Below are 49,920 nucleotides of genomic sequence, written 5' to 3' on the forward strand. Positions count from 1 at the left end.
AAGGCCTGGCAGCGCCGAAGTCATCCCGAAAACTGCCCGAAACTCCGGGGGCAGCGCGGCGGGCGAAAGCGCCCACACCGCAAACACAATTTCTTCTTCGGGCGCCGCGGCGCCCGCCGCGCAGGCTCCACCCCGTGAGCCACAAGAACTGCTCCGACCCCGGATGGCTCTGCCAGTCCGGATACAGATGTATGCCCCCTCCCCTTCGTCACCCTCGATGGCCGCAGGCCATCTGAGGGCCCATCTCCTGCGCGCGCCTCCCTGCAGGGGCACTGAAGGAGAGAACGCCCCCGATGACACGGGAAGGCCGGGAACTGTGAGAGGGTGGGAGATGGGCCCTCAGATGCGCTGACGCGCATCGAGGGTGACGAGGCCAGAAGCCAGCGCTCAAAGGAAACCTCGCCCCCTCACCCCTCCCCTCTCCCGCAAGCGGGAGAGGGGAAATGGCAAACTGCGCCCTCAAGGCCTGATGCCCCCACGAGCAAGGCGAAGGCGCAGCGGCTCCGCGTCGCAGACGCGGAAATCGCCGCGAGCAATCTAATCAAGCGCCCCGATATAGGGGAGCCCGCGATAGAGGCCCTTGTCGTCCATGCCATAGCCGACGAGGAAGCGGCCCGGCGCGTCGAAGGCGCAATAGTCCACGCCCATCTCGCCGCGCGGGGCCCAGGGCTTCTGCGTCAGCGCCACGGTGATCACCTCGCGCGCGCCCTTGGCGATCAGATGCTGCTTGGCGAAATCCAGTGTACGGCCGGTATCGAACACGTCGTCGATCAGCAGCACGCCCCGCCCTTCCACATTCCGCGCAATGTCGGCGCGCACCACCACGCGGCCCGAACTCTCCCGCGCGTCGCGGTAGCTCTCCAGCCACATCACATCCAGAACGGGATGGATGTGGCGCCGGGCGAGCGCCTTCATCAGGTCGCTGGTGAACGGCGTCGCCCCGATCAGGATCGACACCGCCGTCCAGTCCGGGGTGGCAAGGCGCGGGGCAAGGCGGGTGGCGAGCTCTTCAACCCGGGCCATCAGCTCGGCCTCGGGCATCACCACATCAATCTTGGGCAGGTCGGTCATTGCGGGCCGGGGGCTCCCTCATCCATGAGTTCATCGGCCGGCGGCAGCGGCGGGGCCGGTTCGATCACCTCCCCGGCAGGGGCTTCCACCGGCGGCTCGGTCGGCACGGCCGAGCGGTCCACGAAGGTCAGCTCGATCTCATAGCTCTCGATCGGGGTCGGCTCGACCACCACGCCAAACTGTCCGGCCGCGCCCGGCTCCAGCTCCACCGGGGTGACATAGCTGTAGCGTGTGGCGACGATCTCCCCGGCCTCGTCCTTGAGGTCGACCCGCACGCCGGGGGTCTCGATCACGGTCTTGGCCACATTCACCGCCCGGCCGGTGACGGTGACGATGGGGATCGTGTCGTTGAAGGTGCGGGTGTGGACGATGCCGTCAAACTCAAGGCCGAAACGGTTCACTTCCAGGCCGAACAGGCGGTAGGCGGCGGCCGATTGCGGCCAGGCTTTGACCACCTCATTGCGGAAGAAGAAGAAGGCAGCCGTCAGCGCAATGAAGATCAGGCCGATGACCAGCCAGGACATCAGCGCGGCCCAGCGGCTTCTCTCGCGGCGCGATTCGCGCATCTTCTCGCGGTAAAGCTCATGCGGGGCGGGCGGTGCCGGGCGGTCTTCGGCGAGGTGAGCGGGCTGCACAAACCAGGAATGACCGCAGCTGGCACACTTAACAGTGCGCCCACTTTCACCGATTGTTGAGTCATCGGCGAAATAATGGGTTCCGCAGGAAGGACAGGTAAGGATCATGGCCCGAAGTCTTCCCCGCTACTCGCCCCGTTCGTTGAACCCGCAAACACCGGACGCGCCACAGATATGACCCAGCTACGCCCGGACATTTTCGACGAAGCGGCTGTCCGCCTCGACGCGGTGACGCTTCGCTATGATGCGTCAGGTGAAATCCTTAGCGGGATTGATCTCGCACTGAAACCCGGCTCGTTCAGCTTCCTCACAGGTGCTTCAGGGGCGGGCAAGTCCAGCCTGCTGAAGCTGCTCTATCTGGCCCGCGCCCCCAGCACCGGCGAAGTCTCGCTGTTCGGGCGCCCGACCAGCCGGCTGACCCGCGATCAGCTCTCGGCCATGCGCCGCCGGATCGGGGTCGTGTTCCAGGAATTCCGCCTGCTGGCACACCTCACCGCCTATGAAAACGCGGCCCTGCCCCTGCGCGTCATGGGCCGGAAAGAGGCGCAATACCGCACCGATGTGGAAGAATTGCTGGCCTGGGTGGGCCTGGGCGAGCGGATGCACAAGCGCCCGGAAACCCTCTCGGGCGGGGAGCAGCAGCGCGTCGCCATCGCCCGCGCCGTCGTCACCCAGCCCGACCTGCTGATTGCCGACGAGCCGACCGGCAACGTTGACCCTGAAATGGGCGCGCGGCTGATGCGCCTGTTCATCGAGCTCAACAAGCGCCTTGGCACCACGGTGATCATCGCCAGCCATGATCTGGGGCTGATCCGCCAGGTGGACGCGCCGGTCTACCATCTGGCCAATGGCCTCCTGGCCCGAACCTCGCCGGAGCCCGGCAAGACCGCCCGGCGCCGGGGCGATGGCATTGAAATCAAGGCGGAAGAAGAATGAAGCGCGGCGAAACCTCTCTCCTGCCGCTGGAAGACGCCCGCGAGGCGGCCCTGTTCTTCGTGGTCGGCGCGCTGTGCTTCCTCGCCGCCCTGGCCGCCCTGACGGCAAAGTCCACCTATGGCGCGGCCCGCGCCTGGACCGCCGAGGTGGAGGGCGAATACACGATCTCCCTGTCGGATGCCGCCCCGCAGGACGCGCAGGCTGCCACCCTGCTGGTGCAGTCGATTGAGGGCGTCGAAGGCGCACGCCTCCTCTCGGAAGCAGAAATCTCCGCGCTGCTGGAGCCGACCTTCGGCAGCCGGGGCCTGCCGGCAGACCTGCCGGTGCCGCGCCTCATCGCCGTCACCGCTGCGCCGGAGGCAGGCGACATCGGCCGCGCCCTGACCGCCACGCTGGAGACGGCCGGCTACACGGCCGCCGTCGATTCCCATTCGGCCTGGGCCGGCGATGTGCGGCGGATGCTGGGCACGGCCCGGATGGTGGCCTTCGGCATCGTGGCCCTGCTGGCCTCCACCGCGATTGCCGTCATCGCGTTTGCCACCCACGCCGCCCTGCTCGCCCGGCGCGATATTGTCGATGTACTGCACATTGCCGGCGCGCGGGACCGGTTCATTGCCCGCCTGTTCGAGCGGCGCTTCTGGCTGCTGGGCCTGCGGGCAGGCACGGTCGGCGCGCTGGTGGCGCTGGCCTCTGTCGCCCTGCTGATCGCGATTGCCCGGTCGAGCGGAAACCGGTCCGGCCTGTTGCCGGAACTGACGCTGGACTTTCCCGATCTCGCCATTCTGGTGATCACGCCGATCATTGCGGGGCTCGCCTCCCGCATCGCGGCCGGGGTAACGGTGATGCGGGCGCTGAAATCGGTGATGTAGCGCCTGGCTAGTGACGGACAGGCGGAACGCCGCTACAGCGCGGATATGATGGCACTTCGATCCTACCTGTTCGTGGCCTGGCTCTATGGCTGGATGGCCATCTGCGGCATCCTCTACCTGCCGGCTATCCTGCTGCCGCGGATCGTGGCGCAGCGCGCCATCCGGCTCTACGCCCAGATCATCCGGGTGGGCCTGAAGCTGATCTGCAATATCGACACCGAGATCCGGGGCCGGGAGCATATCCCGCAAGGCCCGTTCATCTATGCCGGCAAGCATCACTGCATGCTCGACATCTTCATCCCCTTCATCGTCACCTCTGACCCGGCCATCGTCCTGAAGCGGGAGCTGCTGTTCTACCCCTTCCTCGGCTGGTACGCCCTGAAAACAAAGATGATCCCCATCGACCGGGCGGGCACCTCCAAGACCCTGAAGGCAATCGTGGCATCCGCCAGACAGCGCGTCGAAAACGGGCGCGCCATCGTCATCTTCCCGGAGGGCACCCGCACAGCGCCCTATTCGGAGCCTGCCTATCAGGCTGCGGGCATCTCTGCCCTCAACAAGGCGCTGGACCTGCCCATCGTGCCGGTGGCGACCAATGCCGGGCTCTGCTGGCCGGCGCGGGGCACACGGCGCAAGCCCGGCAAGATCATCTATGAAATTCTGCCCCCCATCGCTGCGGGGCTTGACCGCAAGGCGCTGATGCCGCGTCTTGAGAGCGATCTGGAGACAGCCTCCAATCGTCTGCTTGAGGAAGGCGCCGCCGTGCAGAAGGAAAAGCTGGGATGACCGCGCCGGGCCGCCGCCGGCTGAAAACAGCCTGCGAGCGCCTTGCCGGGGCAGACCCCGCCCTTGCCCGCGCCTATGAGAGTATCGGTGTGCCCGCCTGGCGCACCAGCGAGCCGGGATACGGCATGCTCGGCCGGATGATCGCCCACCAGCAACTCTCCACCAAGGCCGCCGCCACGATCTGGAGCCGGGTCGAGGCCTTCCTCGGCGAGGTGACGCCCGAGGCGATGCTGGCCGCTTCGGAGGAAGACCTGCGCGCCTGCGGCCTCTCCCGCCCGAAGGTGGCGCATCTCAATTCGATCGCGCAGGCGATGGTTACCGGAGAGCTGAACCTCGCCCGCGTCTGCGCCGCAGACCTTGATTCGGCCCGCGCGGAGCTGGTTTCGGTGCGCGGGATCGGCCCCTGGACGGCAGAATTGTTCCTGCTCTACGCCGTCGGCGCGATGGACGCCTTCCCGATTGCCGATGTCGGCCTGATGGAGGCCCACAAACAGCTCGGCGGATATGAAATCCGCATGGAATCAAAGATTTTCACCCAGCATGCCGAAATCTGGCGGCCCCACCGGGGCGTGGCGGCCCACCTGCTCTGGGGGTGGCTGAATGCCGAGCGGGCCCGGGACGCGGCCCCTTCCGCCTGAACCGTCGCCGTTCACGGGGCCTTGCGTTCAGCCTGCGCTGTCATAATCTTATTATGGGAATCGCCTAAACGGACGGCGAACACGACCGCAAGGAGCACGCGTCTTCAGCAGGATCAGACAGGATCATGCCCATCAGGGCCACATCGGAGGGACCCATGGCTGAAATCATCACCACCCCGCCGACTGGCCGTCCCGCTCTCGTCCTGAATGCTGACTTCAGGCCGCTGTCCTATTATCCGCTGTCCCTCTGGCCTTGGCAGGAGGTGATCAAGGCGGTGTTCCTCGACCGCGTCGATATCGTTGCCGAATATGACTATGTGGTGCGCAGCCCCAGCCGGGAAATGCGCCTGCCTTCGGTCATCGCCCTGCGCGATTTCGTGCGGCAGGACCGGGCGCCGGCCTTCACGCGCTTCAACGTGTTCCTGCGCGACGGCTTCAAATGTGCCTATTGCGGCGCGCATGACAATCTGACCTTCGATCACGTCATCCCCCGCTCACGTGGCGGGCGCACGACCTGGGACAACATCGTTACGGCCTGCAGCCCCTGCAATCTCGCCAAGGGCGGCAAGCTGCTGCGCGACAGCGGGCTGGACCTCCAGCACCGGCCCTTCCGGCCGAACAATTTCCAGCTTCAGGACATCGGCCGGAAATTCCCGCCGAACTATCTGCACGAAACCTGGATGGACTATCTCTACTGGGACGTCGAACTGGAAGGCTGATCGGCCCCCGGACAGCCGCCCCAGTCAAACCGCCAGGCGCGGAAATGCACCGGGTCGCCATTTGAATAGTTGAGGGCGTAGCGGGGCGCCCCTTCCGTCAGGCAGAGGCCCAGCGATTCGGCCTGCGCGCGCAGATGGGCGGCTTCCTCCAGGATCGGCGGCTCGGCCTTCCGGTCCTCGAAATTCAGGAGGTAGACCACCGGATAAGCCGCCTCATCCATTGGCAGATCCAGCGGTGTCTGCGGCGGATGGAGGTTCTGCGTGCCCAGCGACAGCACATAGGAGGGCTCGGCATAGCCCAGCGCCAGGATGCGCGCCGGCGTCTTCACATTGCAGTCGGCGTCCTCGCCCGGAACGCCGCACACATCCTCCAGCGCCAGACGCGCCGTCTCCGTCGGCTGCACCCAGACCTGGCTCGGCAGCATGAAGATGCGCACATGCCAGCCGATGGCGACGCTGGAAAGCACGGCCATGGTGATGGCTGCGCCCATGCGCAGGCGCGCCGATTCCACCAGCGCCAGCCCCGCCAGCGCAAAGCCCGCCGCCCAGAGCCAGAGCGGGAAGTCGCGGTATCCCGTCCAGGAGGCGAGCACCTCCTCCTTCGAGACGGTGGTGAAATCCCCTGCGGTCTCGGCCATGAAATAGCTGGTCACGCCCGGATAGGAGACGGCCAGCAACAGGATCGCCCCCAGCGCAAAGGTGACCATGCCGAGCCCGCGCGCCAGCGGCATCTTCATCCCGTCCATCATCTGCACGGCGGCGTAGCCGCAGAGGAGGCCAAAGGCGGGATAGGCGGGCAGGATGTAATGGCTGAGCTTGGTAGGCAGGAGTTCAAAGAAAATCCAGGTCGGCACGCCCCAGGCGAGCAGGAATTTCAGCCCCGCCGTGCCGTGGCCCAGCGCCGTCAGCGTTTCGCCCCGCAGGGCGCGCCGGGTGGCGACAATCGCCGGGATCAGCAACAGGCTCGCCGGATAGAACCAGGCCGGAATGTGGGCAAGGTGATAGCCCGGCCAGCCGCCATGGCCTTCCGAAGCGCCGACAAACTTGTCTTTGAGATCCTTGCCGACCGCGCCCTGCACATACAGCCCATCGGTGGCCATCTGTATCCAGATCAGCCAGGGCAGAACCAGCGCGACAAAGATCAGCGGGCCCGGCCACCATAGCAGCACGCGCCACCAGTCCCCGCCCCGCCCGGTCCTCAGCCGGTCCCAAAGCCAGACGCCAACCCCGGCATAGGCCGCCACCATCGGCGTCACCGGCCCCTTGATGAGGAAGCCTGCGCCCATCGTGACCCAGAAGAGCAGCGCCATGGCCTTCGATTGGGACTTCTCGACATAGAGCCGCACCAGCGCGCCAATACCCAGCGTGGTAAGGAAGACGAGCATACCGTCCGTCTTCGAAATATGCGCTTCAGACGTCAGCAGCAGGGTGGCGCCGAAAAGGGCTGAACCGAGGAAGCTCGCCCGCCGCCCGATGAGGGGGATACCCGCCCAGAAACAGGCGAGCGTGCCGAAGGCCGCGCCGAGCCAGCTTGGCACCCGGTAGGTCCAGATCTCGTTGGCTTCCGGCCCGGTGAAGATCGCGGTGGAGGCCGCCTGCAGCCAGTGGATGCCGGCGGGCTTCTTGTTGCGCAGCTCGTCCTGGTACTGGATGAGGATGTAGTTGTCCTCCTCCAGCATCTCCTTGGAGGCCTGCGCAAAGCGGCTCTCGTCGCGGTCCAGCGCGGGCAGCAGGAAAACGCCCGGCGCAGCGGCGCCAAAGGTGATCACGAAGAGAAGAACCCAGGCTTTCCAGCCTGTCGAGAGACGGTCAAGCAGTGTCATGGGCAGGGTAATAGCGCTGGATTTGCGGTTCGTCTTGCAGAATTGGCGGCAGGCATTTTGGACACACCCGCCCGGAAATGCAGGCCAGCGGCGCCCCCCATGCCATCCAGGTCTCGATTTTGGCCCCTGCCGGGGTTATGTGCGCAAATTAGCTGAATTGAATGAATGGACTGACCGTGGCCGACTCGCTTGAATTTTCCGTTGTCGTGCCCGTTCACAATGAAGCCGGCAATGTCGAGCAGCTTGCCACCGAAATCGCCCGGGCGCTGGATGGCCGCGCCTTCGAGATGATTTTCGTGGACGACGCTTCCACAGACGAAACCCGCGCGGAGCTGGCGGCGCTCAAGAGCCGTTTCCCGATGCTGCGGGTGCTGGGCCACCGGAAGAACGCCGGGCAGAGCCGCGCCATCCGCTCCGGCATTCTCGCTGCGCGCGGGCCGGTTGTCGGCACGCTGGATGGGGACGGCCAGAACGACCCTGCCGACCTGCCTGACCTCTACCGCCAGCTGACCCGCGCCGACGCCCCGCATGGCCTGAAAATGGTGATGGGCCGCCGCGGCAGCCGCAAGGACACCGCCTGGAAACGCTTCGGCAGCCGCTTTGCCAACAATATCCGCAAACGGATGCTGAAGGATGACTGCGACGACAGTGGCTGCGGCATCAAGGTGATGGAGCGGGCGACCTTCCTGCAGCTCCCCTATTTCGATCACATGCACCGCTACATGCCCGCGCTGATGCGTTCGGATGGCCATCTGGTGGAATTCCGGGAAGTTAACCACCGCCCGCGCGGCACCGGCCGGTCGAACTACACCAATTTCGGCCGCCTCAAGGATGCCCTCTCAGACCTGCGCGGCGTGATGTGGCTGATCCGCCGCCGCCGTAATCCGGGCGGCGCGGACGAGATTTAGGGGCGGCCGCGCGGCAGGAGCCGGCAGACTGCGGACGAACGAAATCAGTAATCTGAAAGGAGCTGGGCGAGACGCTCTTGAAGGTGCGGCACGGCGTGCGTGTGCCGGATGAATTCATCGATCGCCATCATCGACCAGCGCTGCCCCTCTTCGCCGAACTGCACCTGATCAATTTCATCGGGCTCGATGTTCGCGAGACAAAAATAAGTGTCCATGCCGCTCGGCGACTGGCCTTGATATCGCGTCAACTTCTGGACGCGCTCTGCCGGAATTCTCAAGCCGAATTCTTCTTCCACTTCGCGTAACGCGCATTCGATGGGATCTTCTTCTCCTTCGCGTCCGCCGCCCGGCAAGTCCCACATACCGGGAAAAGGAATCCCCTCCTTCTCGTCACGCAGATATGCAACGACATAGGCCTCGCAGATCAGCGCAATCTTGGTCCCGCTAAATACGCCACCACACCACATCCCGATCTCCCGACAATCCCGATGCATTGGATGGCAAGAATGACTGAGCGAATTTTGAGGGTCGGTCAACTTGGAGGCGGGGCTTCTCCAACCGGCGAATTCCCGCCCCGATCCAGCGCAGCCTAGAATAGCTCCGCCAGACAGGCCGAGATCGTCTCGGGCGTGTCTTCATGGGTGAAGAAGGTCTTCAGCTTCCAGTTCTCATCCATCACATAGATGAGGTTGGTGTGGTCCATCGTGTATTCGGCGAGGCTTTCGGGCTGTTCGATGCGGGCATAGTCGGCCTTGAAATGATCGGCCGCCGCGCGGATTTCCGCCGCTGAGCCCGTCAGGCCAACAAGGCCCGGCGGAAAGGCCGGCGTGGTCACATAGGTTGCCAGTGCCTCTGGCGTGTCGCGTTCCGGATCGACCGTGATCAGCAGGGTCTGCGGCGCAGTCTCCCCTTCCGGCAGACGGCGATAGGCCGCCCCCAGCGTGGAAAGCGCCGCCGGGCAAACATCCGGGCAATAGGTGAAGCCGAAATACACAACCGTCGGCTGGCCCTTGTAGGTCTCCTCCGTCACCCGCGCGCCGGTATGGTCGATCAGCGAGATCGGCCCGCCGATTTCGCTATAGGCGCGGCTGGCGCAGCCCGATTTCATGCCGCCGGATCTGGCAATACCCTCGCCCCCGGGCGCTGGCGCGTCCGATGCGCCGCAGGCTGCAAGCAGGAACAGGGTCGGAAGAACAAAGGCAAATGAGGTTCGCATCCGGCGATAGGCGCCCATTCCGGCGCTTGGCGCAAGAGACAGGCTGCCGCATAAGTCCGGCATGGATGATTTCTCCAGAGATTCGAGACTGGGCTTTGAAGACGCGATCTTCACGCTGGCACCCGAAGGGCTGGGCTCGGCCCAGTCTGCCCTCGGACGGACCCGGCTGCGCACCTTCATCACGCTGCGCTGGCTGGCCGTGGCGGGCCAGACCGCTGCCGTGCTGTTCGTGGCGTTCGTTCTGGGCTTCAACGTGCCGCTGGCGCTGTGCCTCGCCATCATTGCGGCGTCTGCCTGGCTCAACGTGTTCCTTTCCTTCGCCTTCCAGTCCCAGCGCCTGACCCATAGCTGGGAAGCGGTGCTGCAGCTGGGCTTCGACACGGTGCAGCTGGCTGCGCTGATCGCCGCGACCGGGGGGCTCTCCAACCCCTTCCTGCTGCTGATGCTGGCGCCGGTTACCGTTGCCGCGCTCAGCCTCGGGCGCTTCCGGGCGAGCGCCATCGCGCTCCTCGCGCTTGGTCTGGCCGCGCTGATGCCCTTCCTCAGCCTGCCCCTCCCCTGGGAGGAAAGCGGGGGCACGCATCTGCCGATCCTCTTCCAGTGGGGCCAGTTCACCGCCCTGGCCGTGGGCGTCGTGTTCTTCACCCTCTCGGCGGCGCGTGTCAGCCAGGATGAGGCGCGTCTCGTGCGCGCGCTCGATGCCGCAAGCGTCGTCATGGCGCGCGAGCAGAAACTCTCGGCGCTGGGCGCCATGTCAGCGATGACGGCGCATGAGCTGGGCACGCCGCTGGCCACCATTCACCTTGTCGCCAAGGAGCTGGTGCAGCAGGCCAGCCCGGACGATCCGCACGCCGAAGATTTCCGCCTGATCGCCGAACAGGCCGACCGCTGCCGCTCGATCCTCTCGGCCATCCGCGAGGCGCGCGACGCAACCGATATTGTCCACGCCCGGATGCCGCTGGACGCGCTGGTGGAAGAAGCCGCCGCGCCGATGAAGGGCCTGGGTGTGGCGCTGGTTGTGCGCGCCGTGACAGGCGAAGGCGGCGCGGAAAAGCCGCCGATCCTCGCCCGCAGCCCGGAAATTCTCCATGCGCTGGGCGCCTTCATCGAGAATGCCGTCAGCTTTGCTGCCACCCGCGTCGACGCCACGGCGAGCTGGACGGCCGATCAGGTGGTGATCACCATCACCGATGACGGCCCCGGATTCTCGCCCGAAGTGCTGCCGAAACTGGGGGAGCCGTATATTTCTGACCGGTCCGAAGCCCGCCTCGGCGGGGGGGACATGGGCCTTGGCTTTTTCATCGCAAAGACGCTGATCGAGCGTACTGGCGGGCGAATAGCGTCCCGAAACAGGACACCGCCGGCCACCGGCGCCATCGTTCAGGCTGTCTGGCCGCTGAATGCGCTGCTGCCGCGTGGATTGGAATAGTTGACTTTTCCGCCATATATTCGCTTACCCGCGGCAAGACCGCCTGAAGGAGAGAGCGCATGGAACGCCCCGCTGTCGTGAACCTGCATCCGAGCCTGGAAGGCGTGGAGGATAAATCCTGCCTTGTGATGGATGATGACGGCCCGTTTGTGCAGCGCCTTGCCCGCGCGCTGGCCCAGCGCGGCTTTGTCGTTTCCGCCGTTACCAACGTGTCGGAAGGCAAGGACATTGCCCGCCTGAACCCGCCCGCCTTCGCGGTTCTGGACCTGCGCCTGGAAGATGGCAGCGGCCTGGAAGTGGTGGAAGTGCTGCAGAAACACCGCCCCGAAGCGCGCGCCGTGATCCTCACCGGCTATGGCGCGATTGCGACGGCCGTTGCGGCGGTAAAGGCAGGCGCGGTCGATTACCTCTCCAAGCCCGCCGATGTGGAAGACATCATCCGCTCGCTGACCGCGACACAGGACGAGCGCCCTGCGCCGCCCGAGAACCCCATGTCGGCAGACCGCGTGCGCTGGGAACATATCCAGCGGGTATACGAGCTGTGTAACCACAACGTCTCGGAAACCGCGCGCCGCCTCAACATGCACCGCCGCACGCTGCAGCGCATCCTGGCCAAGCGCGCGCCGAAATAGGCGCCTAAGCCTGTTCTTCCGGCTCCGGCATATTCCGCCCGAAGTTCACCGCGCTGGAATCCTGGCCCGCATCAATGATCGCCTTGCGGATGGAGCGGGCGCGCGTGAACTCGCGGATCAGCGTGTCGCCATCGCCCCAGCGGATGGCCCGCTGCAGAACGGCGAGATCCTCGGAAAAGCGCCCGAGGCATTCGAGAACGGCTTCCTTGTTGTTGAGGAACACGTCGCGCCACATCACCGGGTCTGACGCGGCAATCCGGGTGAAATCCCGGAAACCGCCGGCCGAATATTTCACCACTTCGCCCTGCTCGACCGATTCAAGGTCGAAAGCGGTGGTGACGATGTTGAAGGCTATCAGGTGAGGCAGGTGGGAGGTGATCGCCAGAACGCGGTCATGCCGGCCTGCGTCCATGGCCTCCACCTTGGCGCCAAGACGGGTCCAGAAAGCAGCCAGCTGACCGGTGGCGATCTGGTAGGCTTCGTCCTGACCTGAAAGCGGCGTCAGGATATGCCAGGCCCCGCGGAACAGCGTTGGGAAGCCCGCTTCGGGGCCCGATTGCTCGGTGCCCGCGATCGGGTGGCCGGGAATGACGTGGATGCGGCCATCGGCAGCGGCGTGCAGGGCGCGGGCCGCCTCGCTCTTGACCGAGCCGACATCGGTGAGAATGGCCCCGTATTTCATGCTGGGCACCGCGCCGGCCGCCACCGCGCCAATCGCGCCGACGGGCACGCAGACGATCACACAGTCAGCGTCAGAGACAGCTACTTCAAGCGTCGGCGCCACCGTGCCGAGGCCGAGCGCGGCTGCGCGGGCGCGCACATCCGGGCTCGCGTCATACAGGACCACCTCCCCCGCCGCGCCATATTCAGCCGAGGCCCGCGCAATCGAGGAGCCGATAAGGCCCACACCGATGATGGCGATGCGGCTGAAAACAGGGTCTGACATGAAGGAAGCTCCCGCAGGGCGTTGAAACCGGCGCACTCGTGGGCAATGCGCCTGCCCGCGTCAAGAGGAGGCGCGGGCGTTTGTCACGGGGCTTTCGCAGGATCGCGTGCCTAAATACCGCGCATGGAACACAAACAGACCCCCATCCTCTCCGGAATTCGCCAACGCTGCGGCGCCTGCGGCGAGGGCAAGCTGTTCAAGGGCTATCTCAAGCTCAATGACGCCTGCCCGCATTGCGGACGGGACATGAGCGCCGCCGACACGGCCGACGGGCCAGCCTTCTTCGTCGGCTTCGGGGTGCTGATCCTGATGGCGCCGTTCCTGTTCCTGGTGCCGATGAGCCCGCTGCCGGTGGGCCTGAAGATCCTTGCCATGATTGGCGTGGGCGTGGTGGTGACCCTCCTCTGCCTCTGGCTGCTTCCGGCGGCGAAGGGCGTGCTGCTTAATCTGCAGCTGCATCACAAGGCTCAGGAAGCCAGCTTCGACAAGCCGCCGGAAAACCTCTGAAGCTGCCGCGTGAAGGGTGGCCTCTCAAAGCCCCTCGCCACCCCCGCTGCGATACGTTAGACAGGTTTGGTAAACGCAATCGTCGTTGCGAGGGTGGACGTGGCAGGCAAGGCCTCTAAGGACACGAGAATCGCACTTGCGGGCGCGGCCGTTGCCAAGATGGAGCGTGACCAGAAACGTCGCGCAGGCAATGGCGCAACTCAAAAACAGGGGTCATTCATGCGACTAATCTTCGGCATCTTTCCGCTGCTGGTCATTCCCGTCGTGCTCTACAATCTCTTGGCAGCCTTTGGTGGTTCGGTTCAGGTGGTCGATGCCAGTGGACAGATTGTTCAGACTCAAGCCGCACCGTTGGCGAGCCTGCTGAGCGAGCGCTTTCTGGGTCTGCCGATGATTTCCGGCGTGGAGTGGGAACTGACTAACGGAGACGCCATTGTCCTCCTGGCCGTGATCTTCCTGTTCCTGGAAATCCTGAAATCCACCAGCACCGGCACGGCCACGATCGTCAATCATGGCATCTCGCTGCTGCTGTTCATCCTCTGCCTGGTGCAGTTCCTGCTGATGCCAAACTTCGCCACCTCCACCTTCTTCATCCTGACGGCGATGACGCTGCTGGATGTTCTGGCGGGCGTGATCGTCACCATTGTCTCGGCGCGCCGGGATTTCGGCGTGGCGGGCGACGTCTGACAGAGGCTCCGGCAGGCCGGCCTTATTCCTTGCGGGAAAGGTCGGCCAGCTGCTTCTGGATGGCTTCCATCTGCTCCTGCATCGCAGCAAGGGCTTCGGCCTGATATTCCATGAACGGGTTGGCTGGCGGCTGCGCTGCGGACGGGCGCGGCTCAGCAGCGCCGGCTGGACTGCCCGGCGCTACGCCCGGCATGAACATCTTCATCGCCTGCTCGAACATCGCCATGTTGCGGCGCGTCTGGGCCTCGAACAGGCTCATCGGATTGGCGGCCTTGCGCCATTCCTTCTGCGCCTGGGCAAAGCTGTTCATCGACATTTCCAGGAAAGACGGCAGATAGGCCTGCGCGCCGCCGCCGTAAAAGCCGATCAACTGGCGCAGGAAATTCAGCGGCAGGGCGCCCTGCCCCTTGGTTTCGTGCTCGAAAATGATCTGGGTGAGCACCTGACGGGTCAGGTCTTCGCCGGTCTTGGCATCGCGAACTTCAAATTCCTGCCCTTCCCGGACAAGATCTGACAGGTGTTCCAGAGTGACATAGGAAGACGTCGACGTGTCATAGAGCCGCCGGTTGGCGTACTTCTTTATGATGATTGGCCCTGTGGAGCCTGATTGTCTGGCCATATCCTCACCTCGCGCGATGCCCTGCAATGGAGCAAGCAATTATTGTGCTAGTGCAAAATATTTGCACAGAACCCTCATAAGACCAATGCGCTATTGATGTGAGACCCGCTTCTAGGCGAGTGTAATCTCAACGAGACAATCGGGAGGAGATTACGACCATGGCGAAAACGGCTCTGGTGACCGGCGGCACGCGCGGCATCGGCAAGGCAATCAGCGAAATGCTGAAGGCAAAGGGATATTCGGTGGCCGCAAATTATGGCGGCAATGACGCGGCAGCGGCCGAATTTTCCCGCGAAACGGGTATCAAGGTCTATAAATTCGACGTAGCCGACTATGACGCCGTAGGCGCCGGGCTGAAGGCGATCGAGGCTGACCTCGGGACGGTCGAGGTGCTGGTCAACAATGCCGGGATCACACGGGACGCCCCGTTCCACAAGATGACGCTGGCCCAGTGGCAGGAAGTGATCAATGTGGACCTGACCTCCGCCTTCAACGTGACCCGCCAGGTGTGGGACGGGATGCGGGAGCGCAATTTCGGCCGGGTGATCAACATCTCGTCGATCAACGGCCAGAAGGGGCAATTCACCCAGGCCAATTACTCCGCCGCCAAGGCCGGCCTGATCGGCTTTACCAAGGCGCTGGCCTATGAAGGCGCCAAAAAAGGCATTACGGCCAACGTAGTAGCGCCGGGCTATATCGACACCGAGATGCTGCAGGCGGTGAAACCCGAAGTGCTGCAGGGGATCATCGCGACCATCCCGGTGGGCCGGCTCGGCAAGGCCGAAGAGATCGCCTCTATGTGTGCCTACCTTGCCTCTGACGAGGCTGCCTTCATCAATGGGGCGACCATGACGGTGAACGGCGCGCAGTATATCGCGGGCTGACAAAGCGGGGCTTATCCCGTGGATAAGCCCCCTTAAAAACTCCAACGGTTCCTCCAAGGAGAGGCAAAAAACTCCAACGCCGTTGGAGTTTTTTGTTGCCCGGAAACCGCGTTCAGACTTCCGGCCGCCAGCCGGGCGGCGCCATCGTGAAGCCCGAAAACTCAAACCCCGGCGCGACGAGGCAGGACACCAGCGTCCAGGCGCCCAGCGTCTCGGCCGTCTGCCAGTGCCCGGCGGGCACGATGGCCTGGGGGCGCTGGCCTGCGCGCAGGTCCGGGCCGAGGGTGACGCTGGCAGCGCCCTTCCCGCCTGGGGGAGACAGGGTGAGGGCAAGCGGGCCGCCGGCATGCCAGAGCCAGGCTTCATCTGCGTCCACCCGGTGCCAGGCCGAAATCTCGTCGGCCTGAAGAAGATAGTAGATGGCCGTCAAGTTTGCCCGGGCGCCTGCCTCGGCGGGCGCGCGATAGGTTTCGGCATAATGGCCGCCTTCCGGATGGGGCCGAAGGCCGAGCATCCGGATGATTTCATTGGGCCCGAGATCGCCGGAGAGGGCAGGCCGCATCAGAAGCGGTCCTTCCGGCCGCGGATCTCGCCGAAAGTGGCCGCCGCATTGCCGGCATGGCCCATGGCGAGCTGCATCTCGGGAAGGTCTGCGCGGAGGAACGGGTTTGTCTCCAGCTCCCGCTCCAGCAGCGCGGGGACCGTCGGCTTGCCCTCGGCCCGGCGCTTCTCGATCCAGGCGACATATTCCCTCAGCGCCTTGTTCTCCGGCTCGATCGTAACGGCAAATTTCGCGTTCGAGGCGGTGTATTCATGGGCACAGTAGAGCCGCGTCTTCTTCGGCAGTTTCTTGATGCGCTTCAGGCTTTCCCACATCATCTCCATCGTGCCTTCAAACACCCGGCCGCAGCCAAGGGCGAAGACCGCGTCGCCCACGAAGGCGACATCCTGATCGGGGAAATGGAAGGCGATATGGCCGAGCGTGTGGCCCGGCACGTCGATGACGGTGGCCGTTGCATCCCCCAGTTCCACCCGGTCGCCGCCCTTCAGGCGCTTGTCGATGCCCGGTATCTTGTCGGCTTCCCCTGCCGGGCCGATGATGCGGCAGCCGGTGGCTTCCTTGATCTTGAGGTTTCCGCCGGCATGATCGGGATGCCAGTGGGTGTTCCAGATCTCGCTGATCTGCCAGCCCATCTTTTCGGCTTCCGCGAGGTATACTTCCGCATCGGGCGTATCGATGGCGATGGTGGCGCCCGAGCCGGGTTCATGCACCAGATAACCGTAATTATCGTTCAGGCAGGGAAACTGGTGTATTTCGATCAGAACACTCATGGGTCTACCTCCGCAAACAGGCCCGCGATTACAGGAACGCGCTGCAAGCCATAACGATGCGACAGGACGCCGTCACCCTTGAACGCTTTTACGCCTCCGAGCTGGGCAAGGCGGCTGCGCGCATTCTGGCGGGCAAGCTGACCGATCTGTGGGGCGACGCCAAGGGGCTGTCAGTGCTGGGGCTTGGCTACGCATTGCCGGTGCTGGACGCCTTCACCACCGGGCCACGCCGGATGATTGCCGCCGTGCCGCTGGAACATGGGCCTGTCAGCTGGGACTGTTCAGGCCGGGGGAATGCCACCGTGGCCGTGGGCGACCCGCGCCTGCCCTTTCCGGACGGGCTGTTTGACCGGGTGATCATCCTGCACGGGCTGGAAGAGACCGGCGACCCGCGCGCCTATCTGCGCGAGATCTGGCGCGTGACGGCGCCGGAAGGCCGCATCGTGCTCACCGCCGCCAACCGCTCCGGCCTCTGGTCTCGCGCCACGCGCACGCCCTTTGGCCATGGCCGCCCCTGGACGCGCAGCCAGCTTTCCAATCTGCTCTCCACAGGCCTTTTTCAGGTGACCGCCTCTTCCGGGGCGCTCTACATGCCGCCGACCGATCTTGGTCTTGTCACCTCCGCCGCCGAGGGCTGGGAGGCAATGGGCCGGCTGATCGCGCCGGGCATGGGCGGCGTGGTTCTGATCGAGGCCGTCAAACGCCTGTATGCCCCGCCCAGAAGCGGCACTGCCGCGCCGGTGACCGATCAGGTGAGAATTGCGCGCCCTGCCCGTGCGGCAAGGCGTGAAGAACATTGACGATTCCGTCATGTTGATTACGTTCGCATGTGCAGCATCGGCCCGTCAGACAGGAATACCGCCATGAAACAGATCACAGCCGTCTTCAAACCGAGCCGTCTGGACGCGGTTATCGAAGCGATTTCCGAAGCGGGCGCCACCGGCCTGACCGTCACCGAAGTGCGCGGCTATGGCCGCCAGCAGGGCAAGACGGAAGTCTATCGCGGCGCCGAATATGAAGTGCGCCTGCTTCCCAAGGTGAAGGTGGAGCTGGCCTGCGCCGATGCAGACGTGGAGCGCTTCATCGAGGCGATCACGCAAGCGGCCAATACTGGCACCATCGGCGATGGCAAGATCTTCGTCCACGATCTGGAATCCATCCTCCGCATCCGCACCGGCGAGCGCGACGAGCAGGCGATTTCGGGCTGAAGCCCTCTTCCAGATAGCAGATTTGAAAAGGGCGGCCTCATCAGCCGCCCTTCTTCGTTCTATTCGATGATCTCATACCCTTCCGGGATGATCCATTCCGGCGCCGAGGCGACGCCGATTTCCGGCTCCAGCTGCTCGCCGGGGCCGTTCTGGCGGCGCTCATAGGCCTTCACCAGGGAGAGATAGGGCGGCACATGCACCCAGCCATTGCCGGCAGTGTTCTGGGTGATCTCGAAATGCAGGTGGATGGTGGTGGGCGTGCCACCGAAATCATTCGAGACATAGCCGATCAGATCACCCGCCTTGACGAACTGGCCAGCTGTGACGGAGAGCCGGTTCATGTTGAGGTGCATGTAATTGTAGATGCTGCCCTCGCTGCGGAGTTTGACCGTATACGTACCGATGGAGGAGATGACGCCATCTTCCACGGCGACCACTTCATGAATGCCGCGCTGGGCCGCACTCTGCCGGCGCAGCGTGTTGCAGTCTGCCGCCGTGCCGACGCGAATGTCCTGCCCCTGATGGATCTTGTTCACCGGACAGAAGGGCGAGCCGCGATTGGCCGAGCGGGTTTCGCAGAAATTATCCCGCCAGGGATAGGCATAGTTGCGCGCGTCGCACTGGTCGCCGCCGGCAACGCCGCCGCCATACATGAACACCTGCGACTGAAGATAGGCGGGCGCCGACTTGATCGGGAACACCATGTTCGGGGCATGGACCACCTGTTCGGGAAAGCCCCCGCCTGTGCCTGCCAGCAGCGCGCCGGGCGGATGGAAGCTGAAAACCGGCTGGACCACGGGCTGAGGCTCGGGTTCCGGTTGGGGCTGGGGTTCAGGCCCGGGCTCGGGCTCTGGTGTTTCGGGCTCCGGCGTGTCACCCGGCGGGGTTTCACCGGGAGGCGTTTCTTCGCCGGGCGTTCCGTCCACGGGCATTTCCGGGGCGGGCTCTGCCTCATCAGGCGCGGCGCCATCGGCGGGCTCGGGCGCGTTATCTTCCTCAAGCGGAGGAAGCTCCCAAGGGTCTTCGCCCGGCTCAGGCGGCGGCGGGCCGGGGGCGCCGGGCGGAATGGCCGGACCAGGCTCAGGGGTTTGCGGCGGCGGGCCGCCATCACCGGGGAAGCGCACAAAGTCGCACGCCCCCAACAGCAGCAATACCGCCGATAATCCGGCGGCGGATAAACGTGCTTTCAGCATCAGCGGGTCCCCGAAATCACCAGATCCGTTGCAAAGGCCAGCGCCTCATCCTGCGTGATGCAGGTGGGCAGGCCATTCGTCAGTTCCTTGCACTCGAACTCTACCAGATAGTCTGCGCCATAGCGCGCGAAGGAAACCTGCGCGCCGGTCGTCGTCGGCTGGAAGTTCAGCGCGTCCCCGCGCGGGGTAACCGCTTCGCCGGGCGCGGCGACTACCTTGTTGGTGCCGTTGACGATGGTGTCGTATTTCTCGCCGGGGAAGAAGGCGTAATAGCCATCACCCATCGGCTGGAAGCGGACATCTGCTTCCCCACCCTGCACCGAGACGGGCGACGAGGGAAGGAAGACCGGCACAGGCGGGGCCGCGTCTCCGGAGGCGACCTGGAAGGCCCCTTCCCGCGTCTCGATCGGGCGGGCGGCCAGATCCCGGCGGGCAGCTTCCCAGTCTATGGCGCTATCGGCAGCGGTGGATTCCGGGCGAACGGGAAATTCGACTTCACCGGGGGCCTTATCTTCTTCCGTTCCCGGAGGGAGAGTTTCCTCACCCGCCTTGGGCTCTGCGCCGGTATTGCCGCTGGCGCCGGGAAGGCGGATCTGGTCGCAGCCAGCAAGCACGGCGCTGGCGGTCAGCATGAGAGAAACGATCTGGAGGCGGATGCGGCTCATGGTTTGTCCTTCTGGCCGGGATGGGCGACATAATCTGGATCGGCATAGGCAACGCCCTCAATGGCGAGGAGGCGGTCCTGCACCTGCTTGATGGTCTCAGGCGTCGCCTCGGCAAGACGCCGGGAGAGGCGGATTTCACCCGAATAGCTGGCGCCGGAAAGCTCAAACTCTGCCAGCACCGGAATGCGGGTGGTCAGCTCCAGCCAGGCGGCCTGGGCGGCGGCGGGATCGCGCTTGAAATTGCGGGTGATGATGTCAACTTCCGGCGCGCCCTTGAGGCGGACGATGAAGACCACTTCAGCCGTGCCCGCGCGGGCGGGCAGAATGCCGCTGCCGCCTCCCTGCTGCTGGATGGTTACCTGCGGAATGGACGGGGCGCGATCTTCCTCCGGCTCATCCGGCGGCAGGGGCGCAGGTTCCGGATCGATGATCAGGGCGGGGCGTCCCGGCGGCGGGTCAAAAGCCGGAGATGGCGGACCGGACGGCAGCGCCTCCGAATGGGATTGTCCGTTGGCGGAGGCAAGCTCGCTCACGCCTGCCTCATTCCCGGCCCCTTCCCCGCCGCGCACGCCGACAACGGCAAGGCCGGTTGCCCCGGCCAGAAGGCCGATGCCGAGCACACCCAGCGGGCCGCGCACATCCACAGGAAGCCGGGTCCATCCCATCTTAACGGCCACCTCCACCGGTTGCCTTGACGGGCACATTCGCCATGTTGAGCAGCCCCTGCCCGCACGGGCGCGCACACATGTCCGGGCTGCCTTCGATCGGTGTGGCGCCGGGATACTGGCTGCAAAGGCCCGCACATTGCAGGTTTTCGCGCGGATCCAGCGCCGCCCTCAGCGTGCTGATGATGGACTCCCGACCCGCCCCAGGGTCTCGCGCCTTGAGCAGCGCCAGGGCGGCAGAGACATGCGGAGCGGCCATGCTGGTGCCCTGCTCATAGGCATAGAAGCAATTCTCGACGCCCTGGCCGGTCACCGGATCGTAGCAGTTGGTGGCGGCCTTGGTGGAGAGCACGCCATCGGGCTTGCCATCGCCATTGTCGTCCCGCGTCAGGTCCCCGCCGGGGGCCAGCACCATCACTTCGGGCCCGAAGTTGGAATAGGGCGCGATCTGGCCCCGCGCATCGCTGGCCGCAACCGTCACGACATTCCGGCAGCCGGCCGGCGCATAGAAGCTTGTGGACATGCGGGCATTGCCGGCAGCGGAAACGACGATCACGCCTTCCGCCGTCACTGCGTCGATGGCGTCCTGCAGCGAGGCCGGGCAGGTGCCGAGCAGGCCGATGGAGAGGTTGATGATGTCGGCCGGATGATCGTTCCAGATCTCCACGCCGCCATCGAGTTCGGCCGGGATCAGGCCGGCAGCCCAGCGGATGCTGTCATTGATGTCCGACAGGCGGCCGCCACATTTGCCGAGCGCGCGCACCGGCACGATGCGCACGTCCCAGGCGCCGCCCGCAACGCCCGCGCCGTTATTGGTCGCCGCCGCGCCGATGGTGCCGGCCACATGCGTGCCGTGGAAGCTGTCGGAAGCGCCCGGCTTGGTGGGGTCGCACATGTCGCCCGGATCATTGGGGTCGGCGTCGCGCCCGTCGCCATCATTGCCCATCCGGGGATCGGATACCATGTCGAAGCCGGGCATGATGTTGGGCGAGCCGGCAATGTCAGGATGGTTCATCTGCAGGCCGGTATCGACCACGCCCACGACGACCCCGTTTGAGCCGATGATGCCCTGACGTTTCCAGAAGCTCTCGAAGCCTGCGCCGCCGGCCGTGCGGCCCTCTGCCGTACCCTTGTCGCGGAAATGCCATTGCAGGGCCCAGAGGGGATCATTCGGATCGGTGACCTTCGGTTTTGCCGGTGTCCCGGTAGAACCGGTGGAGCCGGTCTTGGTTTCCCCCGGCGTGCCGGCGGGCATATCCTTGGGTTTGCGGGCAAACTGGTTCTGGAAGATGAAATCGGGCTCGACATATTCGAACTGGCCCGAGGCGCGCAGATCCCGCACGACGCAGGCGGTGGCCACAGCAAGGTCTTCGCGGATGATCGCCGCATTCGGATTGTCCGGACATTCGGCGGTTTCCGCGCGGGCCAGGAAATCCGCCGGGCCGTTGCGGCCCCGGAACTGGGTGGGGTTTGCCCCATCGGCGCCGATCTGGATGACCATCTGCCCCTGGCGGGACATCGCCACTTCGCCGCCGACACCGTATTTGGTCATCGTGTCGAGCATGACGGTGTTGGCGTCGAGCTGTTTCTGGACCACTTCGCGCGCGACCGGCGCGCGCCGGGCCATCTTGCGCACTTCCACGCGCTCCTCCGGCGCCATGGCCTTGAGATCTTCCCGCGACAGGCTGCGCATCTGCAGGCGCTGCGTGTCGTCCTGGATGGCCGCCTGATCAAGATTGCGGCCGGCCTCAGCGATTTCCTCGCGGCTTTCCTGAGCCGCCCGCGGGTCAAGCTTGATCCTTGGCAAGCTCTGGGCCGGTTCGGCAATGATATCTTGTCCGCCGGGCACTTCGATGGCCAGCCGGGCGGGCGGCGGCGGCGCGGGCGCGGCGGCAGCGGGAGCCTCCTCCGCTTCCAGCATCGCTTCCCCTGCCGGGCTGTCGAAATATTCGAGCTCTTCTTCGATCATGGCAGCATCGTCGGGAAACTCGACGGACGCGGAGACTGGAATGTCGAGCGGCTTGGCGATGATCGAGCCGATGGCAAACATCGGGCGATCATCTTCATCCACGGCGAATTGCGCCATCACGGTACCGGCAAGGGCCCGGTCTGCGGGGGCGGCACGCTCAAGATTGCGAAAGGCCGGATCGATCACGGTTTCGCCGCTGATCTGGTCCACGGACGCGTCTGCGATCTCCCGCGCCCGCTCGATGCGGGTGTCGAGTTGGTCACAGGCCGCCAGCAGCGCGGCGCCCCCGAGCGCCAGGGCGATTGCCGCGCGCGCAGTCCTCGCAGTGTAGTGTTTCAACATGCCGGATATCCCCATGCGATTGCCAATGAACGCCCCAGCTCCATAGGTTAACGCTGTGTTGAGATTATGACGCCCGGAGCGGGCTGTCCAATCCGCAATTGCGGCCCGCCCCGCTACCAGTAATCCTTCATCAGTTCTGTGGCCCAATCTGGTTGGGATACTGCGCTGCGTGGCAGGAATTCGCGCATCACCGGCTTGATGTCGAGCACCGGGGTCCCGTCGATGGCGTCCAGCCCCCTCACCCGCAGGCAGCGCCCGTCCACGCCAAGGATCCTGCACGTGCAGAGACCGAGACGGTTGGGCCGGTTCTTGCCCCTCTGGGCAAAGATGCCGACGAGCGGCCAATCTGTGTTGCCGCGCGGATGACGCGCGCCGGTTTCGATCTTCGATTCCGGTACGCGGTTGAAGAAAAAGATGATTTCGGCATGGCTGAAGGTCTCAAGCCCCGCCAGCGCGCTTTCGGGCAAGCCGGGCGCCAGCTCGATCAGCGCCTCTTCCCCATCCCAATTGTCGTCCACGGGATCTGCCCGTCCTCCCCGTACCCAGCCGACCGGCTCGAGCGTGATCATGGCGCCTCTCCCATGCCAAAACGCGACTGTCCGCCCGGAACGAAACCCATGTCAATCGCGGGCCTTTCAATGCCCCGCGAATAGCCTCAAATGGACAGACTGGGACAAAACGGGTCAGTGATGGACATTCTGGCGACAGGACGAGACGTGCGGGCAACCGCAGCCGGTGCCGGCCTTCTGATCGAAGGGCGCGACTTTCATGGCGCCGATCTGCGCGGGCAGGATTTTGCCGGCACGCGGTTTCACAATTGCGAGTTGCGCGGCGCCCGGCTCGACTGGGCAAACCTTGCCGGGGCCTGCCTCAACCATGCCCGGCTGCTGAACGCCTCGATGACCCATGCCCATCTGCGCGGCGCGCTGCTGAAAGGCGCCAACCTGCGCGCGGCCCGGCTGGCCCATGCCAATCTGGTGGACGCGGACATGACCGGCGCCAATCTCTGGCAGGCCGACCTTTCCGGCGCCAATCTGTGCGGCGCCGTCTGCCTCTGGGGCGATACCAGCAAGGCCCGGTTTGCCGGCGCGCTCTATGATGAGGCGACCCGCCTGCCGCCCGGATTCCGCCCCGAGGCCGAGGGCATGATCCGCTTTGACATGCCGCGCGCTTGACACGGGCGCGCCCCCGCCCCCATCCCTTCCCCGCACATGACAACGCTCAAGGCCATTCTGGGCCCCACCAATACCGGCAAGACGCATTACGCCATTGAGCGGATGCTGGGCTATGGCACTGGCATGATCGGCCTGCCGCTGCGCCTGCTTGCGCGCGAGGTGTATGACCGGGTGGTGGCGGCCAAGGGCTATGCCCATGCCGCGCTGATTACCGGCGAGGAGCGCATCTGCCCGCCCACGGCGCGCTATTTCATCTGCACCGTGGAATCGATGCCGGTGGACATCCGGCCGGATTTCCTGGCCATCGACGAGATCCAGCTGGCCGAGGACGAGGATCGGGGCCATGTGTTCACCGACCGCATCCTCAACATGCGCGGCAATCACGAGACGCTGCTGCTGGGCGCCGACACGATGCGCGGCCTGCTGCGCGAGTTGAAGCTGGGCGTGGAGACCGAGCCGCGTGAGCGCTTCTCGGAGCTGCGCTATACCGGCCATACCAAGATCACCAAACTGCCCAAGCGCACGGCCATCGTCGGCTTCAGCGCCGAGGAAGTCTATGCGATTGCCGAGCTGCTGCGGCGACAGAAAGGCGGGGCAGCAGTGGTCATGGGCGCGCTCTCGCCCCGCACGCGCAACGCGCAGGTGGCGCTCTACCAGTCAGGCGAGGTGGATTACATCGTCGCCACCGACGCCATCGGCATGGGGCTGAACCTGAATGTCGACCGGGTGGTGTTTGCCTCGCGCTCAAAGTTTGACGGGCGGCGCCACCGGCCGCTCTCCCTGGCCGAATGCGGCCAGATTGCCGGCCGCGCCGGGCGTTTCCGCACCGATGGCGAATTTGGCGAGACCGGCAACTGCCCGCCTTTCACCGAGGAAGAATGGAAAGCCATCGAAGCCCACCGGTTTGACCCCGTGGACGCGATCCAGTGGCGCAATTCGGCCCTCGATTTCTCAAGCCTCAAGGGGCTGATCCGCAGCCTGGAGAAGCCTTCGGGCAATCCGCGCCTCATCCACAATCCGCACGCGCTGGACGAATGGGTGCTGCGCCGGATGAGCGAAGATGGCGGGATCGGGCCGAATGTGACGGGCGAGCGCAAGGTGCGCCGGCTGTGGGATCTCGCGCGGTTGCCGGACTTCCGCAAGGCCGGGCCGGAGGGCCATGGCCGCCTCGTGCTGGGGCTGGCCGATACGCTGGCAGACCCGGACGCGCGCCTTTCCGACGGCGGCCTCGAGCGGCGGATGGAAGACCTTGCCTCCCCCAATGGCGACATTGCCAAGCTGCAACAGCGCCTTGCCGCCATCCGCACCTGGACTTATGCCGCCCACCGCCCCGACTGGCTGGAAAATCCCGGCTATTGGCAGCAGAAAACGAGGGAGATTGAAGACTCCCTCTCCGACGCGCTACACGAAGCGCTCACAGCCCGCTTTGTCGACCGGCGCACCACCGCGCTGCTCGCAAGCCTCAAGAAGGAAGATGCCCTCGTGACCAATCTGACGCCCGACGGCGACGTGACCGTTGAAGGCCATCTGGTCGGCCGCCTGAAGGGCCTGACCTTCGAGCCGGTTCTGGATGCGCGCACGCTGGAAGGAAAGGCCGTGCGCGGCGCGGCCCTGGCTGCGATCCGCCCGATGCTGAGCCAGCGCCTGGCCGAGATCACCGGCGCGCCTTCCGACGCCTTCAAGCTGACCGAAGGGGCCGAGATCGAGTTCAAGAGCGCCCCCATTGCCCGCCTCGCCAAGGGGGCGAGCTGGATTGCCCCGCGCGCCGAACTGATCGGCGCCGTTGAAGTGGAGGCCGGCGAGCGTGCCCCCGCGCTGGCCCGCGTCGAGGAATGGCTGAAAGGCGAGATTGCCCGCGTGCTGCCCACCCATGCCAAGCTGGCAAGCGGAGAAGCAAGCGCCGCCCTTGAGGGCATGGCGCGCGGCCTTGCCTTCCGCATTCTGGAAAGCGGCGCGGCGATTGATCTGCGTACGGATGACCCACCGGTTCGCATCACACCGGAACAGCGCGAAGCCCTGAAAGCCGCCGGCATCCGCGCCGGCCGCGTGGCCGTGCATGCGCCCGACGCACAGAAGCCGGCCGCCCAGCGCGTGATCGCCATTCTCAAAGCGGTTGATTCGGGAACGGAATATCCGCTCGCCCCGGAAGGCGCGGGCTCCTTCGCGCTGGACGGCACCTGGCCGGAAGAAGCCCTTGCCGCCAATGGCTATCTGCGCTTTGGCCGCCGCGCCGTGCGCGCTGACCTTGCCGAGCGCCTCGGCTGGGAGATCGCCAAGCGCCGCAAGGACGCAGGCAAGAACGCCTTCGCCATCGCCATTGACCTTGCCTCGATGGTGTCCTGCCCCGCTGATGACTGGCCCGGCGTTCTGAAAGGCTTTGGCCTTGCGCCTGCCGAGAAGGACAAGGAAACCGGCGCGGTGACGCTGTGGCGCTATGGCGCCCGGTCGCGCCCGGAAGAGGGCCAGCAGGCCCGCCCGCCCCGCGCCGAACGCCCGCAGGGCGACCGCCCGAAACGTGACGCCGCGCAGGGGGATCGTCCGCAAACGGATCGGCCTCAGAACAAGGGCCCGCGCAGCGAAGGCGGCGGCAATGACCGCAGCCGCGGCCGGAACCGGGATGACCGCCGCCCGCCGCGAGGAAACGATAATCGCGGCGAAGGTCGCAATGACCGGCGCCCGGAGGGCCGCTCTGCCCCGCCGCAGCGCAAGGTGGCCGATCCTGACAGCCCGTTTGCCGCGCTGGCCGCGCTGCTGCCCCCGCCCAAGCCGCCCAAACCCCCGCGCCCGCCCAAGCCGAAACCGCCGCGCCAGCAGGGCGCCGGCCAGGGCAAGCCAGCCGAAGGCACTGGCGAAGGCACTGGCGAAGGCGGCTTTGTCTACAAACCCTTCCAATAGCGCGAGAGCCGCATGAACGAAGAAGCCTCGCTGCGCCTCGATATCTGGCTGTGGCGCGCCCGCTTCTTCAAGACACGCGCCCTCTCTACCGCGCACATCAAGGGGCATGGCGTGCGCCTGTCGCGTCTGGGCCAGACCCGGAAGACCGACAAGCCCGGCACGGGCCTCACCGTTGGCGATGTGGTGACATTCGGCAAAGCCGGGCGTATCTACAGCGTTGAAGTGCTGGACCTCGGGGATCGCCGCGGCCCTGCAGAGGAAGCACGGGCGCTCTACCGCCCTCTGGAGGCCGAGCCATGATGGATCGCATCAAGCGCCTGCTAACGCCGAAAACGCCCGCAGAACAATCCATGCCGCCCTATGTGGCGGTGACTGCCCTTCTGGTGGAGGCGGCGCTGGTGGATGGGGTCTATGTCAACATCGAAAGCGACATGATCGCCGAGATCCTGGTCGAAGCGTTCGAATTCGAGGCCGACAAGGCCGATGCCCTGCTCTCGGAAGCCGAAGCGCTGGCCGAGGAAGCCGTCGGCAGCCATCAGTTTACCAAACACGCCAAGAAACTGCCGATGGCAGAGCGGGTGAAGGTGATCGAGGCGATCTACCGGGTGATCTATGCCGATGGCGAGCGCTCCGATCTTGAAGACGCCTATGTGCGGCATGTTTCCGGGCTGCTGCATGTCGATGACGTGCATCGCGCCGAGGCCCGCCGCCGCGCCGAGGCGCGCGCTTCGGGCACAGCTTGAGCCTTTCTGCCCCCGCTGTGTAGTACGCCTCATTGACAGGGCGGCTTTGCCTCGCCAATTGCGAGGCTCAATTTCCGCCAGAAGACCCCGGACCTCCCATGACCTATATTGTCGTCGACGCCTGCATCCGCTGCAAATACATGGATTGCGTCGAGGTTTGCCCCGTCGACTGTTTCTATGAAGGCGAGAACATGCTCGTCATTCACCCCGATGAGTGCATCGATTGCGGCGTCTGCGAACCCGAATGCCCCGCCGAGGCGATCAAACCGGACACCGAAGACGATCCGGATGGTAAATGGCTGAAGCTGAACTCCGAATATGCCAAGGTCTGGCCCAACATCACCCGGATGAAGGAACCGCCGGCTGACCGGGATGAATGGGCAAGCGTGACCGGCAAGCTGGAAAAATACTTCAGCCCCAATCCGGGCACCGGCGACTGACTTCTCCCCAAGGGAGAAGATTTTTCCCCTGATTCTTGTGCCCCTCTGTAATTGCGGGGAAATTGAAGGATCAGGGCGCGTTAACGAATTGCCGGAATTCTGCGTCTTTCCCATTCTGGGGCCGTCTGTGCCAGACTGTTGTATTTCCTGTAAGAATGTGCTACACGGAATATCTGAACAGCAATCAAGAAGAGCGGGAATTCCTAACTCAGAGCCTTAATCAGGAACTGGGCCGGGTGAACTCGACTCTCTTAATCTGTGTGTAGAAAAGGGTCTTACCTATATGGCGAAGAAGGCAGAAGCTCGGACTCATGCGTTCGAGGTCGGTCAGAGTGTTGTCTACCCGGCGCACGGCGTGGGCAAAATCACCGGTATCGAAAGTCAGACAGTCGCGGGTATGCAGCTGGAAGTCTATGTCGTGGCATTTGATCAGGACAAGATGATCCTGCGTGTGCCGACGAATCGCGCCGAGGCATCTGGTATGCGCGCCCTTGCCGGCTCGAAACTGGTCGACGACGCGCTCAAGACGCTCGGCGGAAAAGCCCGGATCAAGCGGACCATGTGGTCGCGCCGCGCCCAGGAATACGAAGCCAAGATCAATTCCGGCGACCTGATCTCGATCGCGGAGGTCGTTCGCGACCTGCACCGCGGCGACGACCAGCCCGAGCAATCCTATTCCGAGCGCCAGCTCTATGAGAGCGCGCTGGACCGGATGGCCCGCGAACTGGCCGCTGTCGAGAACATCGACAAGGGCAAGGCGATGGAAAAACTCGCCAAGTCGCTGGCGAAGAAAAAAGTGGCCGCCTGATTTCAGGCTGAGCCCTTGCGCTTAAGAAAGCCCCGCAGTTTCTGCGGGGCTTTTTCTTTGCCGCCCTCCCAACATCCCCTTTGACCCGCCGCGCAGATCATGCGAAAGAACATTTAGTGAACAATGTGGAGGCGGCCATGACCATTGCGGGCGGATGTCAGTGCGGGAAGGTGCGGTTTGAACTTGGGCACCCGCCCGAGCGGGTATCGATCTGCCATTGCCGGGATTGCCAGAAAAGCGCCGGCGCGCCGATGGTGGCCTGGGCCATGGTCCCGAAGGATGATTTCCGCGTGACGGCGGGAGAGGCCCGCGCGGTCAATTCCTCCGGCGACAGTTTCCGCTATTTCTGCGGCCAGTGCGGCACAGGCCTCTACTACATCAACGAAACCTATCTGCCGGGCATTGTGGACGTGCAGCTGATGACGCTGGACGCGCCCGAAGCCTTCACGCCGGGCGCGCAGGTTCAGACCGCCGAGCAAGCCCCCTGGATCGCGCATCTGGCGGCTATTCCGGCATTCCAGCGCTATCCGGGAATGGAGTGATCACGGCCTTGCGGAGCACAAATACGCCTGCAAAAGCCCCTTTGCTAACAGCCTCGCCCGCTACGTTTACGAAGCCGCGTCATGGCAAATGCAATTTTAACCATGTTCCAACGCTCTCAAGGCACCCTTCGTCCGTCGCCGGATAATCCGGCACGTGATGGATTACCGGTTGCAGCACGGGAAGACCCGGCGGTCGGTTCAGGAGTGAAAGAGAAGATACATGGCCTATTCAGATACCCCCGTGGAGCCCGCCAGCCTGCTTGGCGCGCATTCCCATGCCGAAGACCTTTACCGCGCGGGCCTTGCCTATGCGACGGGCACCGGCGCCGAGATCAACCTCATCGAAGCCCACAAATGGTTCAACCTTGCGGCCGTGCGCGGGCATGAGGATGCCAAGGCCCAGCGTCAGGAAATGGCAGAGATGCTTTCTTCCGCCGAGGTGAAGATGGCGCTGCAGGCAGCCCGCGACTGGATGCGCCTGGCCCACTGACGGCCCCTACCCCTCCTGAACGCAGGCTGCAGCGCTTTCGCGCGCAGCGGCGAGGATGGCGGCGGGCGCAGCCCAGAGTTTCATGAGGTATCTCCCCTTTCCGATACGCGATGCGGCGGGAAGCGTATCTGGATGCACTTCCCGCCGGGCCGGCTGTCACGGGGAGAGAGCGCATCCGCTCAGCCAGCATACTCCAGCACGGGCGCGTAGGAGACCACCTCAAACTCGATATTGCTCTCATCGAAGAAGTAGAAACGGCGTCCGGGCTCGTAATCATCATGCCCGAAGGGCGCATAGCCTGCCTGGCGCACCAGCGTTTCGATGGCGACAATATCGTCCACCTCGATGCCGATATGGTTGAGCGGCAGGCCCTTCTCGAACCGTTCCGGACAAGGCTTGCCCGGCGGCAGAGAATGGAGGGCGAGATAATGGTCTTCCGAGCCGACATGCACCGTATGCCCCCCGCTGATCGCCTTGCCGCGCCAGCGGACATGCCAGCCGAAGATCTGCTCGAAGATAAGCGCTGCATGCTCCGAATCCGGAACAGTGATGTTGACATGCTCTATGCGGGCGGGGCGGCGGAGTGCCTGTGTCATGGCGTGGGCCTTTTCGGGTCTGGTTGTTGCCTGACCCTTCTGCTACAATCTCAAGTGCACTTTAGATCAAGCAGAAAATTGCATGACCCTGAAACATTCCGACATCCTGACGATTGGAGAGCTTGCCGCGCGCACCGGTGTCGCCGTCTCCGCGCTGCGCTATTATGAGGAATGCGGGCTTGTCCGCTCCATTCGCTCGGCCGGGCGCCACCGGCGCTTCCTGCGCTCGGACATCCGCCGGGTCTCCTTCATCAAGATTGCGCAATCCCTTGGCCTGACGATCGAGGATGTGGCCCGCGCCTTTGCCTCCCTGCCGGAAGGGCGCACACCAACGGCCTCAGACTGGCGCCAGATCAGCCATGAAATCCGCAGCGTGCTCGACCGCAAGATCGCCCAGCTGGAGCAGATGCGCGAAACGCTGGACGGCTGCATCGGCTGCGGCTGCCTCTCGCTGAAACGCTGCGCGCTCTACAATCCGGGGGACCAGGCAGGCAAAACGGGCTCCGGCCCGCGCTTTGCGCTGCCGGACGCCTGAAGCATCAGAATTATTCCGTCTTCGGATTTATCTCCAGTGGCCTAGCCGACGCGCCGCGTCATACCCTTCCAGTAGGGCTCGCGCAGATCCTTGCGCAGGATCTTGCCGGAGGGGTTGCGCGGCAGGGCTTCGATGAAGTCCACCGATTTGGGCGCCTTGTAGCTGGCGATGCGCTCTTTGGCCCAGGCGATGATGCTTTCCGGGGATGGATCTTCACCGGGTTTCTTCACGACGATGGCTTTCACCGCCTCGCCCCATTTCTCGTCCGGCACCCCGATCACGGCAACATCCGCCACGCCCGGCGCGCCGAAGATCGCATTCTCCACTTCGGCCGGGTACACATTCTCCCCGCCCGAGACGATCATGTCCTTCACCCGGTCATGGATGTAGAGGAAGCCGTCCTCGTCGAAATAGCCTGCGTCCCCGGTGTGGAAGAACCCGTTGCGCACGGCATCTTCCGTTGCGTCTGGGCGGTTCCAGTAGCCCTTCATCACGAAGCCGGACTTGATGACGATCTCGCCCACTTCGCCGGTCGGCACGGGATTGCCCTCCCCGTCCACCACGCGCACCACCGCGCCCGGCCAGGGCACGCCGCAGGAGCGCAGCTTGCCCCAGCTCGGATCATGCGCTTCAGGCGGCAGGAATGTCCCGGCACCGACGGTTTCGGTGAGGCCATAAAGCTGGGTGAAGCGCGCGCCCATGATCGCCACAGCGTCCCGCAGCAGCGCCTCGGAAATCGGCGAGGCGCCGTAGAAAACCTGCTTCAGGCTGGAGAAATCCGTCTCGCGGATCGCAGGCTGCTGGGTCAGCATAAGGATCACCGCCGGCACCCAGAAGGCGTGGGCGATCTTATGCTCCGGGATTAGCCTCAGGATCAGGCCCGGATCAATCTCGCGCAGGATCACGGTCTTGGCGCCCTGAAGGCTGGCCAGCACGCCGACATTGACACCCGCCACATGGAATTGCGGCATGGCATTCATGATCGCCTCGCCCGCATCATAGCTCGACCATTCGAGCATGCCGGCCTGGGTGAAGAAGGCGCGGTAATTATCATTCGTGAGCTGAACACCCTTGGGCAGGCCCGTCGTGCCGGAGGTGTAGAGCTGGATCACATCGTCATCCCCCTCCACCGTCAGCCCCGGCGCCGTGGCCGGCTTGGAATCGCGCCAGGAGGGGAAATAGTCCCAATCCTCCCGGTCGCCATCCAGGGTGATGATGCGCGTGAGATCAGGCAGCTCATCCTTGATCTGGTCGATCAGGGCGTAGAAATCCTTGCCGACGAACAGCACCTTTGCCTTGGCGTCCGACAGGATGAACTTCACTTCTGGCGGGGCCAGGCGCGTGTTCACGCCGGTCATCACCGCGCGCGCCTTGGCGCAGCCGAAGAGGATCTCGTAATAGGCGTCGGTATTCTTCGCCAGATAGCCCACCCGGTCGCCCGGCTGGATGCCAAGCCGGATCAGGCCATTGGCAATCTGGTTGGCGCGGGTGTCGAGCTCGGCAAAGCTGGTGGCGCGGCCCTCGAACCAAAGCGCCGTCTCGTCCGGGCGCAGCTTTGCCTGCACGGGCGGAATATCCGCAATATAGGGCATCGCTTCGATGTCGATCATGGGGTTCCTCCGCTGAGCATGTTTTCTGGCCGGACAATAGTGCGTTCCGGCCGCTTGTCAGCCTGTTTTGGCCCGTTCCCAGCCCGAAACCGCTGCCAGAACGCCCCCTGCAGGCGGCCTGGCATTCGCCAAACCTTGCAGCAGAGGCCCATTTGCGGCACTTGGGTGCGCCATGACCGTTCAGACCCCTCCGCCCAGCGCGACGCTTGCCGAAACGATGCTCGATATGGGCCGCCGCGCCCGCGCCGCCTCGCGCGAACTTGGCCTTTTGACCGCGCAGGATCGCACCCGCGCGCTGAAGGCCATCGCCGCCGCCATCCGCGCGGCCCGCCCGGAGATCCTGCGCGCGAACGAGGAAGACATGGCCGCCGCGCGCGCCAAGGGCCTTGCCCCCTCGATGCTCGACCGGCTCGCCCTCGACGAGACCCGCCTGGAAGGCATTGCGGCCGGTGTTGAAACCGTTGCCGCCCTGCCCGATCCGCTGGGCCGCGAGCTTGCCCGCTGGACCCGCCCCAACGGGCTCGACATTGCGCGCATCAGCGTGCCCCTCGGCGTCATCGGCATCATCTATGAAAGCCGCCCGAATGTGACGGTCGATGCCGGCGTGCTTTGCCTGCGCTCGGGCAATGCGGCCATCCTCCGCGGCGGCTCGGAAAGCGCGAAGACATCTCATGCCCTCGCCGATGCGATGCGCGGCGCGCTGAAATCGGAGGAAATGCCGGTCGATGCAATCCAGCTTGTCGCGACAACGGACCGCGAAGCCGTGGGCCATATGCTGGGCGGCCTCAACGGCGCGCTGGATGTGATCGTGCCACGCGGCGGGCGCAGCCTGGTCGAGCGTGTACAGGCCGAGGCCCGCGTGCCGGTGATCGGTCACCTCGAAGGCCTCTGCCACACCTATGTCCATGCCGCGGCCGATCCGCAAAAGGCCGTCGACATCGTGCTCAACGCCAAGATGCGGCGCACGGGCGTCTGCGGCTCCACCGAAACGCTGCTGATCGATGTCGCCGTCGCCGCAACCCTGCTGCCGCAGATCGCCAAAGCGCTGACGGAAGCTGGCTGCGAGCTGCGCGGGGATGGCCGCACCCGCGCCATCCTGGGCGATATTACACCGGCCACGGAAGAAGACTGGGCCACTGAATATCTCGATGCCATCCTCTCCATCGCCGTGGTCGATGGCCTGCCCGGCGCGCTGGCCCACCTCGCCCGCTGGTCTTCGGGTCATACGGACGCGATCATCACCGAAGATGCCGCCGCCGCAGAAGCCTTCATCGCCAATGTCGATTCGGCCATCGTGGTGCATAACGCCTCCACGCAATTTGCCGATGGCGGCGAGTTTGGCTTCGGCGCCGAAATCGGCATCGCCACGGGCCGTATCCATGCGCGCGGACCGGTGGGGGCTGAGCAGCTCACCACCTACAAATACGCCGTGCGCGGAACAGGACAGGTTCGCCCTTGATACGCCCCCGCCTGCCCGGTCCCGCCAAGGGTCTTGCCATCGGGCTCTTTGGCGGCAGCTTCAATCCCGCCCATGCGGGCCATCTGCTGGTTGCCGAAACCGCGCGCAAGCGGCTGAAGCTCGATCAGGTCTGGTGGGTCGTGGCGCGCGGCAATCCACTGAAATCCGATCACGGAGATTATACCGCCCGCCTTGCCTCTGCCCGCGCCCTGGCCCGCAGCCCCGGCATGCGCGTGACGGACATTGAAGCCCAGCTTGGCCTCACCTATTCCATCGACACGCTGCGCGCCCTGCAGAAGGCTGCGCCGGATGCGCGGTTCGTGTGGCTGATGGGAGCGGATAATCTGGCAGGCTTCCAGCGCTGGAAGGATTGGGAAGAGATCGCCCGCCACGTGCCCATCGCCGTCATCGGCCGGCCCGGCGCACGCATCACCCGCGCCACCGCCTTTGCGCGCAAATTTGCCCGCCACCGCCTGCCCGAAGCCGACGCGGCACACCTTCCTCAATCCGCCCCACCCGCATGGGTTTATATCCGTGTACGGGAGAGCGCGCTCTCCTCCACCGCCCTGAGGGCGCGCGCATGAGCCTTTCGCCCGAAGACATTGACCGCCACCGCCGGCACATCCTGCTGAAGGAAATCGGCGGGCCCGGCGTGGCGAAACTGCGCGCGGCCTCGGTGTCGATCATCGGGGCGGGCGCCCTTGGCGGCCCGGCAGCACTTTACCTGGCCGCGGCCGGCGTGGGCCAGATAGAGCTTTGGGACGACGACCGGGTGGAGCGGTCAAACCTGCAGCGGCAGATACAGTTCTCAGAGGCCGATACCGGCGCCGAAAAGGCAGTCCAGCTTGCCCGCCGCATCAACGCGCTCGATCCCGCCATCCGCGTCGAGGTGAAAACCGAGCGCTTCACAGATGGCGCCGCGCCCTCCGGAAACATACTTATAGACGCAACCGACAATTTCCCCGCACGCTTCGCGCTCAACCGCTGCGCCCATGCCAGCGGGCGTTATCTCGTCTCCGGCGCCGCCAGCGGATGGAGCGGACAGGTCAGCGTATTTGCCTCGGGTCTCGTGGCAGATGCCCCTTGCTATTGCTGCTGGATTCCGGAAATGCCACCCGGCGCCGAAGCCTGCGATGAGGTCGGCGTGGTCGGCGCCATCACCGGCATGACCGGTTCGGCGATGGCGCTGGAAGCAGTGAAGCTGATCACCGGCGCTGGCGAGCCGCTCATCGGGCGCATCCTCCTCATCGACGGGTTGCGCAGCCAGATGCGAACGGTCGGTCTGCGGAGAGATTCTCAGTGTCCGGTCTGTTCAATCTGAACAGAAGATTTGACATGCAGGCCGCTGCGCGCGTTACTCGCGAAGCAGTTTTCTTGATCGGATTCTTCGCGCCAGATGCTTTCCCGTTTTCTCGCTGTCATCCTCACGCTCGGCGTCATCCTCTTTGCAGGCTGGTGGTCGCTGAAGCGCGACGACATTCCGTATGATCAGCTCGAAACCATCTATGCGAGTTCTGACAGCCGCTATCTCGCCCTCGATGAGGAAATGCGGATTCATTTCCGCGATGTCGGCCCGCGCGACGCGCCGGTGATCGTTCTGGTTCACGGCTTCTCGGCCTCGCTGCACACCTGGGAGCCCTGGGTGGCAGACCTGAAGCGCGACTACCGCGTCATCAGCCTCGACCTGCCCGGCCATGGCCTTTCCCGCTGCATCGACAATGACGCCATCGGCATGGACCAGTTCGTCGATGTGATTGACCGGGTGACGCAGGCCGTGAAGGCAGACCGGTTCACCCTGGCAGGCAATTCGATGGGCGGCGGCGCGGCCTGGAATTATGCCCTCGCCCATCCGGAAAAGCTTGAAGGCCTGGTGCTGGTGGACGCCGCCGGCTGGCCGCGCAGCGAAACGGAAAGCGATGACCGGCCCTTTATCTTCCGCCTGCTGGAGATCGGCCTGGCCCGCAAGCTGGTCAAGGATCTCGACATGTCATCGCTGATCCGGCCGGGCCTGGAAGACAGTTTCGCCGATCCTTCCTTCGTAACCGATGCGATGGTTGACCGGTATGCCTCCCTCGCCCGCGCGCCCTGCCACCGCGAAGCGCTGCTCGCCCTCTCGGCTGGCCGCGGCACCCGCGCCGAGGCAACGCCGGAGCGCCTCTCGGCCATCACCGTGCCGACCCTGGTGATGCATGGCGAGAAGGACAATCTCATCCCGGCCGCGCATGGCGAGCAGTTTGCCGCCGCCATTCCCGGCGCCGAGCTGAAGCTTTATCCCGATGTCGGCCATCTGCCGCAGGAAGAAATCGCCGCCCAGTCGATTGCCGATCTGCGCGCATTCCTGGCGACGCGCGTCCAGGGCCTGCCAGCAGAGAATGCCAGCCTGCCGACAAACTGACCTGCCAGCAAATCCAGGCCGGTGCCTCAGAGAATCGCGGGGATCACACGGTCCGGCGGGCGGTGGCCGTCGGCGAAGGTCTTGATGTTGATGATCACCTTCTCGCCCATCTCGGTGCGCCCCTCGATGGTGGCCGAGCCCATATGCGGCAGCAGCAGCACATTGGGCAGACCGATCAGTTCCGGGTTCACCGCGGGTTCGCGCTCGAACACATCCAGCCCTGCCCCGGCAATCTTGCCGGCGCGGATGGCGCGGGCGAGGGCTGCCTCATCAATCACTTCGCCGCGCGCCGTGTTGATGATGTAGGCTTCGGGCTTCATCAGACCCAGGCGCCGGGAATTGATCAGATGGAAGGTCGCCGGGGTGTGCGGGCAATTGATGGAAACAATGTCCATCTGCGCCAGCATCTGGTCGAGCGAGTCCCAATAGGTTGCCTCCAGGCTTTCCTCGATGCGGGCGCTGACCGGTTTGCGGTTGTGATAGTGGATCTGCATGCCGAAGGCTCGCGCGCGGCGGGCCACGGCCTGGCCGATGCGGCCCATGCCGATGATGCCCAGACGCTTGCCAGACAGGCGCCGGCCCATCATCCAGGTCGGCGTCCAGCCATCAAACTTGCCCGCCTCCATGATCTGCACGCCTTCATGCAGCCGGCGCGGCACCGCCAGGATCAGCGCCATGGCCACATCCGCCGTATCATCGGTCAGCACGCCGGGCGTATTCGTCACCGTGATGCCGCGCTGAACGGCGCTGGCCACGTCGATATTGTCCACCCCGGCCCCGAACTGGGCGATCAGGCGCAGCTGCTCGCCCGCGCGGGCCAGCAGGCGGCCATCGATGCGGTCGGTCACCGTCGGCACCAGCACATCGGCCGTCTGCATCGCCTGGGCGAGTTCCTCTGCGGAAAACGGCCGGTCACTTTCGTTCAGCCGGGCATCGAACAGCTCTTTCATCCGAAGCTCAACAGGCGCCGGAAGCTTGCGGGTGACGACGACTTTCAGTTTGCTGGCCGGCATGGGACTCCCATCAGTACTTTTATTATTATGCCGGGGCTTAGCAGAGCCAATCCGTCCCGCCAATCTCTCTCAGCTTTACTGTGGATTCATGCGTAGGTGCGAGAATGCACCTTCCCCTCCTGATGGAAGCTTTGCACATGAAACGGGCACCCCTCGTTCTGGCTATCCTCCTTGCCCTTTCTGCAGGCGCTGGCGCCGATCCGGCCGCCGAGCCGCGCGTCAGCCGCTTCTCCGGCAAGCCTGTGCCCCGCTTCGAAACCCTGCGCTGGGCCGAAGTCAACGGCCGCACGGGCCCCAGCCTCTCCTCCCCCATCGCCTGGCAGTACAATCGCAAGGGCCTGCCGGTCATGGTCGTGAAGGAAAGCGGCGAATGGTACCGGGTGCGCGACCCCGTGGGCGATGAGGTCTGGGTGCATATGCGGATGCTGGCCGAAGGCTCAACCGCCATGGTCACCCGCACCACCGTTCTGGGAGCAAGCCCGGCGCGCGACGCCGCCGGCGTTGCCGAGATCGGCAAGGGCGTCCTGGTACAGGTCAACAGCTGCGATGGCGCCGCCTGCGAAGTCGAAACGGCCGGTTATCGCGGCTGGATGCCCCGTGCCAATCTGTGGGGCGTCAGCAGCGCGCCGCCCGCTCCATCGGGCACTAAAGGTTGACAAGGCGGAGGGCGTCGGCTGGAAGGCGTGATCCCAACTGATTGAGGAACCCATTCATGCAGGGTCCGCACGACTTTCACACCCCCAAATCGTCTTACACCAAGGAAGACCTGATAGAATCGGGCAAGGGCGGCTATTTCGGCCCCGGCAATGCCCAGCTGCCGGCCCCGCCCATGCTGATGATGGACCGGATTCCTGAAATCAGCATGGATGGCGGCGCTTTCGGCAAGGGCCATGTCGTCGGCGAGCTCGACATCCACCCCGACCTCTGGTTCTTCCAGTGCCACTTCCCCGGCGATCCCGTCATGCCCGGCTGCCTGGGCCTTGACGCCATGTGGCAGGCCGTCGGCTACTGGCTCGGCTGGTCAGGATCGCCCGGCAAGGGCCGCGCGCTCGGCGTGGGTGAGGTGAAGTTCACCGGCCAGATCACGCCCAAGCGCAAGCTCGTGCGCTATGAGATCGACATCAAGCGCGTCAAACGCGGCAAGCTTGTCCTCGGCATCGCCAATGGCCGCGTCATCACCGATGGCAAGCTCGTCTACACCGCCGAAGACATGAAAGTCGGCCTGATGAACCCGTCAGACCTCGACTAGGGCTGCGCCCACCCAATCAGCAGATCAGGAAGGCCCGGCTCGCCCACAGCGTCCGGGCCTTTCCCGTCTTGACGGCAAACACCGCCCCGCCTAGCCCAATCCCCAAGCAAAACTGGATATGAGGGAGCCCCCAATGGCCGATGAGTGGAACATGCCGAAAGGCGACCTGATGAAGGGCAAGCGCGGCGTCATTATGGGCGTCGCCAACCAGAACTCCATCGCCTGGGGTATCGCCACGCAGCTTGCCGCCCAGGGCGCCGAGATCGCCTTCACCTATCAGGGCGAAAGCCTGGAACGCCGCGTGCGTCCCCTCGTCGAATCCATCGGCATGGACACGATGATCCCGGCAGACGTCACCGACGACGCCTCGATGGACGCCGCCTTTGCCGCCATCAAGCAGAAATGGGGCAAGATCGATTTCCTCGTTCACTCCATCGCCTTTGCCGGCAAGGACGAACTCCAGGGGTCGATGGTTGCCAACACCACGCGCGAAGGCTTCCGCCGCGCGATGGATATTTCCGTATACAGCTTTATCGACTGCGCCCGCCGGGCGGCTGAAATCATGCCGGATGGCGGCTCGATCATCTGCATGACGTATCTCGGCGCCGAGCGCACCGTGCCCTCCTACAACGTCATGGGCGTGGCCAAGGCGGCGCTGGAAGCCTCCACCCGCTATGCCGCGCGCGACCTGGGCCCCCAGGGCATCCGCGTCAACGCCATCTCCGCCGGCGCCATGCGCACGCTGTCACTCGCCGGCATCCGCGGTGGCAAAAGCCTTATGGGAACGGGCCGCAGCTGGTCGCTTCTGAAGGAAGACACCAGCATGGAAGGCGTCGCAGGCTGCGCGCTCTACCTCCTCTCCCCCCTCGGCCGCTCGATTGCCGGTGAAGTGATCCACGTAGACGCCGGCTTCCACGCCGTCGGCGTCCCGGATGCGGGCGAGGAAGAGTAAGCCTCCTCCCACTTCTTGACTTCAGGGCGAGGCGCACCGAAATAGGCGGTTCGCCCTTTCGAGGTTTTTATGGTCCGTACCCTGTCTGAGTCCCGCTAGAGGGCCTGCCGTTCCCGCGCTGAGATCAGTGCAAGGCAGGCCGGCGAAAGCGTAGAGCCCGGCGCCACTAGGCGCTGGAGACGTTTTCATGCGCCCCTGATCTGATCCCTATCCATCCGGGGCGCGGGACCAGAGACTGACTACCCATGGATATTTCGCGCGCTGAACAGCGCATCCTCCACCTGCTCGCCCAGGGCGGGCGGATCGACCTCGTCCGCAATGAGGCAGGCAAGCCCGAAGAAGCCCATTGCTTCTCCCGGGATGGCTGGCGCTATACCGGCCTCGACATGGACCTTTTCCGCAAGCTCAAGCGGCGAAGGACCATCGCCTCCCAGGGCGGCCAGCCCTACCGCATCACGCGGCGCGGCCTGCAACTCGTCCGCTCCCAACCGGACAATTGCTAGTCCCACGGGCCCCTTCGGCGAGCCTCTCAGAGGAATCGCCGAGGGGGCTTCCCACTTGCCTCTGCCGGGCGGATTCCTATTGCCAGACGCGGCGAAATCCCGGACCGTCCGGCAGAATGGCTTTCGGGGGACCTATCTTGGCTGTTGCATCCACACGCATGCTGGCCTGGCTGCTCGCGGGGGCGCTTGTGCTTCCCGGCTGCACATCGACGCCCGCAAAGGAAAATGGGCCGATCGCGGCGGACGGTACGCTCTGCCCCGGCGCGGAGCGTTTTGATGTGGCCGCCATTCGCGCGGAAAACGCCGAGAAAGCCAGCGATCGGGCCGCGCGTATTTCCGAGCTCGCCTCGATCACCCCGCTCCCCCCGGGCGCTGAGATGGCGGAAACCCGCATCCGCGTGCGTGTGCCTGACACCGCGATGTGGCCCTGGGACACACGGCTGACGCTCTGGAAAGACACCGGCGGCACCTGGCAGATCGCCACCAAGATCGTCCGGTATAACGTGCCGCCCCCGCCACCCCCGCCCCCGCCGCCCCTCGGCGAAGACGGCCTGCCCCTGCCCGACTGGGTGCCTGCGCCGCCGCCCCCGCCAGAGCCGCCCTATAAAACCTCCGCCCTCTCAGCAGAAAATGCGGCCGAGCTCGACCAACGGCTGAGCGACCCCTGCTTCCGGTCCGGGCCGGACAATTTCAGCTACGCGCTGCCGCTCGCCAAAAAGGATGAGCATGGCAACAAGGATTGGATCTGCCCGCCCGACTCAGCCTTCTATTCCGCTGAAGTGTCGATTGCCGGCGAGCCGGTCCGCTACCTCTCCCATAGCTGCTATGTGGATTTTGCCACCTCGACCTTCCTGCGTTTTGCCGCTTACCTGATCCCCATTGCGCCGGAGGCAGAATGAGCGCGCGCATCTTCCTCTGGGTCGGCCATCCGCGCCAAACCTCCCTCTGCCATGGCATGGCGGACGCCTATGCGGGCGGCGCTGCGGCTCACGGCGCCGAAATCCGCCGGATGCATCTTGCCGACATGAATTTCGATCCAGACCTCACCGAAGGCTACACTTCCCGCAAGACGCTGGAGCCTTGCCTGGAAGAATGGCGGGAGAATGTTCTGTGGGCAAACCATCTTTGCTGGGCCTATCCTCAATGGTGGGGCGGCATGCCCGCCAAGATGAAAGGCGTGATCGACCGCGCCTATCTTCCCGGCTTCGCCATGCGCTACCATGAGAATGATCCGTGGTGGGACAAGCTGCTCACCGGCCGCTCAGCCGATGTCCTGATGACCGCCGACGGCCCCGCCTGGTTTGACCAGATCGCCTATGGCCGCCCCGCCAAGCTGCAGGTCGAAAACCTCGTCCTGAAATTTGCGGGCATCAAGCCCGTGCGCACCCTGCAGGTCGGCACCGTGAAAACCGCAAAGCCCGAAAAGATCCAGCACTGGCTGAAACAGGCCGAAGCGCGTGGCGCAGCTGCGGCTAAGGTACGCCTTTCATTGCCAAGGCTCAAAAATGACCCTATGTAATTGGTGCCCCGGGCGGGACTTGAACCCGCACGCCCGTGAAAGCCATGGTTTGGAAGTCCATTGTGTCTGCCATTTCCACCACCGGGGCACCTTTGAAATCCTCAGGCCTCCACGCCTGAGGATTTTTATTTGAGCTGATCCTGAAGCCTTTGTGTCTCCTTTGGAGTCAGCTCGTATTTTTTGAGTTCCTTGTTCAATTGAACTCTCCCCTCTTGCTTCAGTCTGCTAATTTGCGGAGAGAACGAGGTTCGAGGCAATTCATCCCCATAGTGCTGATGAATGAGCTTCAATATGGCACGAGAACTAAGCGGTTTTTGAGCCCTAAACATAACCCGCACGATTTTATCCTTAATCGTCAGGGGTGACTGCGTCGGCACAAGTGCAGGCGCCAAAGTAACGAATCCCGGCGTCATCAGCGGTAACTGACGCTCGGAGCGATCTGATTTGATATTCTCCAATGCGCGTTCCGCTAACCTAACCTCCTCCAATTCAGCGTTCAGAAGCGCAATTTTGCGCTCTAGCAGCAGCCTTCTTTGCTTCAGAAAGTCTCGTGTCTCACTCATATTTTTAATGTAGTCATTTGGAGTCCAAAAGTCAATACAGGCTGGACTCCACAATAATTTCGGGATTAAATCCTTGTTTTGAATATATTTTTTTGTTAAGAATCGTTAAAAGAATCGAAATTCTGAATAATTCTGGCGCATGGATTCATAGCACTTGCGATCAGTTCGTAATCGTCACAGCCGGCCCCGGAAACCGCATCCAGTAGTATGACAGCGGATCATCGCCCGGTTGGGTCGCATAGGCCGCCAGCCGCGCGTCCCTGCCCGCGCGCGCCCCGCCCGCCGGCACCGGCTCGCCCGATGGCGCCACCATGTCATACCGCACAAAGCGCCAGCCTTCGAGGCCCGCCGGGCGCCCCTCCAGCGCCTGCGCAGCGCTGACCCGCAGCGGAGCGGCCCGCGGCAGCGTTCCGGAAACCCGCATGAACAGCTGCGTCACCCAGACGCCGCTTTCGGTGCGCGCCACGCCGAAGGCCACATGCGTCGCCTTGGGATGCAGGATGTTCTCGCGGTGGCTGGGGCTGTCCATCAGGTTGCGGTGCAGGCGCTTGACGGCAAAGTTTGCGCCGATGCGCGCGCCCGGCCGGGAAACCGTCGCCACATTCTCGGCCGAAAAATCCGCCAGCGCCGTCCGGTCCAGCGCCGCGATCCGCTCCCCATGCCCCCGCCCGTCCGGGCCGACATGGCCGAAAAATCCGTTCACCGCCATATCCAGGCTATGCAGGCGCGCCGCGTCCCTCAGCTCCGGGCGCAGCTTCAGCGCCGGCAGGCCCGCCGCTTTCCGCTCGGCATTGATCAGCTCCAGGAAGCGGCCTTCCAGCGTCTCGTCAAAAGCATATCCGGCTGGCGGGCGATCAAGACAGGGCCGCGCGCCCTCCACATAGGAAGCGACCGCCAGGGGCCGCCCCACAATCTGCAAATCGCAGGCAAGCGCCGGAAGCGGCAGCAGGAACAGGAAAGCCAGGCTGGCGATCACGCGGCGCATGTAGCCTTCCTATCACGGAAGGCCGCCAGCTTCACCCCGCCAGTTCACGTGGGCAGCAGGGCTCAGATCACCCCGGCCGTCTGCAGGCGCGAAAGCACCGGCGCCAGCATCCGTTCGATCGCATCGGCCGAGGGTTTCACGTCGCCATAAGCCGGCACACCCTCGTCCGCGATCACAAGGTCTGCCTCGAACATGGCCGGATAGGTGAAGCGGTAATGGGCCGCGCGCACGGTGGACATGTATTGCTGCAGCACCGAGTCGACCGTCCGCCCGCGCTCGATCACGTCCCGGCGGATACGCCGGGCCAGCCGCAAATCGTCGGGCGTATCGACATAGACCGACAGGTCGATGAGGTTGCGGATCTTCGGCATGGAGAGCGCATGAATGCCCTCCAGGATCAGCACAGGCGCCGGCTCGATCCGGCGGGTCTTCTTCGAGCGGTCATGCCGGTCATAGTCATAGATCGGCTGGTCCACCCCTTCCCCCGCCTTCAGCGCCTTCAGGTCGGAAACGAGGTGGTCCACTTCCTTTGATTTGGGATCGTCATAGTTGATCCCTGCCACCAGCGCCTCGCGCTCGGCGGCGGTCTGGGGCTCACCATAATAGCTCATCGGGTGATAATAGGCGTCCTCGCCGAACATCACCGCCCGGCCCGGCCCCAGCCGCTCCAGCAGCGCCACCGCCAGCGTCGACTTGCCCGAGCCCGACCCGCCCGACATCGCGATGAGGAAGTTCTTCTTCTTGGTCATGGCCGCGGGTGTAGCGACAAATCCCTCGCGCCATCAATGGGAAAAGCATCCCGCAGGCAAACTCAGGCTGTAAGGGACGCTTCCCTGCGTGCCCGCGCGGCGTCCCGGCCGGGAGGCAGCCCATAGAGGCGGCCATACTCGCGGGTAAATTGCGGCACGCTTTCATAGCCAACCGCAAAGGCAGCGCTCGCCGCCGTTCTCCCCTCAGTCAACATCAGGCGCCGGGCCTCGATCAGGCGGAGCTGTTTCTGGAACTGCAGCGGCGACAGAGAGGTCACCGCGCGAAAATGCTCGTGGAAAGACGAGAGGCTCATGCCTGCCTCAGCCGCAAGGCGCTCAACCGGCAAGGACTGCGCAAAGTCAGCCCGTAGCAGGGCAACCGCTCGCGCGACGCGCTGCACATATCCATCCGGCCAGCCCAGCCGGCGGATCGCAGCGCCGTGGCGACCCTCGAGCAACCAATAGTGCAGCTCCCGAACCAGCTGTGCCTGAAGGATCGGCAATGATGCCGGACGATCAAGCAAGCGTACGAGACGGAACGCCGCCTCAGCAACTTCACCATCCGTGGGGGCAACGATCACAGGAGCCTGGGGCCCTCCCGGTACAGCGTTCATCTCAACTGTCAGCTCCGCCAGGATAGCCGGGTCCAGTTCCAGCACCAGCGAACAGTAAGGCTCCGCCTCAGATGCTTTCGTGATCTGGCTGGCCGTCGGCACATCTGCGGTGATGAGGAGCGACTCCCCGGCGCCGAAGTCAAAAGACTGGCCGCCCATCGCCACATGCTTGCTGCCTTGCAGGACGAGGCAGACGATCGGCCGGGAGATCGCGTGATCGAGATCGCTGGCGGCGGTGGCACGAATGAAACTGAGCCCTGGAATGGGCGTACGCGCGGCCCCGCCAACCCCGGCATGGGCCGCAGCATAGCTGATCACGATTTCCCGAAGCGTTTTATGCATGCGCGATCTCTAGCACGCGCTGGAAGGCAAGCCTACCGGGCCCGGAGAATCAGGCAAGTCTGCGCGAGTATCTGGCAACGCCTTTCCTGGCCCACCGGACTAGATCAGGTCTCACCACAAACCTCCAGGAGACCAGCCCATGTCCAGGATTACCCTCATCACCGGCGCCAGCCGCGGCCTTGGCCGCAACACCGCCCTCAGCGCGGCCCGCAAGGGCGGCGACGTAATCATCACCTATCAGAGCCGCGCAGACGATGCCGAAGCGGTGCTTGCCGAAATCCGGGCAATGGGCCGTAAGGCGCGTGCCTTCCAGCTCGACAGCGGTAACATCGCCGCCTTTCCCGCCTTTGCCGCAGAGCTGAAGGCCGCCTTGAACCAAGACTGGAGCCGCGAGACGTTCGATCATCTCGTCAACAATGCGGGGCACGGCGACGTCGGGCTCCTCGGCGAGATGGCGGAAGCGCAGTTCGACCGCCTCGTGAACGTTCATTTCAAAGGCGTGTTCTTTCTGACGCAGGCCCTCCTCCCCCTGATCGCCGATGGCGGGCGTATCGTGAATCTCTCCTCCGGCCTGACGCGCATCTCCTATCCAGGCTATTCGGCCTATGCCGCCGCCAAAGGCGCCGTCGAAGTGCTGTCGGTCTATATGGCCAAGGAACTTGGCGGCCGGGGCATTGCCGTAAACACAGTGGCGCCCGGCGCCATCGAAACCGATTTCGGCGGCGGCGCAGTGCGCGACAATGCGGCAATCAACGAAACCTTCAGCGCCATGACGGCGCTCGGCCGTGTGGGCGTGCCCGATGATATTGGCCCGATGATTGCCAGCCTGCTGTCGGAAGACAATCGCTGGGTCAATGCCCAGCGAATAGAAGTCTCCGGTGGTCAGGTCATCTGACCCCAAAACGAAAAAGGGCCGCTCATCAAGGAGCGGCCCTCATTCAGTCTGCAGAGAGGTGAGAAGATTACTCTTCTTCGCCCTCAGAACCGGCCTCTTCGGCGAGTTCCTTGCCGGTCTCCTGATCGACGACCTTCATGGAGAGGCGGACCTTGCCGCGCTCATCGAAGCCCATCAGCTTCACCCACACCTTGTCGCCTTCCTTGACCATGTCTTTGGGATGGCCAATGCGCTTGTTGGCCATCTGCGAGACGTGGACGAGGCCGTCCTTGGGACCGAAGAAGTTCACGAAGATGCCGAAGTCTTTCATCGACACGACCTTGCCTTCGTAGATCTCGCCGACTTCCGGCTCCGCCACGATGCCCTTGATCATCTTCATCGCCGCGTCGATCGACTTGCGATCAAGCGCCGAGATCTGGACCGTGCCATCATCATCGATGTTCACCTTGGCGCCGGTTTCATCCACGATACCGCGGATAACCTTGCCGCCCGAACCGATCACATCACGGATCTTGTCGGTGGGAACCTTCATGATCTCCATCTGCGGCGCGTTCTCCGAAAGCTTGCCGCGCGAAGCGGTCAGCGCTTTCGACATTTCGCCGAGGATGTGCATCCGGCCGCCTTTGGCCTGCTCAAGGGCCTTGCCCATGATGTCCTTGGTGATGCCGGCCACCTTGATGTCCATCTGCAGCGAGGTGATGCCCTTCTCGGTGCCAGCCACCTTGAAGTCCATGTCGCCGAGATGGTCTTCGTCGCCGAGGATGTCGGAAAGCACCGCAAACTCGCTGCCTTCCAGGATCAGGCCCATGGCAATGCCCGAGACCGGACGGGTCACCGGCACGCCGGCATCCATCATCGCGAGCGAGCAGCCGCAGACCGTTGCCATCGAGGAGGAGCCATTGGACTCGGTGATCTCGGAGACGAGACGGATCGTGTACGGAAATTCTTCATGCTTGGGCAGGACAGCCTGCAGCGCGCGCCAGGCAAGCTTGCCATGGCCGATCTCGCGGCGGCCAGCGCCGCCCATCCGGCCCGTCTCCCCGACCGAATAGGGCGGGAAGTTGTAGTGCAGCATGAACTTTTCTTTTTTCGTGCCATCCAGGCCGTCGACATATTGTTCGTCGTCGGAGGTTCCGAGCGTGGCGACGCAGATTGCCTGCGTTTCGCCGCGCGTGAACAGCGAGGAGCCGTGCGTGCGCGGCAGGAAGCCGGCTTCCGCCACGATCGGGCGGATCTGGTCGAGCTTGCGCCCGTCGATCCGCTCGCCGGTCTTCAGGATATCGCCGCGAACCACAGAGGCTTCGGCTTCCTTGAACACGGTCTTGAACACTTCGGCGCTCATCACGCCGGGGGCTTCCTCGGTGCCAAGCAGGGCGGCTTTCGCCTTGTCCTTGGCCGCGCCGATGGCCGCATAACGCTCGCCCTTGGCGGTGATCTTGTAGGCTTTGGAAAGGTCAGCGCCGACCGTGTCGAGCACGGCTTTGAGGGCAGCCGAATGATCCGGCGGCTCATAGGCGAAGGGCTCTTTGGCGGCTTTCTCGGCCAGCGCGATGATCGCATCGATCACCGGCTGCATGGCTTCGTGGCCGGCCACAACCGCGCCCAGCATCACTTCTTCGGTAAGCTCATAGGCTTCCGATTCCACCATCATCACGGCGTCGGCCGTGCCAGCAAGGACGAGGTCCAGCTCGGAGTCTTCAAGTTCGGCCACGGTCGGGTTGATGATGTACTGGCCATCCTTGTAGCCGACGCGGGCCGCGCCGATCGGGCCCATGAAGGGCGCGCCCGACAGGACGAGCGCCGCAGAGGCGCCGATCATGCCGATCACATCGGAATCGTTTTCCAGGTCATAGGACAGGGTCGTGACGACAACCTGAACCTCATGCTTGAACCCATCGACGAACAGCGGGCGGATCGGACGGTCGATCAGGCGCGAGGTCAGTGTTTCTTTTTCGGTGGGACGGCCTTCGCGCTTGAAGTATCCGCCGGGGATCCGGCCGGAGGCGAAGTATTTTTCCTGGTAATTCACGGTCAGCGGGAAGAAATCCTGCCCCGGCTTGGCTTCCTTCGCGAACACGGCGGTCGCGAGGACAATGGTGTCGCCATACTGCACCATCACGGCGCCATCGGCCTGACGTGCCACTTGGCCCGTCTCGATTGTCAGTGTGCGGCCAGCCCATTCCAGCGACACGGATTGTTTGTTGAACATTCGTCTTGTCTTTCTTTCACATACGAAAAGCCCGCCGCGGCCCCAATGCCCGGCGGGCTTGTTTTTCGGAGCCTAGCGGCGGATGCCGAGCTCCGTGATGAGTTTCGTGTAACGATCCTCATTCTTGCCCTTGACGTAGTCGAGGAGCTTCCGGCGCGTGGCAACCATGGTGAGGAGGCCGCGGCGGGAGTGGTTATCTTTCTTGTTGGTCTTGAAGTGATCGGTCAGGTTGTTGATCCGCTCGGTGAGGATCGCAACCTGCACTTCCGGTGAGCCCGTATCGCCCTCTTTGATGGCGAATTTTTTGATGAGCTCCTGCTTCTTTTCAGCAGTAATCGACATCGGCATAGCCTTCTGGTTCAAGCATCCCCAAAGGGACGCGGGTTTCTATAAGCGCCTGAATTGGCGGATTTTTTTGGGAACGGCCCTTGTCAAGTTGGCCACGGCCGGGATGTCGTCCAGCAGGGTCAGCAGGCAGGCCTCCGCCCCAAAAACGGGCTTATGACCTATTTGAAGGGGAATTGAAAGTGGGGATTGTGCAAGCCTTTGCCCTGCCTGGCCCGGTCTGCGGGCAAATTCCGCTGGAAGCTGGCCCTGGGGCGCATTAGCCTCGCTGCATAGAATCGGGAGGGTTCCAATGAAAATCTGGCCACTGGCGGCGCTGGCCGCCCTTTTTACCGTTTCCGCCTGCGAAACCCTCAGCGAAAGCTATTCGATCGAACGGGACGACCTGATCAATGACAGCGGCATTCACGTCTATAGCGACCTGATGGAAAACCCCTGGGATGGCAGCCGTTACTGGCAGTTCCGGGCGTCCAATTACGCCAGCTTCCCTTTCTGCGTTCAAACCGCGCTTGAGAGCGTGAGCTATTCCAACGGCTACGACATGGGCCAGGTCTATTATCTGGCCCCAGGGTCCAGCATCGATATCGGCTATGTGCACGCCCCAGCTGACTTTAGAGTGGACACCCGCACCTGGGACCCCGATGTAAACGGCAATTGCTGATCCCTGCCGGCGAGCGAACCCCCATGACCCCGACGCCCCTCCCCGAAGAAGTCGCCCATATCATCCAGCTCGCCATTGCGCCGGTGTTCACGCTGGCGGGCATCGGGGCGCTGCTGAATGTGATGGCAAACCGGCTTGCCCGGGTGGTGGACCGCTGGCGCGCGCTCGAAGCTGCCCTGCCCGAGACCGAGCCGCTGACCCGCAGCCTCTACCATGCCGAGCTTTCCGTACTGGACAAGCGCATGGAGCGCATCCACCGCGCCATTTCCCTCTCCACCCTGGCGGCGCTCCTGATCTGTGTGGTGATCATTCTCCTGTTCACCGGCCAGCTGGTGCCGATCCCGGTCGCCCAGGCCGTTTCGGTCCTCTTCGTCGCCTCGATGGTGTTCCTGTCGGTCGCGCTCGTCTCCTTCCTGATGGAAGTCCGCATCGCCAGCCGGACCCTCCGCGTCACCCGCGCGGTCCTGGAAGCCGGCAAACCCGGAAAACAGGGATAAGCCCCGCGCTTATCCAACACGGGCGCAGCCCTCCGGAAACACGTACACCACTTATTTCCACCCGGCCTCACCCCCCGTGTCATCCCGGCCAAGGCCGCGCAGCGGCCGCAGAGCCGGGACCTTCTCTCCACTCTTGCGCCCACCTCCAGCAGGTCCCGGATCACCGCTGCGCGGTGTCCGGGATGACACGGAAAATGAAAACTTATCCGACCGGGTCCGCATCCCGCGCAAACTCCCACGCATCCTCCCCCCAGGAGCCGCGCCGGTACCGTTCGGTTTGTGGGAGGGTCGCCCCGGAGGATGGGAGGCGGTGGACGTAACGGCCCATCGCAGCCCTAGGGACGTTGATCCAGGCAAGCCGGACCAAAAAGCCGGTAGAGAATCCCGACTGGCCCGCCTCTCTTCGCGGAGAGGTCACGAGAGTGAGGGTAAGTGGTCAAGGCCTGGCAGCGCCGAA

At 64.3% G+C, this 49,920-nt stretch carries 58 protein-coding genes, 1 tRNA gene and 1 pseudogene; 35 read left to right on the top strand and 25 right to left on the bottom strand.

From position 1 onward, the window contains the following. Positions 1-537 precede the first annotated feature (537 nt). The 3 genes and pseudogenes from C0456_RS15385 to C0456_RS20960 form a co-directional block, all read right to left on the bottom strand. Positions 538-1,071 carry a phosphoribosyltransferase gene (locus C0456_RS15385; protein ID WP_291053909.1) on the bottom strand — a complete coding sequence of 178 codons (534 nt, stop codon included), beginning with the start codon at positions 1,069-1,071 and terminating at the stop codon, positions 538-540. Beyond that, on the bottom strand, positions 1,068-1,706 hold the full coding sequence (locus C0456_RS15390) for an FxLYD domain-containing protein (RefSeq protein WP_291053911.1): 639 nt from the start codon (positions 1,704-1,706) through the stop codon (positions 1,068-1,070). Before C0456_RS15390 ends, C0456_RS15385 begins: the two co-directional genes overlap by 4 nt. Before the next feature lie 12 nt (positions 1,707-1,718). After that, positions 1,719-1,814 (bottom strand): annotated as a pseudogene (locus C0456_RS20960) (MJ0042-type zinc finger domain-containing protein); the annotation flags it as partial. Positions 1,815-1,880: 66 nt separating this feature from the next. Here C0456_RS20960 and ftsE point away from each other — a divergent pair. The 5 genes from ftsE to C0456_RS15415 all read left to right on the top strand — a co-directional run bounded on the left by ftsE (position 1,881) and on the right by C0456_RS15415 (position 5,654). Then, a complete protein-coding gene (ftsE, locus tag C0456_RS15395; protein WP_291053913.1) occupies positions 1,881-2,642 on the top strand; it encodes a cell division ATP-binding protein FtsE in 762 nt (253 codons plus the stop codon). Continuing rightward, the gene (locus C0456_RS15400) at positions 2,639-3,511 is read left to right on the top strand and encodes a cell division protein FtsX (RefSeq protein ID WP_291053915.1); all 873 of its coding nucleotides are present in this window, start codon (positions 2,639-2,641) and stop codon (positions 3,509-3,511) included. Before ftsE ends, C0456_RS15400 begins: the two co-directional genes overlap by 4 nt. Before the next feature lie 45 nt (positions 3,512-3,556). Then, positions 3,557-4,297, top strand: coding sequence for a lysophospholipid acyltransferase family protein (locus tag C0456_RS15405; protein WP_291053917.1), 741 nt, complete (start codon positions 3,557-3,559; stop codon positions 4,295-4,297). Next, positions 4,294-4,935, top strand: a complete 642-nt coding sequence (locus tag C0456_RS15410) for a DNA-3-methyladenine glycosylase 2 family protein (RefSeq protein WP_291053919.1) — start codon at positions 4,294-4,296, stop codon at positions 4,933-4,935. The genes C0456_RS15405 and C0456_RS15410 overlap by 4 nt, the downstream gene beginning before the upstream one ends. 155 nt (positions 4,936-5,090) lie before the next feature. Beyond that, positions 5,091-5,654: an HNH endonuclease gene (locus C0456_RS15415; protein ID WP_291053921.1), complete on the top strand. Its 564-nt coding sequence runs from the start codon at positions 5,091-5,093 to the stop codon at positions 5,652-5,654. On the opposite strand, the gene C0456_RS15420 is transcribed toward C0456_RS15415, so the two are convergent. Continuing rightward, complete coding sequence (locus C0456_RS15420) at positions 5,627-7,477, bottom strand: glycosyltransferase family 39 protein (RefSeq protein WP_291053923.1); 1,851 nt, start codon at positions 7,475-7,477, stop codon at positions 5,627-5,629. The two genes, C0456_RS15415 and C0456_RS15420, sit on opposite strands and share 28 nt — an antisense overlap. A 161-nt stretch (positions 7,478-7,638) precedes the next feature. On the opposite strand from C0456_RS15420, the gene C0456_RS15425 reads away from it, so the two are divergent. Continuing rightward, positions 7,639-8,385, top strand: coding sequence for a glycosyltransferase family 2 protein (locus C0456_RS15425; protein ID WP_035601206.1), 747 nt, complete (start codon positions 7,639-7,641; stop codon positions 8,383-8,385). A 44-nt stretch (positions 8,386-8,429) separates the two neighbouring features. Here C0456_RS15425 and C0456_RS15430 read toward each other — a convergent pair whose 3' ends face one another. Together C0456_RS15430 and C0456_RS15435 are read right to left on the bottom strand one after the other, a co-directional pair. Next, on the bottom strand, positions 8,430-8,852 hold the full coding sequence (locus C0456_RS15430; RefSeq protein ID WP_291053926.1) for an NUDIX hydrolase: 423 nt from the start codon (positions 8,850-8,852) through the stop codon (positions 8,430-8,432). A 122-nt stretch (positions 8,853-8,974) separates the two neighbouring features. Then, positions 8,975-9,664: an SCO family protein gene (locus C0456_RS15435; RefSeq protein WP_291053928.1), complete on the bottom strand. Its 690-nt coding sequence runs from the start codon at positions 9,662-9,664 to the stop codon at positions 8,975-8,977. On the opposite strand from C0456_RS15435, the gene C0456_RS15440 reads away from it, so the two are divergent. Then, positions 9,663-11,030, top strand: coding sequence for an ActS/PrrB/RegB family redox-sensitive histidine kinase (locus C0456_RS15440; RefSeq protein WP_291053931.1), 1,368 nt, complete (start codon positions 9,663-9,665; stop codon positions 11,028-11,030). The two genes, C0456_RS15435 and C0456_RS15440, sit on opposite strands and share 2 nt — an antisense overlap. Positions 11,031-11,089: 59 nt before the next feature. Next, positions 11,090-11,662 carry an ActR/PrrA/RegA family redox response regulator transcription factor gene (locus tag C0456_RS15445; protein ID WP_051612705.1) on the top strand — a complete coding sequence of 191 codons (573 nt, stop codon included), beginning with the start codon at positions 11,090-11,092 and terminating at the stop codon, positions 11,660-11,662. A 4-nt stretch (positions 11,663-11,666) separates the two neighbouring features. On the opposite strand, the gene C0456_RS15450 is transcribed toward C0456_RS15445, so the two are convergent. Continuing rightward, entirely contained in the window at positions 11,667-12,608 is a 942-nt protein-coding gene (locus tag C0456_RS15450) for a prephenate/arogenate dehydrogenase family protein (protein WP_291053935.1), read from the bottom strand. Positions 12,609-12,731: 123 nt separating this feature from the next. Between C0456_RS15450 and C0456_RS15455 the strand changes: the two genes are divergently transcribed. Together C0456_RS15455 and C0456_RS15460 are read left to right on the top strand one after the other, a co-directional pair. Continuing rightward, positions 12,732-13,115 carry a DUF983 domain-containing protein gene (locus tag C0456_RS15455; protein ID WP_291053936.1) on the top strand — a complete coding sequence of 128 codons (384 nt, stop codon included), beginning with the start codon at positions 12,732-12,734 and terminating at the stop codon, positions 13,113-13,115. A gap of 219 nt (positions 13,116-13,334) precedes the next feature. After that, on the top strand, positions 13,335-13,802 hold the full coding sequence (locus C0456_RS15460) for a hypothetical protein (RefSeq protein ID WP_291053938.1): 468 nt from the start codon (positions 13,335-13,337) through the stop codon (positions 13,800-13,802). Between the two features lie 22 nt (positions 13,803-13,824). Here the strand turns inward: C0456_RS15460 and phaR are convergent, their stop codons facing one another. Next, the gene (gene phaR, locus C0456_RS15465) at positions 13,825-14,421 is read right to left on the bottom strand and encodes a polyhydroxyalkanoate synthesis repressor PhaR (protein ID WP_291053940.1); all 597 of its coding nucleotides are present in this window, start codon (positions 14,419-14,421) and stop codon (positions 13,825-13,827) included. A 158-nt stretch (positions 14,422-14,579) separates the two neighbouring features. Between phaR and phbB the strand changes: the two genes are divergently transcribed. Next, positions 14,580-15,305: an acetoacetyl-CoA reductase gene (phbB, locus tag C0456_RS15470; protein WP_291053942.1), complete on the top strand. Its 726-nt coding sequence runs from the start codon at positions 14,580-14,582 to the stop codon at positions 15,303-15,305. 112 nt (positions 15,306-15,417) lie between these two features. On the opposite strand, the gene C0456_RS15475 is transcribed toward phbB, so the two are convergent. Together C0456_RS15475 and gloB are read right to left on the bottom strand one after the other, a co-directional pair. Then, positions 15,418-15,867, bottom strand: coding sequence for a cupin domain-containing protein (locus C0456_RS15475; RefSeq protein WP_291053944.1), 450 nt, complete (start codon positions 15,865-15,867; stop codon positions 15,418-15,420). Then, positions 15,867-16,637, bottom strand: a complete 771-nt coding sequence (gloB, locus tag C0456_RS15480; protein WP_291053946.1) for a hydroxyacylglutathione hydrolase — start codon at positions 16,635-16,637, stop codon at positions 15,867-15,869. The genes C0456_RS15475 and gloB overlap by 1 nt, the downstream gene beginning before the upstream one ends. A gap of 56 nt (positions 16,638-16,693) precedes the next feature. On the opposite strand from gloB, the gene C0456_RS15485 reads away from it, so the two are divergent. Together C0456_RS15485 and C0456_RS15490 are read left to right on the top strand one after the other, a co-directional pair. Further along, positions 16,694-17,437, top strand: a complete 744-nt coding sequence (locus C0456_RS15485; protein ID WP_291053948.1) for a methyltransferase domain-containing protein — start codon at positions 16,694-16,696, stop codon at positions 17,435-17,437. A gap of 63 nt (positions 17,438-17,500) precedes the next feature. After that, positions 17,501-17,845 carry a P-II family nitrogen regulator gene (locus C0456_RS15490; protein ID WP_290921138.1) on the top strand — a complete coding sequence of 115 codons (345 nt, stop codon included), beginning with the start codon at positions 17,501-17,503 and terminating at the stop codon, positions 17,843-17,845. A 59-nt stretch (positions 17,846-17,904) separates the two neighbouring features. On the opposite strand, the gene C0456_RS15495 is transcribed toward C0456_RS15490, so the two are convergent. The 5 genes from C0456_RS15495 to C0456_RS15515 all read right to left on the bottom strand — a co-directional run bounded on the left by C0456_RS15495 (position 17,905) and on the right by C0456_RS15515 (position 23,248). Continuing rightward, positions 17,905-19,038, bottom strand: a complete 1,134-nt coding sequence (locus tag C0456_RS15495; RefSeq protein WP_291053949.1) for a M23 family metallopeptidase — start codon at positions 19,036-19,038, stop codon at positions 17,905-17,907. Then, the gene (locus C0456_RS15500) at positions 19,038-19,703 is read right to left on the bottom strand and encodes a hypothetical protein (RefSeq protein ID WP_291053951.1); all 666 of its coding nucleotides are present in this window, start codon (positions 19,701-19,703) and stop codon (positions 19,038-19,040) included. The genes C0456_RS15495 and C0456_RS15500 overlap by 1 nt, the downstream gene beginning before the upstream one ends. Beyond that, complete coding sequence (locus C0456_RS15505; protein WP_291053953.1) at positions 19,700-20,368, bottom strand: hypothetical protein; 669 nt, start codon at positions 20,366-20,368, stop codon at positions 19,700-19,702. The genes C0456_RS15500 and C0456_RS15505 overlap by 4 nt, the downstream gene beginning before the upstream one ends. 1 nt (position 20,369) lies before the next feature. Next, the gene (locus tag C0456_RS15510) at positions 20,370-22,679 is read right to left on the bottom strand and encodes a S8 family peptidase (protein ID WP_291053955.1); all 2,310 of its coding nucleotides are present in this window, start codon (positions 22,677-22,679) and stop codon (positions 20,370-20,372) included. A gap of 113 nt (positions 22,680-22,792) precedes the next feature. After that, positions 22,793-23,248, bottom strand: a complete 456-nt coding sequence (locus tag C0456_RS15515; protein ID WP_291053957.1) for an SAM-dependent methyltransferase — start codon at positions 23,246-23,248, stop codon at positions 22,793-22,795. A 90-nt stretch (positions 23,249-23,338) separates the two neighbouring features. Between C0456_RS15515 and C0456_RS15520 the strand changes: the two genes are divergently transcribed. From C0456_RS15520 to C0456_RS15555, 8 genes are all read left to right on the top strand, one after another. Beyond that, a complete protein-coding gene (locus C0456_RS15520) occupies positions 23,339-23,854 on the top strand; it encodes a pentapeptide repeat-containing protein (protein WP_291053959.1) in 516 nt (171 codons plus the stop codon). Positions 23,855-23,890: 36 nt separating this feature from the next. Beyond that, the gene (locus tag C0456_RS15525) at positions 23,891-26,749 is read left to right on the top strand and encodes a helicase-related protein (protein ID WP_291053961.1); all 2,859 of its coding nucleotides are present in this window, start codon (positions 23,891-23,893) and stop codon (positions 26,747-26,749) included. 12 nt (positions 26,750-26,761) lie between these two features. Continuing rightward, a complete protein-coding gene (locus tag C0456_RS15530) occupies positions 26,762-27,049 on the top strand; it encodes an RNA-binding S4 domain-containing protein (protein ID WP_291053963.1) in 288 nt (95 codons plus the stop codon). Next, complete coding sequence (locus C0456_RS15535) at positions 27,046-27,492, top strand: TerB family tellurite resistance protein (protein WP_291053965.1); 447 nt, start codon at positions 27,046-27,048, stop codon at positions 27,490-27,492. Before C0456_RS15530 ends, C0456_RS15535 begins: the two co-directional genes overlap by 4 nt. A 98-nt stretch (positions 27,493-27,590) precedes the next feature. After that, positions 27,591-27,932, top strand: coding sequence for a ferredoxin FdxA (fdxA, locus tag C0456_RS15540; protein ID WP_035601166.1), 342 nt, complete (start codon positions 27,591-27,593; stop codon positions 27,930-27,932). A gap of 283 nt (positions 27,933-28,215) precedes the next feature. Next, the gene (locus C0456_RS15545; RefSeq protein WP_011648387.1) at positions 28,216-28,740 is read left to right on the top strand and encodes a CarD family transcriptional regulator; all 525 of its coding nucleotides are present in this window, start codon (positions 28,216-28,218) and stop codon (positions 28,738-28,740) included. A 137-nt stretch (positions 28,741-28,877) separates the two neighbouring features. Next, positions 28,878-29,282, top strand: coding sequence for a GFA family protein (locus C0456_RS15550; RefSeq protein ID WP_291053970.1), 405 nt, complete (start codon positions 28,878-28,880; stop codon positions 29,280-29,282). 220 nt (positions 29,283-29,502) lie between these two features. Then, positions 29,503-29,772 (top strand): hypothetical protein, encoded by a 270-nt coding sequence (locus C0456_RS15555; protein ID WP_291053972.1) that lies wholly within the window; start codon positions 29,503-29,505, stop codon positions 29,770-29,772. A gap of 179 nt (positions 29,773-29,951) precedes the next feature. Here C0456_RS15555 and C0456_RS15560 read toward each other — a convergent pair whose 3' ends face one another. Next, on the bottom strand, positions 29,952-30,368 hold the full coding sequence (locus C0456_RS15560) for a VOC family protein (RefSeq protein WP_291053974.1): 417 nt from the start codon (positions 30,366-30,368) through the stop codon (positions 29,952-29,954). 82 nt (positions 30,369-30,450) lie between these two features. Between C0456_RS15560 and soxR the strand changes: the two genes are divergently transcribed. After that, positions 30,451-30,903: a redox-sensitive transcriptional activator SoxR gene (gene soxR / locus C0456_RS15565; RefSeq protein ID WP_291053976.1), complete on the top strand. Its 453-nt coding sequence runs from the start codon at positions 30,451-30,453 to the stop codon at positions 30,901-30,903. A 41-nt stretch (positions 30,904-30,944) separates the two neighbouring features. Here soxR and C0456_RS15570 read toward each other — a convergent pair whose 3' ends face one another. Further along, positions 30,945-32,513, bottom strand: a complete 1,569-nt coding sequence (locus C0456_RS15570) for a fatty acid--CoA ligase (protein WP_291053977.1) — start codon at positions 32,511-32,513, stop codon at positions 30,945-30,947. 172 nt (positions 32,514-32,685) lie between these two features. Here C0456_RS15570 and C0456_RS15575 point away from each other — a divergent pair, with 172 nt between their 5' ends. The 4 genes from C0456_RS15575 (at position 32,686) to C0456_RS15590 (ending at position 36,367) form a co-directional block, all read left to right on the top strand. Further along, positions 32,686-33,972, top strand: a complete 1,287-nt coding sequence (locus C0456_RS15575) for a glutamate-5-semialdehyde dehydrogenase (protein WP_291053979.1) — start codon at positions 32,686-32,688, stop codon at positions 33,970-33,972. After that, a complete protein-coding gene (locus C0456_RS15580) occupies positions 33,969-34,556 on the top strand; it encodes a nicotinate-nucleotide adenylyltransferase (protein ID WP_291053980.1) in 588 nt (195 codons plus the stop codon). The genes C0456_RS15575 and C0456_RS15580 overlap by 4 nt, the downstream gene beginning before the upstream one ends. After that, positions 34,553-35,293 (top strand): ThiF family adenylyltransferase, encoded by a 741-nt coding sequence (locus C0456_RS15585; protein WP_291053982.1) that lies wholly within the window; start codon positions 34,553-34,555, stop codon positions 35,291-35,293. Before C0456_RS15580 ends, C0456_RS15585 begins: the two co-directional genes overlap by 4 nt. 75 nt (positions 35,294-35,368) lie before the next feature. Then, complete coding sequence (locus tag C0456_RS15590) at positions 35,369-36,367, top strand: alpha/beta fold hydrolase (protein ID WP_291053984.1); 999 nt, start codon at positions 35,369-35,371, stop codon at positions 36,365-36,367. 26 nt (positions 36,368-36,393) lie between these two features. Here C0456_RS15590 and C0456_RS15595 read toward each other — a convergent pair whose 3' ends face one another. Next, complete coding sequence (locus C0456_RS15595) at positions 36,394-37,380, bottom strand: D-glycerate dehydrogenase (protein WP_291053986.1); 987 nt, start codon at positions 37,378-37,380, stop codon at positions 36,394-36,396. Between the two features lie 137 nt (positions 37,381-37,517). Between C0456_RS15595 and C0456_RS15600 the strand changes: the two genes are divergently transcribed. The 6 genes from C0456_RS15600 (at position 37,518) to C0456_RS15625 (ending at position 41,603) form a co-directional block, all read left to right on the top strand. Then, positions 37,518-38,036, top strand: a complete 519-nt coding sequence (locus C0456_RS15600; RefSeq protein ID WP_291053988.1) for an SH3 domain-containing protein — start codon at positions 37,518-37,520, stop codon at positions 38,034-38,036. Between the two features lie 56 nt (positions 38,037-38,092). After that, positions 38,093-38,629 carry a bifunctional 3-hydroxydecanoyl-ACP dehydratase/trans-2-decenoyl-ACP isomerase gene (gene fabA / locus C0456_RS15605; protein ID WP_291053990.1) on the top strand — a complete coding sequence of 179 codons (537 nt, stop codon included), beginning with the start codon at positions 38,093-38,095 and terminating at the stop codon, positions 38,627-38,629. A gap of 133 nt (positions 38,630-38,762) precedes the next feature. Next, positions 38,763-39,581: an enoyl-ACP reductase gene (locus C0456_RS15610; RefSeq protein ID WP_367179289.1), complete on the top strand. Its 819-nt coding sequence runs from the start codon at positions 38,763-38,765 to the stop codon at positions 39,579-39,581. A gap of 245 nt (positions 39,582-39,826) precedes the next feature. Beyond that, positions 39,827-40,084: a YjhX family toxin gene (locus C0456_RS15615; protein WP_291053994.1), complete on the top strand. Its 258-nt coding sequence runs from the start codon at positions 39,827-39,829 to the stop codon at positions 40,082-40,084. Between the two features lie 137 nt (positions 40,085-40,221). Continuing rightward, the gene (locus C0456_RS15620) at positions 40,222-40,983 is read left to right on the top strand and encodes a hypothetical protein (RefSeq protein WP_291053996.1); all 762 of its coding nucleotides are present in this window, start codon (positions 40,222-40,224) and stop codon (positions 40,981-40,983) included. Then, positions 40,980-41,603, top strand: coding sequence for an NAD(P)H-dependent oxidoreductase (locus tag C0456_RS15625; protein ID WP_291053998.1), 624 nt, complete (start codon positions 40,980-40,982; stop codon positions 41,601-41,603). The genes C0456_RS15620 and C0456_RS15625 overlap by 4 nt, the downstream gene beginning before the upstream one ends. Position 41,604: 1 nt before the next feature. On the opposite strand, the gene C0456_RS15630 is transcribed toward C0456_RS15625, so the two are convergent. The 5 genes from C0456_RS15630 to C0456_RS15650 form a co-directional block, all read right to left on the bottom strand. Next, a tRNA-Gly gene (locus tag C0456_RS15630) sits at positions 41,605-41,691 on the bottom strand. A 37-nt stretch (positions 41,692-41,728) separates the two neighbouring features. After that, positions 41,729-42,166 carry a hypothetical protein gene (locus C0456_RS15635; protein ID WP_291054000.1) on the bottom strand — a complete coding sequence of 146 codons (438 nt, stop codon included), beginning with the start codon at positions 42,164-42,166 and terminating at the stop codon, positions 41,729-41,731. A gap of 160 nt (positions 42,167-42,326) precedes the next feature. Next, positions 42,327-43,151: a CAP domain-containing protein gene (locus C0456_RS15640; protein ID WP_291054002.1), complete on the bottom strand. Its 825-nt coding sequence runs from the start codon at positions 43,149-43,151 to the stop codon at positions 42,327-42,329. Positions 43,152-43,213: 62 nt separating this feature from the next. Continuing rightward, positions 43,214-43,900, bottom strand: coding sequence for a uridine kinase (gene udk, locus C0456_RS15645; protein WP_291054004.1), 687 nt, complete (start codon positions 43,898-43,900; stop codon positions 43,214-43,216). Positions 43,901-43,962: 62 nt separating this feature from the next. Further along, entirely contained in the window at positions 43,963-44,856 is an 894-nt protein-coding gene (locus tag C0456_RS15650) for an AraC family transcriptional regulator (protein ID WP_291054006.1), read from the bottom strand. A gap of 139 nt (positions 44,857-44,995) precedes the next feature. Between C0456_RS15650 and C0456_RS15655 the strand changes: the two genes are divergently transcribed. After that, the gene (locus tag C0456_RS15655) at positions 44,996-45,751 is read left to right on the top strand and encodes an SDR family oxidoreductase (protein ID WP_291054008.1); all 756 of its coding nucleotides are present in this window, start codon (positions 44,996-44,998) and stop codon (positions 45,749-45,751) included. Between the two features lie 67 nt (positions 45,752-45,818). Here the strand turns inward: C0456_RS15655 and pnp are convergent, their stop codons facing one another. Continuing rightward, on the bottom strand, positions 45,819-47,960 hold the full coding sequence (gene pnp / locus C0456_RS15660; protein ID WP_291054011.1) for a polyribonucleotide nucleotidyltransferase: 2,142 nt from the start codon (positions 47,958-47,960) through the stop codon (positions 45,819-45,821). Between the two features lie 72 nt (positions 47,961-48,032). Further along, on the bottom strand, positions 48,033-48,302 hold the full coding sequence (gene rpsO, locus C0456_RS15665; RefSeq protein ID WP_291054013.1) for a 30S ribosomal protein S15: 270 nt from the start codon (positions 48,300-48,302) through the stop codon (positions 48,033-48,035). Between the two features lie 295 nt (positions 48,303-48,597). Here rpsO and C0456_RS15670 point away from each other — a divergent pair, with 295 nt between their 5' ends. After that, positions 48,598-48,966, top strand: coding sequence for a hypothetical protein (locus C0456_RS15670; protein ID WP_291054015.1), 369 nt, complete (start codon positions 48,598-48,600; stop codon positions 48,964-48,966). Positions 48,967-48,989: 23 nt separating this feature from the next. After that, entirely contained in the window at positions 48,990-49,463 is a 474-nt protein-coding gene (locus C0456_RS15675; RefSeq protein ID WP_291054017.1) for a DUF2721 domain-containing protein, read from the top strand. The last annotated feature ends 457 nt before the right edge of the window (positions 49,464-49,920 follow it).

Origin of the sequence: Hyphomonas sp. (assembly GCF_013823385.1) — a bacterium.
GTDB lineage: Bacteria > Pseudomonadota > Alphaproteobacteria > Caulobacterales > Hyphomonadaceae > Hyphomonas.

Coding starts and splice junctions, on each gene's coding strand:
- C0456_RS15385 (WP_291053909.1), bottom strand. CDS start 1,071: ATGACCGACCTGCCCAAGATTGATGTGGTGATGCCCGAGGCCGAGCTG.
- ftsE (WP_291053913.1), top strand. CDS start 1,881: ATGACCCAGCTACGCCCGGACATTTTCGACGAAGCGGCTGTCCGCCTC.
- C0456_RS15400 (WP_291053915.1), top strand. CDS start 2,639: ATGAAGCGCGGCGAAACCTCTCTCCTGCCGCTGGAAGACGCCCGCGAG.
- C0456_RS15405 (WP_291053917.1), top strand. CDS start 3,557: ATGATGGCACTTCGATCCTACCTGTTCGTGGCCTGGCTCTATGGCTGG.
- C0456_RS15410 (WP_291053919.1), top strand. CDS start 4,294: ATGACCGCGCCGGGCCGCCGCCGGCTGAAAACAGCCTGCGAGCGCCTT.
- C0456_RS15415 (WP_291053921.1), top strand. CDS start 5,091: ATGGCTGAAATCATCACCACCCCGCCGACTGGCCGTCCCGCTCTCGTC.
- C0456_RS15420 (WP_291053923.1), bottom strand. CDS start 7,477: ATGACACTGCTTGACCGTCTCTCGACAGGCTGGAAAGCCTGGGTTCTT.
- C0456_RS15425 (WP_035601206.1), top strand. CDS start 7,639: ATGAATGGACTGACCGTGGCCGACTCGCTTGAATTTTCCGTTGTCGTG.
- C0456_RS15430 (WP_291053926.1), bottom strand. CDS start 8,852: ATGTGGTGTGGTGGCGTATTTAGCGGGACCAAGATTGCGCTGATCTGC.
- C0456_RS15440 (WP_291053931.1), top strand. CDS start 9,663: ATGGATGATTTCTCCAGAGATTCGAGACTGGGCTTTGAAGACGCGATC.
- C0456_RS15435 (WP_291053928.1), bottom strand. CDS start 9,664: ATGCCGGACTTATGCGGCAGCCTGTCTCTTGCGCCAAGCGCCGGAATG.
- C0456_RS15445 (WP_051612705.1), top strand. CDS start 11,090: ATGGAACGCCCCGCTGTCGTGAACCTGCATCCGAGCCTGGAAGGCGTG.
- C0456_RS15450 (WP_291053935.1), bottom strand. CDS start 12,608: ATGTCAGACCCTGTTTTCAGCCGCATCGCCATCATCGGTGTGGGCCTT.
- C0456_RS15455 (WP_291053936.1), top strand. CDS start 12,732: ATGGAACACAAACAGACCCCCATCCTCTCCGGAATTCGCCAACGCTGC.
- C0456_RS15460 (WP_291053938.1), top strand. CDS start 13,335: ATGCGACTAATCTTCGGCATCTTTCCGCTGCTGGTCATTCCCGTCGTG.
- phaR (WP_291053940.1), bottom strand. CDS start 14,421: ATGGCCAGACAATCAGGCTCCACAGGGCCAATCATCATAAAGAAGTAC.
- phbB (WP_291053942.1), top strand. CDS start 14,580: ATGGCGAAAACGGCTCTGGTGACCGGCGGCACGCGCGGCATCGGCAAG.
- C0456_RS15475 (WP_291053944.1), bottom strand. CDS start 15,867: ATGCGGCCTGCCCTCTCCGGCGATCTCGGGCCCAATGAAATCATCCGG.
- gloB (WP_291053946.1), bottom strand. CDS start 16,637: ATGAGTGTTCTGATCGAAATACACCAGTTTCCCTGCCTGAACGATAAT.
- C0456_RS15485 (WP_291053948.1), top strand. CDS start 16,694: ATGCGACAGGACGCCGTCACCCTTGAACGCTTTTACGCCTCCGAGCTG.
- C0456_RS15490 (WP_290921138.1), top strand. CDS start 17,501: ATGAAACAGATCACAGCCGTCTTCAAACCGAGCCGTCTGGACGCGGTT.
- C0456_RS15495 (WP_291053949.1), bottom strand. CDS start 19,038: ATGCTGAAAGCACGTTTATCCGCCGCCGGATTATCGGCGGTATTGCTG.
- C0456_RS15500 (WP_291053951.1), bottom strand. CDS start 19,703: ATGAGCCGCATCCGCCTCCAGATCGTTTCTCTCATGCTGACCGCCAGC.
- C0456_RS15505 (WP_291053953.1), bottom strand. CDS start 20,368: ATGGGATGGACCCGGCTTCCTGTGGATGTGCGCGGCCCGCTGGGTGTG.
- C0456_RS15510 (WP_291053955.1), bottom strand. CDS start 22,679: ATGTTGAAACACTACACTGCGAGGACTGCGCGCGCGGCAATCGCCCTG.
- C0456_RS15515 (WP_291053957.1), bottom strand. CDS start 23,248: ATGATCACGCTCGAGCCGGTCGGCTGGGTACGGGGAGGACGGGCAGAT.
- C0456_RS15520 (WP_291053959.1), top strand. CDS start 23,339: ATGGACAGACTGGGACAAAACGGGTCAGTGATGGACATTCTGGCGACA.
- C0456_RS15525 (WP_291053961.1), top strand. CDS start 23,891: ATGACAACGCTCAAGGCCATTCTGGGCCCCACCAATACCGGCAAGACG.
- C0456_RS15530 (WP_291053963.1), top strand. CDS start 26,762: ATGAACGAAGAAGCCTCGCTGCGCCTCGATATCTGGCTGTGGCGCGCC.
- C0456_RS15535 (WP_291053965.1), top strand. CDS start 27,046: ATGATGGATCGCATCAAGCGCCTGCTAACGCCGAAAACGCCCGCAGAA.
- fdxA (WP_035601166.1), top strand. CDS start 27,591: ATGACCTATATTGTCGTCGACGCCTGCATCCGCTGCAAATACATGGAT.
- C0456_RS15545 (WP_011648387.1), top strand. CDS start 28,216: ATGGCGAAGAAGGCAGAAGCTCGGACTCATGCGTTCGAGGTCGGTCAG.
- C0456_RS15550 (WP_291053970.1), top strand. CDS start 28,878: ATGACCATTGCGGGCGGATGTCAGTGCGGGAAGGTGCGGTTTGAACTT.
- C0456_RS15555 (WP_291053972.1), top strand. CDS start 29,503: ATGGCCTATTCAGATACCCCCGTGGAGCCCGCCAGCCTGCTTGGCGCG.
- C0456_RS15560 (WP_291053974.1), bottom strand. CDS start 30,368: ATGACACAGGCACTCCGCCGCCCCGCCCGCATAGAGCATGTCAACATC.
- soxR (WP_291053976.1), top strand. CDS start 30,451: ATGACCCTGAAACATTCCGACATCCTGACGATTGGAGAGCTTGCCGCG.
- C0456_RS15570 (WP_291053977.1), bottom strand. CDS start 32,513: ATGATCGACATCGAAGCGATGCCCTATATTGCGGATATTCCGCCCGTG.
- C0456_RS15575 (WP_291053979.1), top strand. CDS start 32,686: ATGACCGTTCAGACCCCTCCGCCCAGCGCGACGCTTGCCGAAACGATG.
- C0456_RS15585 (WP_291053982.1), top strand. CDS start 34,553: ATGAGCCTTTCGCCCGAAGACATTGACCGCCACCGCCGGCACATCCTG.
- C0456_RS15590 (WP_291053984.1), top strand. CDS start 35,369: ATGCTTTCCCGTTTTCTCGCTGTCATCCTCACGCTCGGCGTCATCCTC.
- C0456_RS15595 (WP_291053986.1), bottom strand. CDS start 37,380: ATGCCGGCCAGCAAACTGAAAGTCGTCGTCACCCGCAAGCTTCCGGCG.
- C0456_RS15600 (WP_291053988.1), top strand. CDS start 37,518: ATGAAACGGGCACCCCTCGTTCTGGCTATCCTCCTTGCCCTTTCTGCA.
- fabA (WP_291053990.1), top strand. CDS start 38,093: ATGCAGGGTCCGCACGACTTTCACACCCCCAAATCGTCTTACACCAAG.
- C0456_RS15610 (WP_367179289.1), top strand. CDS start 38,763: ATGGCCGATGAGTGGAACATGCCGAAAGGCGACCTGATGAAGGGCAAG.
- C0456_RS15615 (WP_291053994.1), top strand. CDS start 39,827: ATGGATATTTCGCGCGCTGAACAGCGCATCCTCCACCTGCTCGCCCAG.
- C0456_RS15625 (WP_291053998.1), top strand. CDS start 40,980: ATGAGCGCGCGCATCTTCCTCTGGGTCGGCCATCCGCGCCAAACCTCC.
- C0456_RS15635 (WP_291054000.1), bottom strand. CDS start 42,166: ATGAGTGAGACACGAGACTTTCTGAAGCAAAGAAGGCTGCTGCTAGAG.
- C0456_RS15640 (WP_291054002.1), bottom strand. CDS start 43,151: ATGCGCCGCGTGATCGCCAGCCTGGCTTTCCTGTTCCTGCTGCCGCTT.
- udk (WP_291054004.1), bottom strand. CDS start 43,900: ATGACCAAGAAGAAGAACTTCCTCATCGCGATGTCGGGCGGGTCGGGC.
- C0456_RS15650 (WP_291054006.1), bottom strand. CDS start 44,856: ATGCATAAAACGCTTCGGGAAATCGTGATCAGCTATGCTGCGGCCCAT.
- C0456_RS15655 (WP_291054008.1), top strand. CDS start 44,996: ATGTCCAGGATTACCCTCATCACCGGCGCCAGCCGCGGCCTTGGCCGC.
- pnp (WP_291054011.1), bottom strand. CDS start 47,960: ATGTTCAACAAACAATCCGTGTCGCTGGAATGGGCTGGCCGCACACTG.
- rpsO (WP_291054013.1), bottom strand. CDS start 48,302: ATGTCGATTACTGCTGAAAAGAAGCAGGAGCTCATCAAAAAATTCGCC.
- C0456_RS15670 (WP_291054015.1), top strand. CDS start 48,598: ATGAAAATCTGGCCACTGGCGGCGCTGGCCGCCCTTTTTACCGTTTCC.
- C0456_RS15675 (WP_291054017.1), top strand. CDS start 48,990: ATGACCCCGACGCCCCTCCCCGAAGAAGTCGCCCATATCATCCAGCTC.